Here is a 57,286-nt window from a genome sequence, read left to right as displayed (position 1 = left end):
CCTGGTGATCGGGTTCCCCCTCGATCACCGAGCATAGGCAGGTGCCGCAGGCTCCCTGCTCGCAGGAGGATGGCATATCGATACCGGCCTCGCGCATGACTTCGAGAATGGTGCGCCCGGCCGGCACTGTCAGCGTCATGTTCGAGCGCGCCAAAGCGATCTCGAAGCTGGAACTATCGTCGATCTCCTTGGTGTTCTTGAAATACTCGAAATGCACCGCCTCTTCCGGCCAGCCGAGCTCTGCGGCGATGGCGCGGGCCGCCTCCAGCATCGGTCCCGGGCCGCAGAGATAGAGATGCGTGTCGCCATCATAGGCCCCGAGGATTTCGCGCAGCTTGGCCGCCGTCGCTTCCGGGCCGAGCCCGAGATGCGGCACCAGCGTTGCCTTCAACAGCTCCAGCCGATCGCGGAAGGCAAGCTGTGCCTCGTTCTGTGCGAAATAATGGAACTCATGCGCCAGCCCCTGGTGATGCAGCGCCTGGGCCATGGCCAGCATCGGGGTCACGCCGATGCCGCCGGCGATGAAGAGGGTCTTCAAGGCATCCCGGCGCAGGGGGAAATTGTTGCGCGGATCGGAAATCGCCAGCACGTCCCCTTCCCGCACGCTGTCATGCAGGCAGGCCGAGCCGCCCTTGGACTCGCGCTCCAGCTTGACGCCGATGACATAGCGGTCGGCCTCGCCGGGGCCGTTGGTGATGGAATATTGGCGGATCAGGCCGTTGGGCAGGTGCACGTCGATATGGGCGCCAGGCTGGAAGGTCGGTAGCAGGCCCTTCACCGGACGCAACTCGAAACCGGCAATGCCATCGGCCGCCTGCCATTTCCGTGCCACCTCGACGCGAATGGTGGCCTTGCGCCCATGGGCGGCGAGTTCGGGCATCTCGGCAAGCTCGGGGGAGACACGCTCGATTACCGCTTCCAAAGGCGCCGGCGCCGGCCGGGCGGCCGCCTCGCGCTCCAGCCTGTCGCGCAGTTTGGAGAGAAGCTCGTTGTGATGGCGCAGCACCGCCAGCCGGGCGGGCCCTTCCGATACGGCATCGAGCACGCCCCGGATGACGGAGCGGTTGGAATCGACCGGCTGCACGAAGAAGACCGCCAGGGTCAAATGCTCGCCCTCCTTGGCGCGCAAGGCCACGCTCAACCCATCGGCGGCCTCAGCTACCGTCTCGGCCGATGTGCCGGCCAAGGCATCGCTCGGCTGGAAGCGATAGGCCTTCAGCCCTTCCGCCACGAATTCTGGCGGGGCATTCACCGGGATGCCGCGCAGGGCGAGGAGGTTGCCTTCCGAAAGACCTGCAATCTCCGGCACCTCACCGAGCGGTTCCTCGGCCGACCAGATCAGGCCGTAGCGTTCCACTGAGGAAAAGGTGCGGTTGGTGATGGTGCGTGCCGGGGCGTCGGCCGGATGGGCCGGGATATAGGTGCAGCCTGCGGTGCGGTTGGAATAGCGCCAGCCGTGATACTGGCATTTGAGCTCGCGCCCGTCATTGATGCCGATCGACAGGCGCACGCCGCGATGCAGGCAGCGGTTCTCCCAGATGTTGATGTAGCCGTCATCGGCGCGCCAGACGGCGAATTCGCGGCCGAGCAACTGGCCGTGGAAGACATGGCGGAACGGCAGGTCATGCGACGCGGCAATGGGATGCCAGCGGGTCTTGGCGGTCTCGAGCATGGTGGTCTCCGGAATGCGGCAAAGCGTTTTGCGATGAGACGTCGTCACGTCGAACCGCAAAGACGCGTCGAAACAAAAAGCGAGAGCAAACAAGCGTTCACGCCTGAACGCGCTTTGCTCTTGTCGTCAGGTCGCGGCGGGAATGACGCCATAGGTCACGCCCTTCTGGCTGAGCCAGCGGCGATAGGCGATCGCCGACTTGTCGGCGCGGATCGGCGTTTCGGCCCTGGGATCGAGCGGCAGGCGCTTGGGGAACTGGTTTTCGAGGATCGGCTTGTCCTGCCCGAAGATGGTCTGCTGGAAGCGCTTGATCACCTTGTCCTCGTTCTCCTCGTCGAGGACGCACAGCATCATATGGGCGCGGACATGCTCCTGGTCGACCGGCTGCAGGAAGACGGCGATGACGTCACGCCGGTTCTCGTCGGCCGGGCTCGATTTGTAGAGCACCGAGCAGAAGGGATGGGGCACGCGGTAGACATAGTCGACATCGGCCCCGCCGGTCGAGACGGTCGAGGCCATAGGCTGGAAGAAGCGGCAGCGCGTCGCCAGGATCTCATCGCGCTCGACCGAGATCTCGACGTCATATTCCTTCACTTCGGTATGCGGCTCGGCGCCGAGAATGTCGGTGTGGACATAGGGGAAGTGGCCCATATCGAGGAAATTTTCGATGGCGCGCGGTGCCGAGACATTGACGCCGATGCTGGCGGCATTGAGGCGGCGGCGATCGGGCTCGGCGAATTCCGGGATGGGAAAAAGCTCCGCGGGCGGCGTGCCGAGCGAGGTCCAGACATAGCCATAGGCTGTTTTGACCGGAAGGGTGTCCTCCAGGCTCGCGATGTCGACACTGTCACCGTGACGAAGTCCGGGCCGGGCCCGCCAGGCCGCGGCGTTACCCTGTTCGTCGACGGCATAGCAGAGCCTCTCTTCCAGCAGCACGGTCTCCGCCACCCTGCCGGCGGGTATTTCGACAATTGCCGCAAGCGGGTGCCAAAGATTGAGGGTCACCGGATCCTTGCATCGTGTCTGCGTCATTGATCTTCCTCTTGAATCAGGTGGGCGCAAGGCTTCAAAGCCGCGCCGGAATGGCACCGTAGGAGACCGCACGGTCCCTGAGCCAGCGCCGGTAATGGACGGAGACGGCGTCGGCCCGGATCGGCGTCTCGGCGCGCGGATCGAGCGGCAGGCGCTTGGGCAGCTGGTTCTCCAGGATCGGCTTGTCCTGGGCGAAGATCAACTGCATGAAGCCGCGGATGGCGGCCTCGCCGGTGCCGTCCTTCACATAGCAGAGCAGGGGATGGGCGACGCAATTCTCCTCGTCCACCGGCTGGACGAACAGCACGATCACGTCCGAGCGATGCTTGTGCACGGAATTGCTCTTGTAGAGCGCCACCGTATAGGGCCGCAGCACCTTGTAGACATAGTCGACCATAAAGCCGCCCTGCGCGGACGGCGAGGCGAAGGGCTGGAAGAACCTGCATTCGGTCGCCAGGATTTCGTCAGCCTCGGTAACGCGCACATTGTAGGGCGCCACTTCGGTATGCGGCTCTTCACCCAGGGTACCCGCATGCACGAAGGGCAGATGGCCCAGATCGAGGAAGTTCTCGACAGCCCGCAGTCCGGAGGCACGGACGGCGATGGAGCCGCCGGTCACCAGATAGCGATCTCCCTCCCCGGCTTCCGGCACGAACGGGATGTCGCGTTCCGGCACGCCGAGACAGGCCCACAGAAAACCGTAGCGGCAGGCCACCGTAACCGGGGCGCTATCGTCCTCTCGGACAACCCGCCAAACGGCACCGTCGTCGGAGCGGATATCCAGCGCCACGCCCAGCAGGCGGGTCTGGAAGGATCTGTCGGGCGCCAGGTTGGCGAGGTCGGCAATCACATGCCAGTCGTTCACAAGGACTCGGTCGCTACAAAGGGTTGCCTGACTCATCGCACCCTCCCCTCGGCTAGCTCTTCCCCATGAACCTAGCTCCGTTACGGGCATTGGAACCACAGGATTGGATATCAATCAATTAAAAATTGCACGACAAAGAAGGATTCTTGATTGACAGGGCGAGAGGATTGAATACCGATATGGTGCAGGCAGTTTGGACACGCCGTGCTGCCGGTGCGGGAGATAATGGGCATGAGCAGCCGCTCGCAGGCGATCGCCGACATCCTGACCCGAGCCATCATCGAGCACCGGCTGGTGCCCGGCTGCAAGCTCGGCGAACGGGAGCTCGCCGAGATCTTCGACGTCAGCCGCATCGTGGTGCGCCAGGCCCTGATCCGGCTCGCCGATGACGGCCTCGCCCAGATTGAGCGCAATCGCGGCGCCTTCGTCGCCCGTCCCGGCATGCAGGAAGCGCTCGAAATCTATGACGCGCTGACCCTGGTCGAACAGGGCGTGGCAGCCCAGCTCAGCGACCGGTTAGGCCCGGCTGGCTGGGCCGAATTGCGCCAACATGTCGAACGCCAACGCCAGGCCATCGCTGCCGGCAACGATGCCCTGGCGGACGTTCTCGGCCAGGAATTCCACACGATCTTCGTCCGCCTCAGCCGCAACAAGGTGATGCAGGACATTCATGCCCAACTCGTTCGCCGGACCACGCTGCTGCGCTCGCTGGTCACCGCCGATTTCGATTATTGCAACCTGATCGACGACCATTCGCGGGTGATCGACCTGCTCGAAAAGGGCCGCCTCAAACAGGCGATGGAGCTGATCGATACCCATCACCGCAGCGTGGTGCGCGGTTATATCATGGACCGGCAGGTCTTCCCGGAGCTATCGCCCCGTGAAGCCCTCGAGCCCTATCTGGAACCGAAAGCCGGCGAAGCTTTGCGAACCCGGCGCGAAACTGCCCAGAAAAGCAATGGTGAGGCGGCAAAACATCGCCACAGCCACACTTCGAAATAGACACTTCCATACAGACTCGGCGACAAGCCGGGCAATCACCGAGCCAACAGAGGACTGCCATCATGATCGACCTGACGAGGCGCAAATTCCTGCAATATTCCGGCATGGCCGGCACTGCCCTGGGAACCGGGAGCTTTGCAAGCCGCGCTTATGCGGATGAGCCGCTCAAGATCGGCGTCGTCTACGTCTCGCCCATCGCCGATATCGGCTGGACCAAGCAGCACAGCCTCGGCGTCGAAGCGATCAAGAAGGAACTCGGCGACAAGGTCGCGATCACCGTCATCGACAACATCTTCATGCCGCAGGATGCCGAACGCGTCTTCCGCGAGCTTGCTTCGTCCGGCAACAAGCTGATCTTCGGCACCAGCTTCTCGCATGGCACGCCGCTGCAGAAGGTGGCGCCACGCTTCCCCAAGATCGCCTTCGAGCATTGCTCCGGTATCGTGCACCTGGCCAATCTCGGCACCTTCGAAGCCAAATATTACGAGGGCACCTTCGTCGCCGGCGCCGCCGGCGCCCATATGAGCAAATCCGGCAAGATCGGCTTCATCGGCGGCTTCCCGATCCCCGACATCGTCGGCCCCGCCAATGCCCTGCTGCTCGGCGCCCAGAGCGTGAAGCCCGAGATCACCTGCAACGCGATCTTCCTCAATTCCTGGTTCGACCCCGGCAAGGAGAAGGAGGCGGCCAAGACCCTGCTGTCGCAGGGCTGCGACGTGATCTGTTCGATGACCGATACGGCAACCGGCGTGCAGGTCGCAGGCGAAGGCGGCGCCTGGTCGATCGGCTATGCCAGCGACATGGCGAAATTCGGCTCCGGCAAGCAGCTTACCGCCTTCACGATGGACTGGTCGAGCGATTATGTCCGCGCGGCCAAGGGCGTCGCCGAGGGCAATTGGAAGCCCGAGGCCCGCTGGGACGGCCTGGCCGGCGGCGTGGTCAAGATGGCGCCCTACAACGAGGCCATCCCCGCCGACGTGGTCGCCAAGCTCAAGCAGTTGGAGGCCGATATTGGCTCGGGCAAGGTCCACCCCTATGCGGGCGAACTCAAGGACCAGGCCGGCACCGTCAAGGTCGCAGCCGGCGCGGTGGCCACGGATGCCGAGATCCGCGGCATGAACTGGTTCGTCAAGGGCATGATCGGCAAGCTCGGGTGAGGAGAGAATCCGATCCCTCCGAGACAGAATGCACCCCGCTCGGCCGGGCCGATAAGGGCGCGATTTGCCCTCTCCAGCGCAGCTGGAGAGGGTGGCCCGACAAAGTCGGGTCGGGAGGGGTGTGGCGGGCAGTGTGACAACCGTTCCTGGGCTGCTCGACCGTGATGCCATCTCGTTATGTCCGGTGCACTGCCCGCTACACCCCATCCGCCCAAACTTCGTTTGGGCACCTTCCCCACTTCGTGGAGAAGGCTAGTCGCGCCTCTCTGGGGGAGCGCAGGTAGATCCAGCTTCTGTTCCTTCCCGCATCCCCACAGTTTCCATTCCCAATGCAGGACCGGCCATGACCCCGCGTCTCGAACTGCGCGACATCACCAAGAGCTATCCCGGCGTCGTCGCCAATGACGGAATCTGCCTCTCGATCCTGCCCGGCGAAATCCATGCGGTGCTGGGCGAGAACGGTGCCGGCAAATCGACGCTGATGAAGATCATTTATGGCGCGACCCAGGCCGATTCAGGCGAGATCCGTTGCGACGGCAGGCTGATCGAGGCGCATGACCCGGCAAGCTCGCGCGCCCTCGGCATCGAGATGGTCTACCAGCATTTCGCCCTGTTCGAGTCCGTCACCGTCGTCGAGAACATAGCCCTCAGCGCTCCCGGCCCTTTCCGGCTGGACGAGCTGGCCAGGCAGATCACGGCGCTGTCGCAGCGCTACGGCATGCCGATCGATCCCTGGCGCCGGGTGCACGACCTCTCGGTCGGCGAACGCCAGCGTGTCGAAATCGTGCGCTGCCTCCTGCGCACGCCCAAGCTCCTGATCCTGGACGAGCCGACATCGGTGCTCACGCCGCAGGCGGTGGTGAAACTGTTCGAGACGCTGCGCCAGCTTGCTGCGGAGGGCTGCAGCATCCTCTATATCAGTCACAAGCTCGACGAGGTGCAGGCGCTTTGCGACTCCGCCACCGTACTGCGCAACGGCCGGGTGACCGGTACCGCCAAGCCCAAGCAGAGCACCTCGGTGGAGCTGGCTCGGCTGATGGTCGGCTCGGCCCTGCCCGAGATGAAAGTCACGCCCTCGACGCGCAGCGGCGAACCGATCCTCAGGGTGCGCGACCTGTCGGTGCCATCCGGCAAGGGAAGCGTCGCTCTGCACGATATCGGCTTCGAGGTGCATGGCGGCGAGATCGTCGGCCTCGCCGGCGTCTCGGGCAATGGCCAGGCCGAGCTGATTGCCGCCCTCAGCGGCGAGCGGCCTGTCGCCGATCACGAGGCCATCCATTTCGGCGGGCAGCCGGTCGGCCGGCTCGATGCCGCCGCCAGGCGCCGGCGCGGTTTCGCCTTCGTGCCGGAGGAAAGGCTCGGCCGTGGTGCCGTGCCGCCGCACGCCCTATGGGAGAACGCCGTGCTGACGGCCCATGGCAAGGAGCTGGTGCGCCATGGCCTTGTCGACCGCAAGCGGGCGATGGGCTTTGCCGGCAGCGTCATCGAGACATTCAAGGTCAAGGCGAGCGGCCCGCGAGCCAGCGCAAGAAGCCTGTCGGGCGGCAATTTGCAGAAATTCATCGTCGGGCGGGAAATCGCGCTGGCCCCGAAGCTGTTCCTGGTTTCCCAGCCGACCTGGGGGGTCGATGTCGGCGCGGCCGCCTTCATCCACCAGACTTTGATCGATCTCAGCCGCGCCGGTGCCGCCGTGCTGGTGATTTCCGAGGAACTCGACGAACTCTTCGAGATCTGCGACCGGCTGCTGGTGATCTGCCAGGGGCGGGTCTCGCCGCCCCTCGTCCGGAGCCAAACCAATCGTGAGGAGGTCGGCCTGCTCATGACCCGCATCGGCGGCCAGAGCCAGAATGGTGGGAGCAGTTCCGTTGCGCTTTAAGATCGAACAAAGACCCGAACCATCCACCGCCATGCGCCTCGCCGCGCCCCTGGTCGCGGCCTTGCTCACTTTGCTGGTCGGCTCGATCCTGTTCGCAGCTTTGGGCCAGGATCCGCTCCAGACCCTGCACGCCTTCTTCATCGCGCCGTTGAACTCGATGAACGGCGTCTCGGAATGGCTCTTGAAGGCCTCGCCCCTGATCCTGATCGCCTGCGGACTCGCCGTCGGCTTCCGCGCCAATGTCTGGAACATCGGCGCGGAAGGCCAATTGATCATCGGGGCGATCGCCGCCTGCGGCGTCGGCCTGTTCTATCCCGATCCGGAAAGCCGGCTGCTGCTACCGCTGATGATCCTGGCGGGCGCACTGGCGGGCATGGCCTGGGCGGCGATTCCCGCCTTCCTCAGAGCGCGGATGAATACCAACGAGATCCTGGTCACCTTGATGCTCACCTATATCGCCGGCCTGCTGCTGTCCTGGCTGGTGCATGGTCCCTGGCGCGATCCCGCCGGCTTCAACTACCCGCAGACGGCGCTGCTGCCTCCCGCCGCGATGTTTCCGGTCTTCGACGATGCCTATCGCCTCAACACCTCTGTAATCCTCACCGTGATCGGCGTGATCGCGATGTGGCTGTTCACCGATCGCAGCTTTCTCGGCTACAAGATGTCGGTGAGCGGCGCGGCTCCGCTTGCCGCCCGCTATGCCGGCTTCCGCGAATCCGCGGCGGTATGGACCGGCCTGCTCGCCGGCGGCGCGGCCGCGGGCATTTCCGGCATGGCTGAACTTTCGGGGCCGCTTGGGCAATTGTCCCCGCAGATCTCGCCCGGCTATGGCTTTGCCGCGATCATCGTCGCCTTCATCGGCCGGCTCAACGCCTTCGGCATCGTGCTCGGCGGATTGTTGATGTCGCTTCTCTTCCTCGGCGGCGAAAGCGTGCAGCTTACCATCGGCCTGTCCTCCTCGCTCACCCGGATCTTCCAGGGCATCCTGCTGTTCTTCCTGCTCGCTGCGGATTTCTTCATTTTCTACCGGTTCAGCCCCGTGCGGGAGCATGCCTGATGGATCTGTTCATCGCGATCTTCACTGGCACCATCATCGCCGCCACGCCGCTGATCTATGCCGCGCTCGGCGAATTGGTGGTGGAGAAATCCGGCGTCCTCAACCTGGGCATCGAGGGCATGATGCTGATGGGCGCCGCCTTCGCCTTCTGGGCGGTGATGGCTGGTATGCCCATGCCCGTCGCCATCCTGATCGGCGCGCTGGCCGGCGCCGCGGCCTCGCTGCTGTTCGGCGTGCTCGCCCTCACCTTCCTCACCAACCAATATGCCGCCGGCCTGGCGCTCGCCATTTTCGGTTCCGGCGTCTCCGCCTTTGTCGGCCGCAATTTCGGCAGCGCCCCGATCGAGGCCCTGAAGCCGCTCGACATCCCCGTGCTCTCGCAGCTTCCGGTGGCCGGGCCGATGTTCTTTCGCTTCGACGCGATGGTCTATCTCGCCTTCGTGCTGTTCGGGGCGATCAGCTGGTTCCTCTATCGCACCAAGGCCGGCCTGGTCCTGCGCACCATGGGCGAGTCGCCGGAGACCTCGCATGCCATCGGCTATCCGGTCGTGCGCATCCGCTACATGGCCGTGCTGTTCGGCGGCTTGATGGCGGGCCTTGCCGGTGCCTATCTCTCCGTCGCCTACACGCCGCTCTGGGTCGAGAACATGACATCAGGCAAGGGCTGGATCTCGCTGGCTTTGGTGGTCTTCGCCACCTGGCGGCCGCTGCGCGTGCTGCTCGGCGCCTGGCTGTTCGGCGGCATGACCATCCTGCAATTGCAGGGCCAGGCGCTCGGCATAGCGGTACCCTCCGAGCTATTGTCGGCCCTGCCCTATCTCGCCACCATCGTGGTGCTGGTCTTGATCTCGCGCAATCGCCAGATGCTGGCCCTGCATTTCCCGGCCTCGCTGGCCAAACCGTTCAGGCCGGCGGGATGAGGGCAAGACCGATTGACTCATTGGCCGAATCCGTCAAACCGCCCATGATGACAATTGCCCTTCCTTCCTGAATGACTTTTAACGGGACCGCCTCGATGTCGCTCGACCTCATCGTCACCAACGCTACCCTGCCCGACGGACGCACCGGCCAGGACATCGCGGTTTCGGGCGGGCGCATCACCGCCATTGAGCCGGGCATCACGGCCGAGGCGGCCCAGCGCATCGACGCCGGCGGCCATCTGGTGGCGCCGCCTTTCGTCGACTGCCACTTCCACATGGACGCCACGCTGTCGCTCGGCCTTCCCAGGCTCAATCAGTCGGGCACGCTGTTGGAGGGCATTGCGCTCTGGGGCGAGCTCAAGCCCATGCTGACCCATGAGGCGGTGATCGAACGGGCGCTGCGTTACTGCGACCTCGCCGTCAGCCAGGGCCTGCTCGCCGTGCGCAGCCATGTCGACATCTGCGATGACCGCCTGCTCGCGGTGGAAGCCCTGCTCGAGGTCAAGGCCAGGGTCAAACCCTATCTCGACCTGCAGCTGGTCGCCTTCCCGCAGGACGGCTATTACCGCTCGCCCACCGCCGCCAGGAACCTGGAGCGGGCGCTCGACATGGGCGTCGACGTGGTCGGCGGCATTCCTCATTTCGAGCGCACGATGGAGGACGGCACCGCCTCGGTGAAGGCCCTGTGCGCCATCGCCGCCAAGCGCGGCCTGATGATCGATTTGCATTGCGACGAGAGCGACGATCCGCATTCGCGTCATATCGAGACGCTGGCGGCGGAGGCTCATCGCCTCGGCCTGGGCCGGCGAGCTGCCGGCTCGCATCTCACCTCCATGCACTCGATGGATTCCTACTACGTCTCCAAGCTGCTGCCGCTGATCCTGGAGGCGGGCATCTTCGCGATCGCCAACCCGCTGATCAACATCACCCTGCAGGGCCGCCACGACACCTATCCCAAGCGTCGCGGCCTGATGCGTATTCCCGAGATGCGCGCGCTCGGCATCCCCGTGGCGCTCGGCCAGGATTGCGTGATGGATCCCTGGTACGGACTCGGCGGCGCTGACATGCTGGATGTCGCCCATATGGCCGTGCATGCTGCGCCGATGACCAGCCGCGAGGCGATACGCTGGGCCTTCGAGGCGGTGACGTCGGTGCCCGCCGCGGTGATGGGGCTGGAGGACTATGGCCTTGCCAAGGGCTGCCATGCCGATTTCGTCATACTGCAGGCCGCCGATACGATCGAAGCAGTGCGCATGCGCCCGACCCGCCTCGCCGTCGTGCGCCGCGGCAAGGTGATTGCGCAGACCCCGGCCCGGCGCAGTACGCTCGACCTGCCGGGCCGTCCCGCCAGCCTCGATCCGGCGAGCTATGCACCCAAGGCCGCGGGGTGAATGGGGGCTGGTCTTCAGACCGGCCCGAAAGCACGACACTGGCCGAAAGGGTCAAGGCTGGTCTGAAGACCAGCCCCCCAATTCAGATTTGACCATCTGGACAGGCGTCACGCCAAAGGGCACATTGCTCTGGCAAGAGCCGTCAAGTGCTTGGCAAACCAGACGTTCCATCCCGTATTTCGAACCGTTTTAATCTTCATCCGACAAGAGAGGGGAATGACATGTCGCGTAGAGATCGCAGCCCGCTTCAGGGGGAATCAGGCCTGTCGCGCCGCCATTTCATCGGGCTCGGCGCCGCCGGCCTGGTCGCCGCCGGCCTGCCGCTGCCGGCTCTCGCCGCCTCCGACAAGAAGCTCAAGGTCGCCGCGATCTTCGCCACGCCGATCGAGGAGCCCTGGGACAAGCAGATCCACCTCGCCCTCACCAAGGCGGCCAAAGAGCTCGACATCGACTACAAGTTCTCCGAAAAGGTCCAGGCGGCCGATTTCGGCCGCGTCATGCGCGAATATGCCCAGGGCGGCTATGAGCTGGTGATGGGCGATGCCTTCGCCGCCGAGCGCGAATCCCGCCGCACCGCCAAGCAGTTCCCCAAGACCGCCTTCCTGTTCGGTTCCGGCGCCGGCCCGGCCGAGCCCAATTTCGGTGTGTTCGACAACTGGATCCATGAACCGGCCTATCTGTCGGGCCTGATCGCCGGCAAGATGACCAAGTCCAACACCGTCGGCGCCGTAGCCGCCATGGGCATTCCCGAGGTCAACCGGCTGGTGAACGCCTTCTTCGCCGGCGCCAAGGAAGCCAATCCGCAGGTGAAGAAGAAGATCACCTTCATCGGCTCCTTCTTCGATCCGCCCAAGGCCAAGGAAGCTGCGATCGCCCAGATCGACGGCGGCGTCGACGTCATCTATGCCGAACGCTTCGGCGTGATCGACGCGGCCAAGGAAAAGAAGATCTACGCGATCTCCAACATGTCCGACCAGTCAGACCAGGGACCGGACACCGTGATCACCGGCCCGGTCTGGGACATGTACCCGACCGTGCAGCAGGCCATCAAGATGGTGCGGGCCGGCGTGTTCACCGCCCAGGATTACGGCGACTTCTCGCGCATGGCCAAGGGCGGCTCCTCGCTCGCGCCCTATCACAAGTTCGACAAGCTGCTGCCGGCCGAGGTGAAGGAACTGGTGGAGAAGAAGAAGGCGGAAATCCTCGCCGGCACCTTCCGCGTCGACGTCGACGAGAACACCCCCGTCTCGGACTGAGCTACCTTTACCCTCCCCTGGATATCCGCAACTCTCTGGAGTTGCGTAGGGAGGGTCGGACGAAGTCCGGGGTGGGGTGATGTTCTCGCCCGCTCCGATTGGGGCCATTATTGATGCCGGCTCCGCTTATCACCCCACCCCGACGCTGCGCGTCGACCCTCCCCCTCCAGGGGAGGGTAGATCCAGGCCGATCTTTGCCCATGCCCCCTTCCCCTCCCCTCGTCGAGATGCGCGGCATCTCCAAGCGCTTCGGCGCCGTGCAGGCCAATGCCGACGTCGATCTCCTGGTGCGCCCGGGCGAGATCGTCGGCCTGCTCGGCGAGAACGGGGCCGGCAAGACCACGCTGATGAACATCCTGTTCGGCGCCTACGCCGCCGATGAGGGCGAGATCCTGATCGACGGCCAGGCACGGCGCATCCAGAATTCCGCCGATGCGCTCGCATCCGGCATCGGCATGGTGCACCAGCACTTTCATCTGGCACCCCGCCTGAGCGTACTCGAAAACCTGCTGGTCGGCCTGCCGGGACGCGGCGGGCGGCTCGACCGGGTGGGCGCCCTCGCCCGCCTCGGCGAGATTGCCGCCAAGTTCAATCTCCACCTCGATCCCGACAGGCCGGTGTCCTCGCTCGCCGTCGGCGAGCAGCAGCGCCTGGAAGTGATCAAGGCCCTGTTTCGCGGCGCGAGACTCCTCATCCTCGACGAACCCACCGCCGTCCTCGCTCCCGAGGAGGCGGAAGGGCTGTTCAAGGCACTGCGGGCGATGACATCAGAGGGCCTCGGCATCATCTTCATCTCGCATAAGCTCACCGAGGTGCGTGCCATCACCGATCGCTGCGTGGTGCTGCGCCATGGCCGCGTCGTCGGCTCGATCGCCGAACCCGCCAGGACCTCCTCGTCCGAGATGGCGCGGCTGATGTGCGGCCAGGAAATCGTGCCGCCGCAGCGTCCCGCCTCGGAGCCCGGCGCCGTCGTCCTGTCGCTCGATGATGTCTCGACCGACCGCCATGGCGGCATGCGGCTCGCCGGCGTTTCCCTCTCCGTGCGCGAAGGCGAGATTCTCGGCATTGCCGGCGTGACCGGCAATGGCCAGCGCGCCCTGGCGGACGTGGTCGCCGGCATGCTCGCTCCCTCGGCCGGCACGCTGAAGATCGCCGGCGCCGAGGTCGTGCCCTATGGCCCGCGCCGCGTGCAGGAGATGGGGCTCGGCCGTATCCCCGAGGACCGCATGACCCAGGGCATGGTCACGGCCCTGCCGCTCGCTGACTCGATGGTGCTGCCGCGCGTCGGCACCGCCGCCTTCTCAGCGCGCGGCCTGCTCAAGCCTGGCGCCATCCAGGCCTTCGCCGAGGAACAGATCCGGGCCTTCGACATACGCTGCCCCGGGCCAATGGCGCGGGCCGGCTCGCTGTCCGGCGGCAACATGCAGAAGGCCCTGCTGGCGCGAGAACTCGCCTTCGACCCGAAGGTGCTGATCGTGGCCCAGCCCACGCGCGGCCTCGACGTCGGCGCCGCCCGCTTCGTGCATGAGCGCTTCCTCGACCTGCGCACCCGCCGTCGCGGCCTGATCGTGATCAGCGAGGACCTGGAAGAATTGCTCACTCTCTCCGACCGCATCGCCGTGCTCTATGAGGGGCGGGTCGCCGGCATCCTGCCCGCCGGCGATGCCACGATCGAAAAACTCGGCCTCTTGATGACGGGAGCCCACTGATGCTCAGGCTGGAACCCCGCCAATCGACTCCCGTCTGGCTGAATCTCGCTTTGCCCGTGCTCGCGATCGCGGTTGCGCTCGTCCTGTGCAGCGGCCTGATCATGCTCGCCGGTGCCAATGTCTTCGAGGCCTATGGCCTGATGCTGAAGGGCGCCTTCGGCGATTTCTACGCCTTCACCGAAACGCTGGTGAAGGCCGCGCCGATGATCTTCACCGGCCTCGCCGTCGCGGTCGCCTTCCGCGCCAAGTTCTGGAATATCGGTGCCGAGGGCCAGCTGATGGCCGGCGCCGTGGCGAGCTGCTTCGTCGGCAGCTTTCCGATGCCCAGCGCCCTTGCCTATGTCGCCATGGCGCTCGCTGGCGCCCTGGCCGGCGGCATCGCGGCGCTGATCCCGGCTTTGCTCAGGGTGAAGCTCAAGGTCGACGACGTCGTCTCTTCGCTTCTCCTCAATTCGGTGATCCTGCTCGGCGTGCTCGCTTTGATCGAAGGGCCCTGGAAGGATTCTCTCTCTGGCTATCCGATCTCGCCCCCGATTGAGGACAGCGCCAATTTCCCGGTGTTCTTCGAGGGCACGCGGCTGCATCTGGGCGTCCTGGCTGCCTTGCTGGCCGCCCCCGCCATCTGGTTCCTGATCACGCGCACCACGCTGGGCTTTGCCATCCGCGTCACCGGCGAGAATGCCGAGGCGGCCGCCTATGGCGGCATCAAGGTCAATGCCATCCTGGTCGCCACCGCCTTGCTTTCGGGCGGGCTGGCGGGCCTTGCCGGCGTCGGCGAGGTCGGCGGCGTGCATTTCCAGGTGATGGGGGACCTGTCGCCGGGCTATGGCTATAGCGGCATCGTGATCGCCATGCTGGCACGGCTCAATCCGCTCGGCGTGGTGCCGGCGGCCCTGTTCTTCGCGGCGGCGATGACCGGCGCGGAGGCGATGTCGCGCGCCACCGGCGTGCCGGTCTTCCTGGCCGACGTCATCCAGGGTACCTCGCTGCTGACCATGCTGGTCGCGCTCCTGTTCACCTCCTATCGCCTGCGTTATCAGGGGGCCGCAGCATGAATCTGGTCCTCGAACAGATCTTCCAGGTCGGCTTCTTCGCGGCAACCTTGCGCATCGCCACGCCGCTGATCTTCGCCACGCTCGGCGAGTTGATCTCCGAACGCGCCGGCGTGCTCAATCTCGGCATCGAGGGCATCATGTTGCTCTCGGCCATGACCGGCTTCACCGCCGCCTACTTCACCGGTAGCCCCTGGCTCGGCGTCCTCGCCGCCATCGCGACCGGCGCCCTGCTCGGGGCGCTGCATGCCGTGCTGACGGTGGCGCTCGGCCTCAGCCAACATGTCTCGGGTATCGGCATCACCCTGTTCGCCTCTGGGCTCGCCTATTTCTTCTATCGCCTGGTGTTCGGCCAGCAGGCCTCGCCGCCGACCATCGCCGCCTTCCAGCCTGTGCCGATCCCCGGCCTTGCCGAGATACCGATCCTGGGGCCGATCCTGTTCCAGCAATACGCCCTGGTCTATCTCGCGCTGATCGGCGTCATCCTGACCGCTTTCCTGATCTATCGCACACCCTGGGGCCTCGGCCTGCGCATGGTCGGCGAAAATCCGCGTGCCGCCGATTCCGCCGGCATCAGCGTCACCGCACGCCGCTTCGAGGCCGTCATCCTCGGCGGTGCCCTGATGGGCCTTGGGGGCGCCTTCCTCACCATGGCCCAGTTCAACGCCTTCACCTTCGGCGTGATCTCGGGGCGCGGCTGGATCTGCATTGCCCTGGTAGTGTTCGGGCGCTGGGATCCCCTGCGCGCCACCGGTGCCGCCCTGCTCTTTGCCTGCGTCGACGCGCTGCAACTGCGCCTGCAGGCGGTGGGCCTGGGGCATATCCCCTACCAGATCTTTCTGATGCTGCCCTTCCTGCTCACCATCGTCGCCATGGCGATGATGTCACGCAACGCCGTGGCACCGGCCGCTTTGCTCAAACCCTTCCGCAAGGAGGAGCGCTGAAGGCGACGAGGTTCTGAGAGAGGAGATGATATGATGGCCAATGTCGAAAAAGTGAGCGTTTCTCTGACGCCTGAATACGCGCTATGATGCGCCAGGTGGTCGAGGCAGGTGAATATGCTTCCGCCAGCGAGGTCGTGCGTGAAGCGCTGCGCGATTGGAAGCTCCGTCGCACGCAGCGCGAGCAAGCCGTCGAGAAGTTGCGCCGTATCTGGGACGACGGCATTGCAAGCGGTACGGCAACGGACGGCGACCAGGCCTTTGCCCGCATTCGAGAGCGCATTGGCGCAAGATTCGAGAACCGTGATCCTCGATGACATCTATCGCTGTTTTAGTGCCCTAGTTGAAGTGACCTCCGCGCAAGGGCACTGGTTGTTGGCGACGGGAATGATCGGATTGGTGCTCGCTGTCTGGATGCTGGGGAAACTCAAGCGGCGCTAATCGGTCTCCGCGGCGAACGCTCACGCGATCACCCCCTCATAGTGCCTCTGAAATCAAGGATTCCTCTGCCACATGGCGGAAGAGTCCCTTTACCATGCCGGCCTGTTTCCCGGCCCGATGGAGCGCGATCAAAGACTCTGCTTGAAATGTTCTTGTTTTGTTCTAGTCTGAGCGAAACGGATCATGCCCATGACGATACGCGCCGGCCAACGGGCCGAGAAGCTGGCGGAATTGCGCGCTCTGCTGCCCCGGCTCGACCATGTGCATGCCGATGCCGGCGTGCTGCCTTTCGGCATCGGGGCGATCGACGCGCGCCTGCCGGGTGGCGGCCTCGCCTTGGACGGCCTGCATGAAATTGCGCCGCAAACCATTTTCGACAATGGCTGCGCACTGGGTTTCCTCGCCTCCCGCCTGTCCCTGCGCCAGGCCAAGGGCATGGTCTGGCTGGTGACCTCGCCGCGCGGCCTGGCCTGTAACGGGCGGCTCTACGGCCATGGTCTCAACGCCCTCGGCCTCGACCCCGCCGGGCTCATCATGGCCGCGGCCGGCGACGAGACCGAGGCCGCCTGGGCCATGGAGGAAATCCTGCGCTCCGGCGCCGCCGCGGCGGTGGCAGCCGTGACGGGCGGCGGCATGGACGCCGCCACCAGCCGACGCCTCCAGCTGGCGGCAGCCTCCGCCCCCTGTCCTCTCTTCCTTCTGCGCCCGCCTTTGGCCGCGCCTTCCCTGGCCGCGATCACCCGCTGGCGCATCGGCACGGCCGCCGGGCCGCGCGATCGTTTCGGCCTTCTCACCGCCTGGCGCTGGCACGTTCGGCTCGAGCGCAGCCGCAACGGGCAAAGCGGATCCTGGCTCATGGAGTATGACCATGCCTCGCATCGTCTCGATCTATCTGCCACGCTGGCCGATCCAGCGCTTTCTCGTCGCCCAGAGCAACGCGCCAAGGTCGCTTGATACGATCGATGCTCATTACCCCTTCGTCCTGACGGTCGATGCCGCCGGAGGCCCGCGCATTGCCGCCGCCAGCAAGCCGGCCGAGATCGAGGGCCTTGCCGCGGGCGGGCTGGTCGCCGATGCGAGAGCCAAGGTGCCGGGGCTGCAGACCCGCCCGGCCATGCCGGAGGCCGATGCCAGGGCCCTGCACCGGCTCGGCCTATGGGCGATGCGCTATACACCCTCCGTGGCTCTTTATCGCGAAGCTGACGGGGCCGACGGCCTGTTCCTCGACGTCACCGGCGCTAGCCATCTGGCGGGCGGCGAACAGGCCCTGCTCGCCGACATCGTCAAGCGCCTGCGCCATCTTCGCCTCGGTGCGCGCGTGGCGCTGGCCGACACACCCGGCGCGGCCTGGGCACTCTCCCGCTTCCATGCCCAGAACGGCACTGTCATCGCCGAGGACGGCGATCCCGGCCCGGTTCTTGCCGATCTGCCCTTGGCGGCCCTGCGCCTTGGCGAGGCAACGGTCCAGACCCTGCGCCGCCTCGGCTTCACCCGCATCGGCGATCTCATCGGCAAGCCGCGCGCGCCCTTCGCCGCGCGTTTCGATGCGATCCTGCTCAAGCGCCTCGACCAGGCCATGGGGCGGCGCGAGGAAGCCCTCGCCTTGATCGAGCCGCCGCCGCTCTATCATCGCAGCCGCCAGCTCCTCGAGCCGGTGGTGAGCCAGGCGGCCGTGGTGCATGTCGCCGCCCGCCTGATGCAGGACCTGGTTCCCGCCCTCGTCGCCGGCGGAGTGGCGGCACGCGCCTTGCAGCTGCGCCTGTTCCGGGTCGATGGCGAGGTGCGCACCATCCATATCGGCCTCGCCGCCGCCACGCGCGATCCGGCCCATATCGCCAGGCTGGTGGAGCTCGACCTGGAACGGCTGGGCGAGACCATCGATGCCGGCTTCGGCTTCGAAACTATCAGCCTGACTGCGACCGTCACCGAGAAATTCGGCCAGCGCCAGAGCCGCCTGTCCCTCAAGGAAGGACGCCGGGATGCGCCGCCGGCCGATGCCGCCGAACGCCGGGCCGAGTTGATCGATGCCCTTCGCCAGCGCCTCGGTCCCGGCAGCGTGCAACGGCTCCATCCCGTCGCCCGGCACGATCCGACTTTCGCCGAGGAGGCGCGCGATGCCGCCGATCCCGAGCCAACTTGGCCAGCGGCCAATGGCTCGCAACAGCGGCCGCCCCTGTTCCTCGACCAGCCCGAGCCCCTGCAGATTCTTGCGACCAGCCCGGAAGGCCTGCCCGACCATGTCCGTTGGCGCGGCTCGTCCCATCGCATCATCGCATTGCAGGGGCCGGAGCGCATCGCCGGCCCCTGGTGGGAAGCGGCTCCCCCGGCCCTGCCCGACAAGCCGGGCAAGGAGGAATATGGCTGGGGCAAGATGGGAGAGGAAGCACCTGCCCTCCCCGACAGCGAAAGCCCCAAGAGCCAGAAGCGCAACCGTTTCGAGGATGGGGAAGCCACGCGTGAGCGCGCCGTCCTGCTGCCCGCGCCGACCCGTCAGGACTATTACGTCGCCGAGACACAGAGCGGCCAGCGTTTCTGGCTCTGCCATGACGGCCGGCAGAACTGGTCCCTGCGAGGGCTGCTGGCATGAGGTATGAAAGAGAGGCCTATAGCGGCCATGCCGTCATTCCCGGCAGGGCGAAAGACCAAGCGCTTCCTGCGGATTTTCCGGCCCCTGCCCCACCCGCCTATGCCGAATTGGCCGTCACCACCAATTTCTCCTTCCTGCGCGGCGCCTCCTTCCCGCAGGACATGGTGCGGCAGGCCCACAGGCTCGGCCTGGCCGGCATCGGCGTCGCCGACCGCAACTCCTTCGCCGGCGTGGTCAGGGCCCTGCGCGAAGCCAGGAAATATCCGTCCCTGCGCTATCTGCCCGGCGTACGCCTCGTCACCGTGGATGGTTTCGAGGCCATCGTCTATCCTACCGACCGTGCGGCCTATGGCCGGCTCTGCCGCCTGCTCAGCGACAACAACAAGCGCATGGTGCGCGCGAAAGGCGAGTGCCAGTTCGGCTTCGAAGCCATTCTCGCTGCCTGCGAGGGGCAGAAGCTGATCGTGCTGCCGCCCGACGCGATTGATCCCCTCTTCGTCGAACGGGCAACCAGGCTGGCCGAGGCGGCACCGGGCTCCGTCTATCTGGCCGGCAGCCATCGCCTCAAAGGCGACGAGCCTCGCCGCCTCGGCCTGCTCGCCGAGCTGGGCGAGAGGATCGGCGCCCCGATGGTCGCCGTCAACGACGTGCTCTACCACGTGCCGGCCCAGCGGCCGCTCGCCGACATCCTCACCTGCATTCGCGAGAAATGCACCTTGGCCGAAGCCGGCTTGCGGCTCGAGGTCAACGAAGAGCGCCATATCAAGTCGCCCGCCGAGATGGCCGTTCTCTTCGCGGATCATCCCGATGCCCTGGCACGCACGCTCGAAATCGTCGAGGCATGTACGTTCGACCTGCGACAGCTACGCTACGAATATCCCGACGAACCTATTCCGCCGGGCAAGACTGCCCAGCAGCACCTGGAAGACCTGGCCTGGGCTGGTGCCCAGCGACGCTTCCCAAACGGTATTCCCGATCGGGTCTCTACTCCGATGCATAAGGAGCTTGCTCTGATCGCCAAGCTCGAATTCGCGCCCTATTTTCTGACCGTACATGACATCGTCGATCATGCCCGCAATACCCTCAAAGTCCTCTGCCAAGGACGCGGTTCGGCCGCGAACAGCGCCGTTTGCTATTGCCTGGGCATCACCGAGGTTAATCCTGAAGAAACGGAACTGTTGTTTTCGCGTTTCATCTCCGAAAACCGCGGCGAGCCGCCGGATATCGACGTCGATTTCGAGCATGAACGGCGCGAGGAAGTCATCCAGTACATTTATGATCGCTATAAACGTCATCGTGCGGCAATCTGCTCGACCGTCATTCATTACCGCTCCAGGCGGGCGGTGGGCGAAGTCGGCAAGGTATTAGGCCTGACGCCGGACGTGACGGCGGCGCTATCGAAGACGGTCTGGGGCATGGGCATGCAAACCTGGACACCCAGTCGGGTGCGCCAGGCGGGCCTGGATCCCGACAATCCGGTGATCCGCCAGGCGCTCCACTTCACCGCCGCCCTTACCGGCTTTCCCCGCCATCTGTCGCAGCATGTCGGTGGCTTCGTGCTCACGCGCGAGAGGCTCGACGATACTGTACCCGTCTGCCATGCCACCATGGAGGACCGTACCTTCGTCGAATGGGACAAGGACGACATCGACGAATTGCATATGATGAAGGTCGATGTATTAGCGCTCGGCATGCTGAGCTGTATCCGGCGCGGGCTTGACCTGCTCGAACGTCATTACGACCGACGCCTCGGCGCGATCGCGGCCCTGCCCCGTGACGACGAGGCCACCTACGACATGCTGTGCAAGGCCGATTCCGTCGGCGTGTTCCAGGTCGAGAGCCGGGCACAGATGTCGATGCTGCCGCGGCTGAAGCCCCGGAAATTCTACGATCTCGTCGTCGAGGTGGCGATCGTCCGCCCCGGCCCGATCCAGGGCGGCATGGTGCACCCCTATCTGCGCCGGCGTGACGGCATCGAAAAATCCGACCTGCCCATGCGACGAGGAGGCGACAGGAACGAACTTGCCGAAGTCCTGGGCCGCACGCTCGGCGTTCCCCTCTTCCAGGAACAGGCCATGGAGATCGCCATCAAGGCCGCCGGCTTCACGCCTGATGAGGCCGACGGCCTCAGAAGGGCGATGGCGACCTTCCGGCACACCGGCACGATCGGCAATTACAAGGAGATGTTCATCGGCGGCATGGTGCGCCGCGGCTATGAACAGGCCTTTGCCGAGCGCTGCTTCAGCCAGATCGAGGGCTTCGGCGAATATGGTTTTCCCGAAAGCCATGCCGCCAGCTTTGCCGTGCTGGTCTATGTCTCGGCCTATATCAAGTGCCACTATCCTGACGTCTTTTGCGCGGCCATCCTCAACAGCCAGCCCATGGGCTTCTACCAGCCGGCGCAGTTGGTGCGGGACGCCGAAAATCATGGCGTCGAGATCCGACCCGTCGACGTCAATTACAGCGAATGGGACTGCACGCTGGAACCGGCCGGCGATCCCACCAAGCACCGCTTTGCCGTGCGTCTGGGCATGCGGCTGGTATCCGGCCTGAAGAAGGACGAGATCATCGCGATGGCCGGCCGGCGCGGCAACGGTTTTTCCAGCCTGGAGCGCTTCGGCACGGCGAGCGGCCTGCCGCTGGCGGCGATGCAGAAACTGGCCGAGGCCGATGCCTTCCGCTCGCTCGATCTCGATAGGCGCGCGGCCCTGTGGGCGGTACGACGTTTCGAGACCATCGGCATCGGCGCCACCAGGACGAGCCGGGAGATGCCGCTGCTGGCCGCCGATTTCGACGATGCCCTGTTTCCCGAGCCCACCGTCGCCCTGCCCGTGATGTCGCAGAGCGAGCACGTGCTGGAGGACTATCAGTCGACGGGCCTGTCGCTCAAGGCCCATCCCTGCTCCTTCCTGCGCCCGCAATTGCAGCATCTCGGCGCCATCACCAACGAGGCGCATCGCGACGGCAAGCTCAAGCAAGACAGCCTCGTCACCGTCGCCGGCCTGGTGGTGACGCGCCAGCGCCCCGGCACGGCCAGCGGCGTCGTCTTCATGACCATCGAGGACGAGACCGGCATCGCCAACATCATCGTGTGGTCGCGGACCTTCGAGAGGAACCGCCGCGCGGTGATGAATGCGCGCTTCGTTGCCATACGCGGCCGGCTGCAGCGTGCCAGCGGCGTGGTGCATGTCATCGCCGAGGAGGTGCTCGACCTCTCCGCCGAACTCGCGCGCCTGCGCGACATGTCGGATGGCGCTTCACCACCACCGCCGCCAACTCAGCTTGAACTCAGCCTGTTCAAGAGCCGGGATTTCCATTGAGGAATTGGGCATGCCTGCCATCCGGGAGCAGATCCAGCTCGGGCTCGATTTCGGCCGGGAAGAGCCCATTGCCGTGCTGCGCCAGCGCCTGCTCGCGGCCTATGGCCCGCAGCGACACGCCCGGCGACACGCGCCGCCCGAGCAATTCGTCAAGGCACTGATCAGCTCGGAGACCTATGATCGCGACTCCGAAAAGGACTTCCATGCCCTGTGCGAGTATTTCCGTCCCCTCGACAGGCTGGGACAGAGCGATCCCCGCGAGGTGCTCACGCAGCTTGCCAACGTTACCCATCCCGAGAAGAAAGCCAGCCAGCTGGTGGCTTCGGTCGGTCGCATCGTCGAGCAGCGGGGACGCTTCGATCTCTCCCATCTCGCCGCGCTTTCGGTCGAAGCCGGGATGGAGCTGCTCCAGCGTTATGACGGCATCGGCCCCAAATGCGCGGCGGCGGTGCTCAATTTCTCGACGCTCAGGCGGCGTGTCTTCGTGGTTGACCGGCACATCAGGCGTTTCGGCGAACGCTTCGGCCTGCTGCCCGACAATGCCAGCTTCACCAAGGCCCATCAGATCATGCTGCGCCTGATGCCGGCGAGCTGGGATGCCGACGACCTCTACGAACTGCACTGGCTAATCAAACGCTTCGGCCAGGAGGTCTGCACCAGCCAGCGTCCGCTCTGCTCTCGATGCGGGATGGCGGACCTGTGCCGGCATGGATCCGCCTTGCCGTCGACGATTCCGAAGCGATAGGTTCGATGCTGCCCTATGCCCTCGAAACCATGACGAATGAGACACAACTTCCTTCTCCCCTTGCGGGAGAAGGTGGCGCGTAGCGCCGGATGAGGGGTGTCAGTACATATCCCAAAAGGTCGCGGATCTCCCCTCATCCGCCCCTACGGGGCTCCTTCTCCCACAAGGGGAGAAGGATTCTCGCGCCTAATCCTGTAAATCTCAGGCCTGTCCCTGCGTCCGCTCCAGCAGCGACAACCAATTCTCACGGCCGATCTTGTGCAGCAGGGCCTCAGAATATCCCGCGCCGCGCATCCTCTCGATCAGGCGCGGCAGGCCGGCGACGCTGCCGATGGCGGCGGGGATCACCGCGCCGTCGAAGTCCGAACCGAAGGCGACGCCGTCCTCGCCCAGGCGTTCGACCAGGTAGTCGAGATGGCGCACCATGACGTCGAGATCGGTATCCGCGCGCATGGCGCCGTCCGGCCGCAGGAAGCAGGTTGCGAAATTGAGGCCGACGACACCGCGGCTCTCCCTGATGGCATCGAGCTGCCTGTCGGTGAGATTGCGCGTGGACTGGCACAAAGCGTGGACGTTGGAATGGGTGGCGACGAGCGGCGCCGTGCTCAACCCGGCAACGTCCCAGAAGCCCTTTTCGTTGAGATGCGAAAGGTCAATCATGATGCCACGCTTGTTGCACTGCCTCACCAATTCGCGGCCAGCCTCGGTCAGGCCGGGACCGGTATCGGGCGAGGCCGGAAAGCGGAAGGGCACGCCATGGGCAAAGATGTTCGGCCGGCTCCACACCGGCCCGATCGAGCGCAGGCCGGCGGCGAAGAGCACGTCGAGATTGGCGAAATCGGCATCGATCGCCTCCGCGCCCTCGATATGCAGGACGGCCGCGATCTTGCCGGCCGCCATGGCGGCGCGGATCTCGGCGGCGCTGCGGCAGATGGCGACGTCGTCGGGAAAGGCCCGTTCCAGCCGCAGCATGATCGACAGCATGGCGATGGTCGAAGCCTGCGCCTTTTCCAGGGGCAGCAGCGGCGGCAAAGGCAGATCGTAGCTCGCGCCCTTCATCTCCTCGTCCATATTGGTCGTCGAGGTCTGGGGAGGCGGGAACATTGCGAAGAAACCGCCGGCAAAACCGCCGGCGCGCGCCCGGGGCAGATCGATATGCCCGGCCCCCTCGCCCTTACCGAACACCGCCTCGGCCGATTTTGCCTTGCTGGAGGCCAAGTGCAGCAACGTGTCGTTGTGACCATCGAAGACAGGGACGATGGCTGACGGTTCGACGGTCGGATTCATGGGGCTGTCTTTCCAGACTGGCAGCGCGATCATTCGGCCCGGGAGGGGCCGCCTTCTCACCCAGGCGCTGCCACAAAGGATGCCTGAGAGAGAGCAAGCCCGGCCTTCGCGGCCGGGCCTGTTTCGTGGAGCGAATGTCGAGCGGGAGATCCTCTTCGATCAGCCCCGCAGCGACTTCAGATGGGCCACCAGCCCCTTGGTCGAGGCATCGAGCCCGTCGACGGTCGCGCCTTTCACCACCGGCAGCAGGCGCGAAGCGAGCTCCTTGCCGAGTTCCACGCCCCACTGATCGAAGGAGTTGATGCCCCAGATCACGCCCTGCGTGAATACCTTGTGCTCGTAGAGCGCCACGAGGCGGCCGAGCATGCGCGGGGTGAGCTTGCGATAGGCGATGGTGGTGGTGGGGCGGCTGCCGGGGAATTCCTTGTGGGGAGCCAGAAGCGCGATCTTCTTGTCGTCGAGGCCCTGGGCCTTCAACACTGCAGTCGCCTCCTCCTGCGAACGGCCATGCATCAGCGCTTCGGTCTGCGCCAGGCAGTTCGCCATCAGGATAGCGTGGTGATCACCCATGCCGGCTTCATGCGGCTCGGCCGCGATGAGGAAGTCGGCCGGGATCACATTGGTGCCCTGGTGGATGAGCTGGTAGAAGGCGTGCTGGCCGTTGGTGCCGGGTTCGCCCCAGACCAGGGGACCGGTTTCCGAGGTCACCGGCGAGCCGTCGAGATGCACGCGCTTGCCGTTGGATTCCATGTCGAGCTGCTGCAGATAGGCCGGGAAGCGCCCGAGCCGCTGGTCATAGGGCAGCACGGCATGGGCGGCATAGCCCATGAAATTGCGATGCCAGATGCCGATCAGGCCCATCAGCACCGGGATGTTCTTCTCCAGCGGTGTGGTGGCAAAATGGTGGTCGACCTCATGGCCGCCGGCCAGGAATTCCGAGAAGTTCTCCGGCCCGACGGCGATCATCAGGCCGAGGCCGATGGCCGACCACATCGAATAGCGCCCACCGACCCAGTCCCAGAAACGGAACATCCGGTCCTTGTTGATGCCGAAGGCCTCGACCGCGACGATATTGGTGGAGATCGCCGCGAAATGGTCGCCCACCGCCGTCTCGCCCAGCGACTTGGCGATCCATTGCCGCGCCGACTGGGCGTTTGTCATGGTCTCGATGGTGGTGAAGGTCTTCGAGGAAACCAGGAACAGCGTGCGCGAAGGGTCGAGCCGCGACAGGGTGTCCGCCATGTCGGCGCCGTCGACATTGGAGACGAAATGGGCGCGCGGGCCGTCGGCATAGGGCGAGAGGGCGCGGGCGCCCATGGCCGGGCCGAGATCGGAGCCACCGATGCCGATATTGACCACGTCGGTGAATTTGTCGCCGGTGGCGCCACGCAGCTCGCCCGAGCGAATCTTCTCGGCGAAGGCGTAGCAGCGCGCCAGTTCCTCATGCACGTCGGGCACGACATTCTTGCCGTCAACCCGGATGTCGGCATCGGCGGGCGCGCGCAGGGCCGTGTGCAGCACCGCCCGCCCCTCGGTGGTGTTGATCTTGTCACCCTTCAGCATCTCGTCCCGGCGGGTCTCGATGCAATGCGCCCGCGCCAGCTGCAGCAGCAGGGACAGCGTCTCGTCGGCGATGCGGTTCTTGGAAAAATCCACCAGCACGTCGTCGAGTGTGAAAGAGAACTTGGCGAATCGGTCGGGATCCGCGGCGAAAAGGTCGCGCGTCGTCGTCGAGGCCAATTTCTGTTTGTGGGCTTCGAGATCCTGCCAAACCTTTGCGGCCTGTGAATGCTCCATATCCGTTTCCCTTCCTCATTGTCCGAAGGCATGCCAAACTGCGGGGTGTGTTTGTCGCCCGGAGCGGGGGCATAAATCAATATTGGAACTGAAGGCATATGACGATTTCGGAAAGCATCAAGGCTCTGGCAACCGAGGCGACCGAATGGCGCCGTGACATTCATCGCCACCCGGAGTTGCTCTATGACGTCGAGCGCACGGCCGGGTTGGTGGCCGGGCTCCTGCGCGATTTCGGCTGTGACGAGGTCGTCGAGGGTATCGGCCGCACCGGCGTGGTCGGCGTGATCAGGGGGCGCCCCGGTTCGCGCAGCGTCGGCATGAGGGCCGATATGGATGCGCTGCCGATCCTGGAGGAGAGCGGCGTGCAATATGCCTCCACCGTGCCGGGCAAGATGCATGCCTGCGGCCATGACGGCCACACCGCCATGCTGCTGGGCGCAGCCAAGAACCTTGCCAGCACGCGCGATTTCAGCGGCAACGCCGTGGTGATCTTCCAACCAGCCGAAGAAGGCGGCGGCGGCGGCAAGGCCATGGTGGAGGACGGCCTGATGGAGCGCTTCGCCATCGAGGAAGTCTACGGCATGCACAATCTGCCGGGCCTGGCGCCCGGGCATTTTGCCATGTGCCACGGCCCGATCATGGCTTCCAGCGACACGTTCGACATCGACATCACCGGCCGGGGCGCCCATGCCGCCCGCCCGCATGAGAGCATCGATCCGGTGCTGGTCGCCGCCCAGATCGTCACGGCCCTGCAGGGCATCGTCTCGCGCAATGCCGATCCGCTCGACAGCGCGGTGATCTCGGTGACGACGATCCAGACCGGCGGGCCCTACAACGTCATTCCCTCCACCGCCCATCTGCACGGCACCTGTCGCGCCCTCACCGCCGGCATGCGCGCCTTGCTGGAGAAACGCTTGACCGAGGTCGCTGAACTGACAGCACAGGCCTTCGGCGCCAAGGCCAGGGTCACCTATCGGCACCAATATCCGGTGACGCGCAACCACGACGCCCAGACTGATTATTGCGGCGAGATTGCCCGCATGGTGGCAGGCTCTGCCGCTGTCGACACGGCCGCTCCGCCGATGATGGGGGCCGAGGACTTTTCCTACATGCTGGAGGCACGGCCCGGTGCCTTCATCTTCATCGGCAATGGCGACAGCGCCGGCCTGCACAACGCCGCCTATGATTTCAACGATGCCATCATCCCCGCCGGGATCAGCTATTGGACGCAACTGGCGCAAACACGGCTCGCCGGCTGAGAGCGCTGCCGTCTAACCGAAACCATCACTGACGACACGCCCAGGCTCCCTGTTTCAAGGAACGTTCCGCATGTCCGATCGCGTCTCCCGGCCGTCCCTGGCCGCGCCCGACGACGACCCTCATCTCTGGCTGGAGGATATCGAAGGCAAAGATGCTCTTGCCTGGGTCAACGAACGCTCGCAGGCAACCCTGGGCCGCTTCGGCACCGCCGGTTTCGAGCGCGATCGCGATGCCCTGGCCGCAATCCTCGATCGTCCCGACCGAATTCCGGGAATCGGCCGGCGCGGCGAGTTCGTCTATAATTTCTGGACGGATGCCACCAATCCGCGCGGCCTGTGGCGGCGGACCACCCTCGCTTCCTACCGGCAGGCGGAACCGGCCTGGGATGTCCTGCTCGATCTCGACGCCCTTGCCGCGGCTGAGGGCGAAGACTGGGTCTGGGCCGGAGCATCGCTCGAACCCCATGAGCGGCTGCGCGCCATCCTCAGCCTGTCGCGCGGCGGTGCCGATGCGGCCGTGCACCGCGAATTCGACCTTGCGACGCGGAGCTTCGTCCCTGACGGCTTCACGCTGCCGGAAGCCAAGGGCGGTATCGCCTGGCTCGACGCCGACACGTTGCTGCTTTCCAGCGCACTTGGCGAGGGCATGGCGACAACGTCGGGCTACGCGCGCACGGTGCGCCTGTGGCGGCGCGGCGAAGATCCCCTGAAGACAGCGATCGTCTTCGAGGTCGATCCCACCTCGATGTCCGTCTGGGCCGGCATCGACCGCACCGACGGCAGCGAACGCATCTGGTTTCTCGAAAAGCCTGTCTTCTTCGAGACGCGCGGCTGGCTCGGCGACAGGAACGGCCCGGGCGAGGCCATCGACCTGCCGGCCGATTCGCAATGGGACGTGTTCGGCGACTGGCTGGGGGTGAAGCTGCGCACGGCCTGGGCTCCCGCCGGTACCCGTTTTGCCGGCGACACCCTTCTCGGTATCTCCCTCTCCGCCTTCCGAGCGGGCAGCCGCGATTTTCAGGTGCTGTTCGAACCGGCCGAGCGCCGCACCCTGGACGGCTTCTTCTGGAACCAGGGACAGCTCGTGCTGTCGATCCTCGACAATCTCCAGCCCCGCTTCGAGCTCGTCACTCCCTCGCCCGAGACCTGGCGCAGGCATGCCATCGACGTGCTGCCCTCCACGGGTGTCGTGCATGTCTGGTCGCTCGACGCGGAGGAGGCCGACACCAATGGCGAGGTGATGGTGTCGCTGCAGGACCCGATTACTCCGCCGCAAATGCTGCTGCTCGATGTGAGCAGGCCGGAGGCGGTGCAGAGCCCCCTCCTCCTCAAGCGCAGCCCCGACGCCTTCGACAGCAAGGGGCTCAAGGTCATCAAGCACGAGGCAGTCTCGGTCGACGGCGAGAAGATCCCCTATACGCTGGTCGGGCCTGCCGGCGAGACCGGCGAGGCACCGGTTCATCTCACGGCCTATGGCGGCTTCGGTGTTTCCGTCCTGCCCAGCTACAGCGCCTCGATCGGCAAGCTCTGGCTCGAACGGGGCGGCACCTCGGTCACTGCCAATATTCGCGGCGGTGGCGAGTTCGGCGCCCGCTGGCACGAGGCCGGCCGACGCGAAGGCAAGCATCTCGCTCATGAGGATTTTGCGGCGGTGGCTGCCGATCTGGTCAGTCGCGACATCACCCGGCCGGCCAGGATCGCGGCGGAGGGCGGCTCCAATGGCGGCCTTCTCATCGCCAACATGCTCACCCGCCATCCCGAAAAATTCGGCGCCCTGTTCTGCACCATCCCGCTGATCGACATGCGTCGCTATACCAGGCTGCTGGCGGGCGCGAGCTGGATCGACGAATATGGCGATCCGGACAAGCCGGAGGACTGGGCCTTCCTGCAGAAGATCTCGGCCTATCATGTCGCCGATGCCGGTTCCTATCCGCCCATCCTGCTGGCGACCACGCGCCGCGACGACAGGGTTCATCCCGCCCATGCCCGCAAGATGGCGGCGAAGCTGGAAGCGCTCGGCCATCGCGTACACTTCTACGAGCCCGAGGCCGGCGGCCACGGCTATGGCAAGGACAGCCGCGAGCGTGCGTCCTTCATCGCCCTGGGCTATGCCTTCCTGCGGCAGGCCATCGGCTGGGAGAGCCAAGCATGAGCGAACTGGTCCTGCCCGACTATGCCGATGTCGTCGCCGCTGCCGAGCGCATCCACGGCCATGCCCATCGCACGCCGGTGATGACCTCGCGGAGCTTCGACGAGGAGCTCGGCGCGCAGGTCTTCTTCAAATGCGAGAACCTGCAGCGCATGGGCGCCTTCAAGTTTCGCGGCGCCTTCAATGCCCTGTCGCGCTTCGACGACGAGCAGAAACGCAGAGGCGTGGTGACCTTTTCCTCCGGCAACCATGCCCAGGCGATCGCCCTTGCTGCCCGCATCCTCGGCATTCCTGCCACGATCATCATGCCGCACGACGCGCCGAAGGCGAAGGCCGAGGCCACCAAGGGCTATGGCGGCAAGATCATCTTCTATGATCGCTATACCGAAGACCGCGAGGTGATCGGGCGGAAACTGTCGCATGAACATGGCCTCACGCTGATTCCGCCCTACGACCACCCGGATGTGCTCTGCGGCCAAGGCACCGCAGCCAAGGAACTCTTCGAGGAGGTCGGCGAACTCGACGCCTTCTTCGTCTGCCTCGGCGGCGGCGGGTTGCTCGCCGGATCGGCGCTGGCGACGCGGGCCCTATCGCCCCATTGCCGGCTCTACGGCGTCGAACCCGAGGCTGGCAATGACGGCCAGCAATCCTTCCGCGCTGGCCGGATCGTCAGGATCGACACGCCCCGCACCATCGCCGACGGCGCCCAGACCCAATATCTGGGTGCCCACACCTTCCCGATCATCAAGCGCGATGTCGACGACATCCTCACCGTCTCGGATGCCGAACTCGTCGACTGCATGCGTTTCGCCGCCAGCCGCATGAAGCTCGTGATCGAGCCGACGGGCTGCCTCGGCTTTGCTGCCGCCCGCGCCATGAAGGCCGAACTCGCCGGCAAGCGCATCGGCGTGCTGATCAGCGGCGGCAATGTGGATTTGGAGCGTTTTTGCGAATTGCTGGCGGAATAGGCCGGCTCTTGGTTCTTGGTTCTTGGTTCTTGGCTCACGCCAGCCTGGTCATGCCGTTCTGCAGCCGGATGATGTTGATCAGGGTGCGCAAGGCCGGGTGATTGTGGCGCCTGCTCGAGTAATACATGTGGAAAGGATCGCCATCCGAAGCCTGGTCGTCGAGGACGATCTCCAGGCTGCCTTCCGCCACCTCTTCGGCGATCCGCGCTTCCAGGACATAGGCGAGGCCAAGCCCGGCCTTGGCGGCAATGATCGTCGTCGCCGTGTCGTTGAGGGTGATGAGGCCGGGGACGCGCAGCCGGCGCGCCGTCTCGCCGCTGCCGAGATCCCAGCGATAGGCGGTGTTGTCGCCCAGGAGCAGTTGCAGGCAGACATGGCCGGCGAGATCGTCCGGTGTCTGCGGTCGGCCATATTCCCTGAAATAGGCCGGGGAGCCGGCAACCACCCAGCGCTGGGGCCCGGTGAGCGGCACGGCAATCATGTCTTCCGGCACGTGATGGCCATAGCGCATGCCGGCATCATAGCCTTCGGCAACGATGTCGATGGGTCGGTCGTCCACCGCGACGGTCAGGCGGACATCCGGGCATTGGCGGGCGAATTCCGGCAAGGCCGGCGAGATCAACAGATGGGCGGCATCCCGGAACACGTTCAGGCGCAATTCGCCGAAACGTACGTTTCCGGGTGCCTCCAGCACCTCCAGGGCCGAGCCGATCACATCGAAGCCTTCTTCGAGGCGCTGCGCGAATTTCAGGCCGAGATCGGTCGGCGAAACAGCCCGGCTGGTGCGGTTGAGCAACTTGGCCCCGAGCCTGGCTTCGAGGCGCCGCATGGCGTGACTGGCCGCCGACGGCGTCAGGCCGAGCTCGATGGCGGCCGTGGTGAAGCTGCGTCGGCGGACGATGGTCAGGAAGACGTTGAAATCGCCGAGATCGGTCCGCTCGAGAGCTGCCATCGATGAAAAAACTTCATTGCTTCTATGATTGTCATTCACACTAAACAAGGAGCGTTCGATCCACTCAAGTCCTATCCTGCCAACGAGATGCTGAAACACCGTCTGTCGCTCCCGCGGCGGCGCATGAAACGCAGGAATGGAACGATGAAGGAACGCCTGTTCGGCAAGACCGCGCGCAGTGTGTCGGAGATTGGTTTTGGTGCCTGGGCCATCGGTGGCTCCTGGGGCGATGTGCCGGATGGTGATGCGCGCGCCGCCCTGCATGCCGCGCTCGACGCCGGCACCACCTTCATCGATACCGCCGATGTCTATGGCGATGGCCGCTCGGAGCGCTTCATTGCCGAAGTGCTGAAGGAGCGTTCGGGTCCCCGCCCCTTCGTGGCCACCAAGGCCGGGCGCCGGCTCTCTCCCCACACTGCCGACGGCTACAACCGGGAAAACCTCACCGCTTTCGTCGAACGCTCGCTGACGAACCTCGCCACCGATTGCCTCGACCTCGTGCAGCTTCACTGCCCGCCGACCGAGGTCTACTACCGGCCCGAAGTGTTCGGCGTGCTGGACGATTTGGTGGCCGCCGGCAAGATCCGCAACTACGGCGTCTCCGTCGAGAAGGTGGAAGAGGCGCTGAAGGCGATCGAATATCCCGGCATCGTCTCGGTCCAGATCATCTACAACATCTTCCGCCAGCGCCCGGCCGAACTCTTCTTCCGCGAGGCGAAAAGGCGCCATATCGCGGTGATTGCCCGGGTGCCGCTCGCCTCAGGCATGCTGACCGGCAAGATGAACGCCGCCAGCCAGTTCGCGGCTGACGACCACCGCGCCTACAACCGCAATGGCGAAGCCTTCGACAAGGGCGAAACCTTCTCGGGCGTGCCCTATGACGTCGCGCTGGCAGCCGTGGAGGAGATCCGGCCGCTGGTGCCCGACGGCATGACCATGTCGCAGTTCGCACTGGCCTGGATCCTGGCTGACGATGCCGTCACCACCGTCATCCCCGGCGCCAAGAATGCGGCCCAGGCCACGGCAAATGCCACTGCCAGCGATGTGCCTGCTCTCCCGCAGGCGACGCTCGAAACACTGAAGAACCTTTACCAGCGTGAGATCGCCGGGTTCGTCCACCATTTGTGGTGAAGAAGACTGGCCGGGCGCCGTTCGACGGTGCCCGGCCGCTGCCTTCGCGGCGCGCCAAGCCCCCGAGATCGCTTGACAAGGGCTGAGGCAAATGCGGGATTGTGCCTACAGGTTCTGCCTTCCGGTGCGGGGCAGCCGGCGGGGCATTTCCGATGCGTTTCCAGTCGCTTCTCGTGGCGGTTGCAGGGCTTGTGGCTGTCACGGCCGCTATGGCCCAATCCCTCAAACCCGATGAGATCCTGAGCTCGGTCACGGTGCAGCCGATCAGCGAGCCCAACCCGGTGCTTGGCGCCGATGGGCGCGTGCATCTCGCCTATGAATTGGTGATCAACAATCCCGGCAGTGTGTTCGTACGGCTCGACAAGGTCGAGGCCGTCGACGAGGCCGGCAAGAGCCTGTCCTCCCTCCAGGGCGAAGGACTGGCCAAGATGATGCATCTTTATGGCGGCAGCGATCGCCAGTTGCCGCCCGGCGGCACCGCCATCGTCTTCATGGATGTCGATTTTGCCGCGAACGACAAGCTGCCGCAGCATGTCTCCGCCCGTATCGAGGCCTTCCGCGAAAATGAAGGCGCGGATGGCAAGCCCGTGCCGCTGCCGGCGGATGCCCCCATCTCCGCAAACTACAGTTTCATCGCTGGAACGACGGCGATCGGCGAGCCGGCCGTGGTGGTCGAGCCACCGCTGAGGGGCGCGGGCTGGGTTGCCGCCGACGGCTGCTGCGACACCGTCACCGCCCATCGCGGCGCCGTCATGGCCGTGAACGGGCGCCTGCGGGTGCCGGAGCGCTTCGCCATCGACTGGATCAGGCTCGACGCCGGCAGCCGCCTGTTCACCGGCAACGCGCAGGATCTGGCCAGCTATTCCTTCTACGGTGCCGAAGTCCATGCGGCGGCCGATGGCGTGGTGGTCAATCTCTACGACCAGGCCGACGAGCAGATCCTGAGCCAGCCGGCCCGCAGCATCGTACCCGCCAATATCGGCGGCAACATGCTGGTCACAGACATCGGCAACGGCGCCTACGCTTTCTACGCGCACCTGCAGCGCGGCAGCCTCAGGGTCAAGCTGGGTGATCATGTCAAAGCCGGCCAGGTCATCGGCCTTGTCGGCAATACCGGTAATTCCACCGCGCCCCATCTGCACTTCCAGTTGATGGACGGCCCCTCGCCGCTCAATGCCAACAGCCTGCCCTTCGTGCTCACGCGCTTCTCCGGGCAGGGCGTGCTGGCGCCAGGGAACGAGGAGGAGCTCGAGCAAGGCGCGGTCGCCAGGATCGAACCACGCTGGCGTGGAGACCACGTCAATCAGCTCCCGCTGAACGACCAGGTCGTCGATTTTCAATAGGCTTGGTTCTCCCGGGGGGCGCCGCATGTTCATTCTGCTGCATCAGCTGTCACTGCCCGTCATGTTCGCGACGGTGCTGGTGATCTGCCTGGTGATCACCTGGCTCGTCATCGGCCTCATCCGCTTCGCCATTGCGAAAGGCGGCTACGCCGCCGACGAGGCGTTGCCCATCCGCGAATCGATCGTCGGTGTCTGCGCCACCATCTTCGGCCTGATGGTGGCCTTTTCGGCGGCGGGCCTGTGGGCCGATTCCCTCGCCGCCCGCAGCGCCGTCCAGCAGGAAGCCGATGCGATCGAGAACGTCCTGGTGCTTTCCGCCGGCCTTCCGGCCGATCTCCAGACCAGTGTGCGCGACGGCCTCAAGGCCTATGTGGCGCAGGTCGTCTCCGGCGATTGGCCCGCCATGGCCAATGGCGAGCGCATCGAAAGCCCGGTTTTCGATCGCTCGGGCGACATCCTCATCAATACGATCGGCCTCGTCTCGCGCCAGAACGGAGCGAATGCCCAGCCGGCCACCTATCAGCCCCTGGTCAATCAATTGCTGGCCGTGCGCCATGCGCGGCTGCTCCGGCTGTCGGCTTCCAACACCGGCATGAGCTGGGCCCAATGGATCGCGATCTGGATCATTTCGACGACGACCGTCGTGGCCATCGCCATCTGCAACAACCATGTCCCTCGCATGCAAATCCTCGCCACGCATATCTTCGTGGTGGTGGTGACATCAGCCTATTTCGTCATTCTCGCGCATGACCGGCCGTTCATGGGGCAAATCTCGGTGCAGCCCGCCGCCTTTCTGGCGGTCAGTACCAATTGACGGCCTGCTGCGCTCCGAGCTGTTTTAACGGGCGAGCGCCGCGAAATCGCCCTTGAAACGGGCGGCACAGCGGCCGCCATAGTCGATCTCGGCAAGGACCGGGATGCGCGCCTTGCCCCTGCGCGCGAAAGCCTCCAGCACATGCTCCCACTTCTCGGGTTCCGCCAGAACGGAATGGGCCGAGAAGTCCCCCTCCACCGGCGCCAGATAATCCATGTGCACGGAGCCGACGACGAGGCTGCAGTCGAGCCCCGCGCCCTTGAGCTTGAGAAAGGCCAGCGACCAGGCGGCGAGCGTGGCCAGGGTCGCAAGGCTACCGCCGAAAGCCGTGCGGTGATGGTTGATATTGGCGGAAAGCGGGGCGCCAAGCCGCACGGAATCTGGTCCGATCTCGAGAACCCGGACCTGCATGGCCTGTGTCAGCGGAATATTGCCATGGAGATCGGCTTCAAGCTCGGCGGGCAGCAAGGCGGCCTCCTCGATATGGGTCACCCACCCGCTCTATCGTTCGCCGGCGGTTTTCTCAACTGCCGAAGCCTGCTCCTGCCAGCCGAGCAACGCCCGCCCCCGCGGCGACAGGCGATAGCCGACCTGGAGGCTCTCGGTAAGACCAAGGGCCTTGAGCTTGCGGATATCGTGCTTGAGAGCGGGCTTGTCGAAGCCGAACTGCCCGGCAATCTCGGCGGCGGTGATGCCGTCCTGCTTGGCGATCAGGCCGAGCACGGCCATTGTCCAGCCGCCGCCACGATGGTTGCGGTCGAGCCTAGCGAGCGCGCCGCGCAGCATGGCGACGGCAGCCTCATCGAGATCGGCCTCACCGCGCAAGGCGATGCGGGGATCATCCCGCAGGCGGCGGAAGGCGATGCGGTAGAGCTGCCCTTCGGGCCTCAGGTCGCGTTCGAGGGCTTCAAGCGAGGCAAAGCCGGCCCTGGCAGCCTCTTCCTCGCTGAGGTCGGCGAGTTTGATCGCCTCTACCGCCTCGATGGCCAGGACGACGACAGCAGTGGTGAGAGATCCACCGGCGCGCACGGTCGGCCTGGTCCAGCGCCGGAAGGCGAGCGTCACCTTGCCGGCGGCAATGCCATGGAGCGCAGCCTGCTTGAACAGCATGTCTACCGTGCTCCAACACCATTGAGGACCGACGCAACTCGGAGCGCGGACTTCCAGTCCGCTCCTGAAGGCACCACGCTCTAGGAAGAAAGAAGTGGACATCGCGACATGCAAGCATGTCGCTGGGATGTCCGCGCTCCGTCAGCCCGCCAGCCGCCGGTCGTGCTCGATCACGGCATTGAGCAGCACTTGCGCCCCAGCCGCGCATTCGTCGAAGGAGGTCGACTCGGCCTCGTTGTGGCTTAGGCCGCCCTCGCAGGGTACGAAGATCATGGTGGTCGGCGCGACGCGTGCGATATAGGCAGCGTCATGGCCGGCGCCCGACACCATGCGGCGCATGGCAAAGCCTGCCTTGTCGGCACCGTGCTCGACGCATTCGATCAGCTCGGGCGCGAATTTCACCGCGGGCGAAATCCAGATGCGCTTTTCCTCATAGGCAAGCTTCATCGGCGGCAGTGCAGCCTCGAGGGCAGCCCGGAATTCCCGCTCCATCACTTCCAGCACCTCCTCGTCGGGATGGCGCAGATCGACGGTAAAGAAGACCTCGCCCGGCACCACGTTGCGGCTGTTGGGCTTGTTCTCGATCAGGCCGACGGTGGCCACGCCCGGCTGGTGCTTCTGGCCGATGGCGTCGATCGCCTCGATGATACGGGCGGCGCCCAGCAGCGCATTCTTGCGCAGATACATCGGCGTGGCGCCGGTATGGGCATCCTGGCCGGTCACCGTAACCTCATACCAGCGCATGCCCTGCACGCCGGTGACCACGCCGATCATCGTCTTCTCGTCCTCGAGGATCGGGCCCTGTTCGATATGAAGCTCGAACATCGCCTGGAACTTGTGGGCGCCGGCCTTCTCTGTGCCGCGATAGCCGATGCGCTCCAATTCGTCCTTGAAGCTGATGCCGTCGCGGTCGAGGCGCTCATAGGCGTAATCGGGCGTGAACACACCGGCAAACACGCCCGAGGCCAGCATGGCCGGTGCGAAGCGCGAGCCTTCCTCGTTGGTCCAGTTGATGATCTCCACCGGGGCATTGGTCTCATAGCCCTGCTCATGCAGGGTGCGCATCGCCTCCAGCGCACCGAGCACGCCGAGCACGCCATCGAACTTGCCGCCCGTCGGCTGGGTATCGAGATGGGAGCCCATGGCGATCGGCGGCAAATCATTGTTCCTACCGGGGCGCACCGCGAACATGTTGCCGACTTCGTCGACGCTCACCGTGCAGCCGAGCGCCTCGCATTGCGCCTTGAACCAGTCACGCACCTTCTTGTCTTCGTCCGACAGGGTCAGGCGCTTGATGCCGCCCTTGGCCGTGCCGCCGAACTTGGCGGTTTCCATCAGGCTGTCCCACAGGCGCTGCGGATTGATGTTGAGATTGGTGAGCATGGTGAGGCCTTTCTGAAGAAAACGGGCAGTTGTTCAATGCTTAGTCCGAGACGGCGACCAAACGGCCGAAGATCCCACCAGCGGAGATCCAACCATTGATACCCCCTCGGTGGTTGCCGATCTGGAATTGACCGTCTCTAACGGCCTTTATGAGGTGCAGGTATTGCGCGCCACGCACACGACACAGGACAATATCCCCTTCGACGAGCAGGGCATGATCGGCGATCGGAACGACGGTGCAGAGTTGACCGCTGGCGATTTTGCCTTTCATCGAAGCGCCGCGCGGACGAAATTGAACCGTCTCACCAGCCTGTAGTCGCTCGATATATCGGGTGGCCCAAGACACCGTTCTCTCCTTTCCGGGTGATCATGAGAGATCGTGCAGCGCCTTGCCGTTGGGCTGAGACAGGCGGAAATCAGAGAAGGAAACGGCAAGACCGGCCCTTTCCGGCGTGCAGCACATCGGGCCAACCTGGTAGGAAGCGGCCTTCGGAAACGGCGCCAGCCGAACCAGCGGCCAGACTATCCCGTCCGTCGAATATTGCAGCCTCAATACCCCGTCTGCGACGGTGAGGCGCAGGCGGAAATCACCGGGATTGCCCGGAAAGGGACCGGTCGCCCAATCCGACTGCCCCACGGTCAGCACGCTGCCGAGCATGGGCGCATCGTCATTATATTCGATGCCGGCCTTCAGCCAGGTATCGTCATCGAACCGGACCATCAGGCCGGCCTGGTCATAGAGCGTCTGGAAGCTGGCCCGAACGCGCAGCTCCGCGGTGAAATCGCCGCCGCTGTCGAGATGGAAGAAATGGCCGCTATGCCGGGTGAAGCCGTAATGGGTCTTTCGCCAGAAATCGGTGGCCTCGCCGGTCACGACCTCCAGGCGATCGCCGGCCAGCGACCAGGACGGCGGCTCGTTGAGCCAGCGGCCTTGCTGGAGAGAAGTGGGATGCGTCAAATTCAAGATCGATCTCCGGCAACGCAGAACGAAAGCCTTCTCCACGAAGTGGGGAAGGTGTCAGTGCAAAGCACTGACGGATGGGGTGTGGCGGGCAGTCCCTCGAAATTAACCAGATTGCGCAACCGCAGCGCTATTCTGCAATAAGGAGCTCGCATTGCCCGCCACACCCCACCCGACCCGGCTTCAGCCGGGCCACCCTCCCCGCTTCGCGGAGAGGGCATATTCCGCTTCATTCGGCGAGGAACGGCTACGGCGTGACCTCGATACGGGAGACCGGCCGAGGCTTGCTGAGTTCCTTCCAGGTTGCGTTCGCCACCGCCGCCGCCGGGAACGGGTCGCGCTGGATAAAGGCACCGTCGCCCTTCTGGAGCTGGATCTGCTTGTCCCGCCAAGCGATACGCCCGCGCGACAGGGTGACAACAGGCAGGCCGGTGCATTCATAGCCCTCGAACACATTGTATTCGACGCGGCTGAGCTGGGTCTTGGCCCGGATGGTCTTGGTAGCCGCCGGATCCCAGATGGTGAGATCGGCATCCGAACCGACCGCAATCGCTCCCTTGCGGGGATAGATGTTGAGGATGCGGGCGATGTTGGTGGAGGTCACCGCCACGAATTCCTCCTTGGTGAGACGGCCAGTCTTGACGCCCGCCGTCCACAGCACCGGCATGCGGTCTTCGAGCCCGCCCGTGCCGTTGGGGATCTTGCGGAAATCGTCGAGGCCCATGCGCTTCTGCTCGGCGGTGAAGGCGCAATGGTCGGTCGCCACCACCTGGAGTGAGCCCGAGGCGAGGCCCGCCCACAGCGAATCTTGGTGCGACTTGTTGCGGAAAGGCGGCGACATCACCCGGCGAGCCGCGTAATCCCAGTCCTTGTTCTGGTATTCGCTGTCGTCGAGCACGAGATGCTGGATCAGAGGCTCGCCATAGACGCGCTTGCCGGCCGCGCGGGCCCGCGCGATCGCCTCGTGGCTGTCACGGCAGGAGGTGTGCACGACATAGAGCTGGCTGCCTGCCATGTCGGCGATCATGATGGCGCGATTGGTCGCCTCGCCTTCGACTTCCGGTGGGCGTGAATAGGCGTGGCCCTCGGGCCCGGTAACGCCCTGGTCGATGTAATGCTGCTGCAGGCGGAAGACGATGTCGCCATTCTCCGCATGCACCAACGGCAGGGCGCCGAGGCCGGCGCAGCGGCTGAAGGAATGGAACAACTCGTCGTCATTCACCATCAGCGCGCCCTTATAGGCAAGGAAGTGCTTGAAGGTGTTGATGCCGTAGGTCTTCACCACGGTATCCATCTCGTCGAAGACCTGCTTGTCCCACCAGGTGATCGCCATGTGGAAGGAGTGGTCGGCGACCGCCTTCTCGGCCTTGTGGCGCCATTCCTGATAGGCCGCCAGCAGCGACTGGCCGGGCGCGGGCAGGCAGAAATCCACCACCATGGTGGTGCCACCGGACAAGGCGGCGCTGGTGCCGGATTCAAAATCGTCGGCCGAGACGGTGCCCATAAAAGGCATTTCGAGATGGGTATGCGGATCGATGCCGCCCGGCAAAACGAAGCAGCCATCGGCATCGATGATTTCGGTCCCCGCCGGTGCCGACAGCTTCGGGCCGATCGCCAAAATGGTTTCGCCGTCGATCAGCACATCGGCTTGTTTGGAATGATCGTGGTTCACCACGACACCGCCACGGATCAGGATCGGCATAATAGTCCTCCCTATACAATATTCACGCGCCGCGCTTTGTCATCACCGGGCTTGACCCGGTGATCCAGGTTCCGCCCGGAGAACTGGATGCCCGGGTCAAGCCCGGGCATGACAAAGGTCGAGTTTTTCGACTCGAACGCGAACCTCTAGATCAAATGCAGATCGAGATCGTCCCACTCGGGATTCAGATCCTCGATCAGTTTCAGCTTCCAGGCTCTCGGCCAATGCTTGATGTTTTTCTCGCGCTGTATGGCATTGCCGACATAGCGATGCTCCTCATACCAAACGAGGAGGTTCACATCATATTGCGCCGTGAACCCGGAAAATGACTTCTCCTCGTGCTCATGGACCCTGCGCGGCAAATCGTTCGTCATGCCCACATAGAGCGTACCATTACGCTTGCTCGCCATCAGATAGACCCAGTAGCGATACCGCATGCTGGTATTTTCCTGGCCCAGCAAAACTCCACCCTTGTCATGCCCGGGCTTGACCCGGGCATCCAGTTCTTCACGCCGACACGATGCCCTTGGGACCCGCTGGATCACCACCGGATCAAGTCCGGTGGGGTCAAGTCCGGTGATGACAAAGCGCAGTGCCTTACGAATACGCTTTCCTCACAGCTTCTTCATCGCGTCGGTGACCGCCGAGCTCCAGCCGCCCACGGGCGCCTTGGTGATGGCCGGGCTGTCGCCGCCGGCCCCGAGCAGCGTCTTGACGGTACCTTCCGCCGCAGCCGGATCGAGCGTGCCGTCGGAGCCTTCCGTCAGCTTGTTGACCTCGGCGATCATGTGGGTCTGGTGCACCTCGGTCTGGGCGCCGGAAGCATCGTTGTCGAGCACGATCTTCACGGCCTCGTCCGGATGGGCCCTGGCATACTCCCAGCCCTTCATCGAGGCCTTGACGAACTTGGCCATGGTCTCGACGAATTTCGGATCCTTGAGCCTGTCTTCCATCACATAGAGCCCGTCCTCGAGCACCGCCACGCCCTGGTCGGTGTAGTTGAAGACGGTCAGATCCTCGGCCTTCACGCCAGCCTCGATGACCTGCCAATATTCGTTATAGGTCATGGTGGAGATGCAATCGGCCTGCTTCTGCAAGAGCGGATCGACGTTGAAGCCCTGCTTGATCACCTTGACGCCATCGGCCGAGCCGTCGAGCTTGAGGCCGAGCTTGCCCATGAAGGCGTTGAACGGATATTCGTTGCCGTAGAACCAGACGCCCAGCGTCTTGCCCTTGAAATCGGCTGGCGTCTTGACGCCGGATTCCTTACGGCAGGTCAGCTGCAAGCCGGAGCGCTTGAAGGGCTGGGCAATATTGACGAGACCGACGCCCTTCTCGCGGGCGGCCAGCGCTGCCGGCATCCAGTCGACGATCACATCGGCCTGCTTGTTGGCGATCACCGTTTCCGGCGCGATATCGGGGCCACCTGGCGCCACGGTGACGTCGAGGTCGGCCTCCTTGTAGAACCCCTTGTCCTTGGCGACGAGATAGCCGGCGAACTGCCCCTGGACCACCCATTTGAGCTGCAGCGTGACCTTGTCGGCCGCCTGCGCCGCGCTGATCGCGCCAAGCCCGAGCGCGAAAGCGACGCCGGCCAGTAGTGCCTTCTTCATTCCGTCCACTCCTCTGTTAACCTCGTCCTGCGTCACGCGCGCCGGTAAGAGGGATGCCAAAACGTCACGGCCCGCTCGATGACAGCGATGAGGCCATAGAATAGGGAGCCGGCCACCATGGCCACGGCGATCTCGGCCCAGACGATGTCGGTCTGCGACAGCGCCGCCTGGGTGTTGATGCGAAAGCCCATGCCGATGGTGGGGCCGTCGAAATATTCGGCGACGATCGCGCCGATCATCGCCAGGGTCGAATTGATCTTCAAGCCGTTGAAGATGAAGGGCATCGCGGCGGGAAGACGCAGGCTCACCAGCGTCGGCCAGTAGCTGGCGCCGTAGGAGCGCATCAGGTCGCGCTCCAGGGCACCGCTGGCCGCCAGGCCCGCCACCGTGTTGACCAGCATCGGAAAGAAGGTCATCGCCACCACGACGGCCGTCTTCGAGGGCCAGTCATAGGTGAACCACCAGATCATGATCGGCGCGATGCCGACGATGGGCAAGGCCGAGACGACATTGCCGAGCGGCAAGAGGCCACGGCGCAGGAAGGGGATGCGGTCGGCCACCAGCGCCACCAGGAACCCCGAGCCGGAGCCGATCAGCCAGCCGAGCAGGACCTCGTGCAGGAAGGTCCAGACGAAATCGGTGGCAAGCGTATTGGCCTGCGCCACCACCGCCTGGCCGATGGCCGAAGGCGGCAGCAGGATGATGGGGGAGATGCCGAAACCGACGACCAGCCATTCCCATAACAACAGCAGGGTGCCGCCGAAAAGTAGAGGAGGCAGAAGTTTACGCCAACGCGCGATACGGCGGTCAGCATTGGCCATCACGACTTCCTCAACGATCATCCAAGCCGCCAACCAGAAGCCTGCCATTATCGCTGCGGTGCTCAGATCCGCATTTCCGGCAACGTTGGGATGTTCGATCAGCCAGGTAAACCCAGCTATAGCCAAAATCGCCAGCGGGATAGCAACAAAGCGCCTGAAGCGAACCGCCGTGGCCCAAGCCCCAGCCAGGATGAGAGCCAATGCCGCTAGCAGCATCAGAAGCACGAGCACCATCACAAACCGCTCGTATGAATAGCACTCGGCGGTAGCGATCAGGTCAGTTGGCGTCTGACGCAAGACGCCGCCAACGCCGCACTCGAACGGCGCGGGCGGTCGCCAACCGCTCAGGATGAGCAGGCCGGCACCAATCCAGCCTATGCGCAGCGCCCACGTCATGCCTGCTCTCCCTTCACGCCCATTCTCGCCAGAGTACGACGCTCGATCAGGCCGATCAGGCCGATCAGGGCCGCCGAGAGCAGCGCCGCGGTGAACAGGGAAGCCCAGAGCACCAGGCGCAGATTGTTGTACTGGTAGCCGGCGAGCAGGCGCGAGCCGAGCCCGCCCTGAGCGCCCGTCGGCATCTCGGCGACGATGGCGCCGACGATGCAGCCGGCGATGGCGATCTTCAGGCTGGCGAACAGATAGGGCGTCGCCGCCGGCCAGCGCAGCTTCCAGAAGGTCTGCCATTTCGAGGCGTCATAGGTGCGCATCAGATCGAGCTGCATCAGGTCCGGCGACATCAGCCCCTTCACCATGCCTACCGTCACGGGAAAGAAGCAGAGATAGGTGGCGATCAGGGCTTTCGGCACCAGGATGGGCGCGCCGAGCCGGCCGGTGATCGCGGTCAGCAGCGGCACCAGCGCCAGGATCGGGATGGTCTGAGAGACGATCACCCAAGGCATCAGGCTCTGGCGCATCGAGCGGTAATGCACGATCAGCACCGCCAGCACGATGCCGAGCACGGCGCCCAGCACGAAGCCCGACATCGCCGAGGAGAGCGTGATCAGGCCATGGTAGACGAGGCTGCGCCGGCCCAGAGGCGGCTCGAAGAACAGGCCCTGCACCATCGCCATGATGATCTGGTGCGGCGCGGCAAGATTGCCGTCCGGCAGGTTGATGGCAGCGATGAACTGCTCGATCAGCGGGCGGCTGGCGGCATCGGGCATGGCGCGCAGCAATGCCGTACCGTTCATCGGCAGGCAGGCGAGATACCACACCGCGAAAATCGCGAGCACGACCACGGTCACGGGCCCTGCCTTGCCGGCCATCAGGCGGCTCCCCAGCGAGGGGGTGGTACGGGCGGCAAGCACCTCAGTCGTCATAGGAGTGCCCTGCCCTGAGGCCGTCGCGCACACGATGGGCGACTTCGAGGAATTCAGGCGTCTCGCGGATGTCGAGCGTGCGGTCGCGCGGGAAGTTGCAGTCGATGATGTCGATGATACGGCCGGGCCTGGGCGACATCACCACGATCTTGGTGGACAGGTACACCGCCTCGGGGATGGAATGGGTGACGAACACCACCGTCTTCCTGGTGGTGCGCCACAGATGCAGGAGCTGGTCGTTGAGCTTGTCGCGGACGATCTCGTCGAGTGCCCCGAACGGTTCGTCCATCAGCATCAGCTTGGGATCGAAGCACAGCGCCCTGGCGATCGAGGCACGCTGCTGCATGCCGCCGGACAATTGCCAGGGAAACTTCTTCTCGAAGCCCTTGAGATTGACCAGCTCGAGATTGCGGGCCGCCCTCTCCTGGCGCTCGGCGGCGGGAAAACCCATCACCTCCAGCGGCAGCATGACGTTGCGCTCGATGGTGCGCCAGGGATAGAGCGCCGGCGCCTGGAAGACATAGCCGTAATGCCGGCCGAGGCGTGCCTGTTCCGGCGTCAACCCGTTCACCTTGATCGAGCCGGAGGTCTGGCGCTCGAGATCGGCGATGACGCGCAGCAAGGTGGTCTTGCCGCAGCCCGAAGGCCCGATGAAGGAGACGAAATCGCCTTCATTGACGGTGAGATCGACCTTGGAGAGCGCATAGACCGGCCCGTCCCCGGTGTCGAAGGTCAAGGAAAGATCCTCGACCGCAATCACGGGTTCGCCGGCGGCCGTTCGTTCCCTCACGGCACCAAGCTTCCGATCCACGCCCTCAACCTGCATGCCGGCCCTACCTCTGGTTCGTCCCCGGCGAATACGGTGAACCGTTCCGCCCTGCTCGCCCCCGTTCACAGCAATGATCGTGCCACTGCGACGAGAGTCTCTATTTTATCACGTTACCGGCTCGCCGCCCCGGTTGGAATATTTCAAACCGAGCCGATTGCCACTTGCGAGCAAAAAAGCGGGATCATCTCCTGCTCTTCACCACTCCGGAGGGCAACCCCGGATTGCCCGTGCGGCTGGCAGCAATATTGACCTTATGGACAAAAAATAGGCAACCCCATTTGGAAGAGATTTAAGGAAGCGATTGTCCGCACCGCGCCATGAGCCTCCCCCAATCGAAGCTGGCCGCCAAACTCCTAATTGCCAGGAATCTTCCGTATCGTCACATTACAGGCCTCGCACGCAACACCGGGCAGGAAGGCTTCCCTATGCGCATCCTCATGATTCTGCTCGGCTTGCTGGGCCTGCTTGCTGCGCCCCGGCCGAGCCTTGCCCAGGATGGATCGAAGGACTTCCAGGCCTTTCTGAGCGACTTCCCGCCCGGCAATGACGTACGCCCCTTCCACGGTGAACTGTCGCCGACACTGAAGGAACACGTCCATCCCAGATTGATCGAGTTCTGGCAAAGGGTCGGCTTCGGGTCCTTCGGCAATGGCTTCATCACTTTCTTCGATCCACGCGAGGCCGAAACGATGCTGGCCCGCTGGCTGCTGCTCCAACAGCCCGACCCCACGCGGGTCCCCATTGCGCGCACCGCCTTCGGCGACCTGATCTATTTTCGGGACCTGCGGCAAAGGGCAGCCGAAAACGGGCTCGAAGCCAATTGGAAGAACGGCAGCGACGTGGTCTTTCTCAGCATCCACTATCGCGGCAGTTCGGCCATCACCTGGTCTGTGGACGACTTCTTCACCAAGGATCTCAAGGGCTTCCTGCAGGACAATCCGCGCGCCTTCTACGAACTCTATTCGACGGTCGACCAACAGCCGCTCGCCCCCGGCGAGTGCTTCTATTTCGTGCCGGCCCTTGCCCTCGGCGGCCAGGCAACCAAGGCATCCGTCGGGCGTGGCGACTGCCTCGTTCATCAGGAGATCCTGCTGCAACTGGCTCTTTCCTCCGGTGCCTCGCGCAAGTGACCACGCAGGACGGCAGGGAACGGACGAAATAATTCGTTCCTTGTCGGGAGAAGGCCCTCCCGTCCGTCCTTGGGGCAGAGCGCGATGCCGCCCCGCATCGCGTCTTCCCATCCAAACCATGGCAACCAGAGGACATCTTCCCATGCGCAAGATCATCGGCGGCATATTCCAGTCTCTCGACGGTGTGATGCAGGCCCCCGGCGGCCCGCCGGAGGACCCGACCGGTGGCTTCGAACTCGGCGGCTGGTCGGCGACCTTCTGGGACGGCACGATGGGCACGGCGATGGGTGGCCTGTTCAGCAATCCCTTCGACCTGCTGCTCGGGCGCAAGACCTATGAGATCTTCGCGGCCCACTGGCCCTTTGTCGGTCCGGAGGATCCCATCGGCCCCGCCTTCACCAAGGCGGCCAAATATGTGGTCACGCGCGGCAGCGAGCCCTTCGAATGGCAGAACAGCCATCGCCTCGCCGACATCGCCGCCGTCGCCGAGGTGAAACAGAGCGAAGGGCCGGACATCCTCGTCCAGGGCAGCACGACGCTCTACCCCCAATTGCTGGCCGCGGGCCTCATCGACCGGCTTTTCATCATGACCTTCCCGCTGGTACTCGGCAAGGGCAAGCGCCTGTTCGGCACAGGCACGCCGTCCGGCGCCCTGAAACTGACCAGCCACGAGGTTTCGAGCACCGGCGTTATCATCGCCACCTATGAACCAGCCGGATCCGTGCCAATAGGCACCTTCGAACTTGCCGAGCCAAGCCCGGCGGAAATCAAACGTCGCGAGCGCATGAAGCGCGAAGACTGAAGCCGAACAGGCTTTTTGGCGCCTTCGGGCGGACGACGCCGTAAATTTCAATGATCTCTCAAAGTATTAGACGGCTTCGAGGCGCTCGCGGACCTTTCCGCGCGCGCTGTTCGGCGTCATTTGTCATATCAATACCGATGCCGGCCACGATCCTGCGGCCGATGCATTTCGCCGCAACATTCGCATGACACGTCCACGGGTCTGCCGTGCTAAGGTCGCATTTGAATGGGAAGCAGCCGCCCTCCCGCCGCTCTCGACGCGGCGATGAACGATTGTTGCGGTACTGCCCGTGAGAACAGGGCCGGGCCATGAAGCCTGGAGACCGGCAAATATGAGGAAGCGTGATATGAAACTTCATGTTGTGGAAGGCGGAGCCAAGGACGAGATCGAGCCGATCCAGTTCAACAATCTCGGCGCGCTCCACGCCAATCTCGACGAACCTTCGCTTGTCGAAGTCGCGATTCGCCGCGGCGAGGGCCTGCTCAGCCCCGGTGGCGCCCTGGTCGTCGATACCGGCAGCCATACCGGCCGCTCCCCGAAGGACAAGTACATCGTCCGCGAGCGCGAGACCGAAGACTCGATCTGGTGGGCCAACAACAACGCGATCTCCCGCGCCGCCTTCGATACGCTGCTGGCCGACATGCTCTGGCATGCGACGGAAAAGCAGCTCTTCGTGCAGGACCTGCATGCCGGTGCCGACGAGGACAACGGCATCAAGGTCAAGGTCTATACCGAGCTTGCCTGGCACAGCCTGTTCATCCGCAATCTCCTGATCCGCCCCTCCGCCGATGACCTGGCCGGCTTCTATCCCGACCTCACCATCATCGACATGCCGAGTTTCAAGGCCGACCCCGCCAAATACGGCCTGCGCTCGGAGACGGTGATCGCCTGCGATTTCACCCGCGGCGTCGTCCTGATCGGCGGCACGGCCTATGCCGGCGAGATGAAGAAATCGGTGTTCTCCTACCTCAACTACATCCTGCCCGCGCGCGGCGTCATGCCGATGCATTGCTCGGCCAATGTCGGCCCCAGCAGCGTCTCGGCCCTGTTCTTCGGGCTCTCGGGCACCGGCAAGACCACCTTGTCCGCCTCCCCCGACCGCTCGCTCATCGGCGATGACGAGCATGGCTGGGGCCCGAACGGCATCTTCAACTTCGAGGGCGGCTGCTACGCCAAGACCATCAATCTCGACAAGCAGGCCGAGCCGCAGATCTTCGCCGCTTCGCAGCGCTTCGGGGCGGTGCTCGAGAATGTCGCGATGAACCCGATCACGCGCAAGCTCGACTTCACCGATGGCCGCAAGACCGAGAACACCCGCGCCGCCTATCCGCTGCATTTCATCGAGAATGCCTCGCCGACCAGCGCGGCCGGGCATCCCGGTACGGTGGTGATGCTGACGGCCGACGCCTTCGGCGTGATGCCGCCGATCGCCCGCCTCACGCCGGAGCAGGCCATCTACCACTTCCTCTCCGGCTTCACGGCCAAGCTCGCCGGGACCGAGCGCGGCGTAACCGAGCCACAGCCGACCTTCTCGACCTGCTTCGGCGCTCCCTTCATGCCGCGCCATCCGGTCGAATATGCCCGCCTGCTGAAGGAGTTGATCGACAAGCACCAGGTCTCCTGCTGGCTCGTCAACACCGGCTGGACCGGAGGTGCCTATGGCACCGGCCGCCGCATGCCGATCAAATGGACCCGCACCCTGCTCAACGCCGCCCTCGACGGCAGCCTCGACAGGGCCAAGTTCCGCACCGACCGTCATTTCGGCTTCCAGGTTCCGACCGCGGTGGACGGCGTGCCGAGCCACGTGCTCGATCCCTTCAAGTCCTGGGCGGACAAGGCGGCCTATGAGAACCAGGCCCGCCGCCTGGTCGGCATGTTCACCGAGAACTTCAAGCAGTTCGAGGTGGCGGCCGACGAAACGACCATGAGTGCTGCTCTCGGCGCCTGACCTGCCGGGCCGAAAAACGGCTCCCGGCTTTTGGCTGGAAACGATACAGCGATGATTTCAGAAGCGGCGGCTCCATCGAGCCGCCGCTTTCTCTTTCTCCACGATGGTTCTATCGCGACGCCGCCAGGACCTTTTCCATGCCCAGCGCAATGGCGAGGACGTCCTCGTCCGCGTACCGGCGCCCGACGATCTGCAGGCCGACCGGCATGACCCCGGCGCGATCGACCGGCAGGGAGAGAGCCGGGCATTGCGGCAGGAGATTGAAGGGGCACGTCATGTCCAGTCCCTTCAGGCGCCCGTCCGGCAGACTCTCGGCAAAGTCGTCATCGGTCAGTTCCACCGGGGGTGCCACGATGGCGCAGGTCGGGCACAGCAGGGCATCATAGCTTTCGAACAATCGGGCCATGTCCCGCCACATCCCCGTGCGCAGCAATTCAGTACGCTTGTACTGCGTGGCGTCCATGGCCAGGCCCTTTTCGATCATCGCCACCACGGCCGGATCCATGCGTCCGCGCCCTGCGGCAAGACGGCCCCCGAAATAGGCCGACATGAAGACGCACCAGATGTCGAACCACTGGTCGACCACAGCCCGGCTCCAGCCGATCGGGATCTCGTCGACGACAGCCCCTGCCCCGCGAAGGTCCTCAACCGCGCCGCGAATGGCTATCTCCACCGCCGGCTCGACGGCATAGAAGCCAAGGTCGAGCGAGAAGGCGAAACGCCGGCCGGCGAGGCCCGCCTTACGTGCCCGCATGCCGTCGAAGGGAAGCGGCAGGGACTGGATGTCCTCGTCGCTCGACCCGGCCGTCGCGGCCATGAAAGCGATGGCATCTTCGACGCTGCGCGCGAGAGGCCCGAAATGCGAGATATTGTCGAAAACGCTTGGCAGGATCGTCATCGGGATGCGCCCGAGGCTCGGCTTGAAGCCGACCACACCGCAGAAAGCGGCGGGGATGCGCACGGAACCGCCCATATCGGTTCCCTCCGCCATCGGCACGACGCCCATGGCCACGGCGACGGCCGATCCCCCAGAGGACCCGCCGCTCGTGCGCTCGGGGTCCCGGGGATTGCGTGTTACGCCCCAACGCGGGCTCTGCGTGAAGCTGGAGAATGCGAATTCCGGCGTGGTGGTCTTGCCGATTAGAATGCCCCCTGCAGCCTCCAGGCGGCGGACGCACAGGGCGCTCTCGGTAGGAACAGGATCTCCGCTCGTCCAGGAACCCAAGGTGGTGAGATCGCCGGCCGTCGGCGTCATGTCCTTGACGGCGAAGGGCACGCCATGCAGGGCTCCCAGGGACTGTCCAGTCCTGGCGGCCTCATCCGCCTGATGAGCGCTGGCAAGGGCATGCTCGTGCCGCAGCAATGTGAAGCCATTCAATTCGGGTTGGCACGCCTCGGCTCGGTGCAGGGCTTCCGCCACCACCTCCACGGCATGGAAGTGCTGCCGCCGAATGCCGTCGGCGATCGCGTAGGCCGGCAGGTCGAGCGGATGGGTTCGGGATGTTGTCGTGCCGGCCAGCTTCATCGTCTTCTCCATTCCGGCTTGTTGCAGGCCTGAGGCGGGCGCATAGGGTTGGCAACCAGTCCATGCGTCTTTGCAGGGAAGTTCGAGGGAGCACCATGCCGCCGCCATTCCAGGACTGGAACCGCCGTCTCGCCGATGCCGTCGAGTCCATCGGCTCGCCGGGCTTTCCGGCGGCGCTGCAGGTAGTCCTGCGCCTGATCGCCCCTTTCGAGATGATGAACGGCTTTCGCTATGCGCCGGACGGGCGCGCGCATGATCTCCACAACCCGCCCGACCTCATCGATCGCGGCATCATCGTCGATCAATACCTGTCCGGCGCCTATGTGCTCGATCCCTTCTACGACGCCGTCCGGGGGAGCGATGCCGATTGCCTGATCGTCATGCAGGACCTGGCACCCGATCATTTCAGGCAATCCGAATATTACCGGGTCCACTATGCTGCGACGACCATCAGGGACGAGATCGGCTTCGTGCTTGATCTCGGCAGCGGACATGTCGGCGTACTCTCGATCAGTCGCCTCGGCACGAACCCGCTGTTCCGCCGCCGCCAGATCGAGCAATTCGGCGACGTCGCAGAACTGATCTGCCGCCTGGCCGAACGGCACTGGCGGACCGTACGCCCGCCCTCCCCCTCCGGTGAGGCACTCCCCTCGGCGGCCATCGCCCATCCCCAGTTGACGCCGCGCGAGCGGGAAATCGTGGCGCTGATCCTGAAGGGGCATTCGAGCCTCTCGATCGGCGCCGTCCTCTCTCTGTCCCCCGAAACGGTCAAGGTGCATCGCCGCCACATCTACGCAAAGCTGAAGATATCGAGCCAGGGGCAGTTGTTCCGCCTGTTCCTGGCCGGGCAATCTTCCGCAGCCTGAGCAGTGCCTGCTCAGGCCGCGTCCTCCACGAAGTCCATTTCGGGCGGGGCCTGGCTGAACATGCGCGTCAGATAGGCGAGATAGGCCGCCCCCAGCGCCAGCCAGATCAGGCCGAGCCATTTGGCGTGGGCGTCGAGATTGAGGAGCAGATAGAGGTCGCAGGCCGCCGCGATGGCTGGAAGGATCACGCCCATCAGCACGCCCAGCGGCCTGACGCCTTCATGCCCCCGCAGATAGAGAGCGATCACGGAGAGATTGACCGCCGTGAAGGCCAGGAAGGCGCCGAAATTGATGAAGGAGGTCGAGGTCGTGACGTCCATCCAGATCGCCGCCAGGCCGACCAGACCGACGAAAAGCAGATTGACGAGGGGCGTCTGCCATTTCGGATGCAGGCGGGCGAACAGGCCGCTAGGCAGCACGTTGTCGCGCCCCATGGCGTAGAGAAGGCGGCCGACGCTGGCCTGGGCAGCCAGGCCCGAGCTGAATTGCGCCAGCACGAGCGTCGCCAGGAAGATCACGACGAAGAAGTCGCCGCCGATCTTCTGGGCGATCTCGTTGCCGGCGGCATCGACGGAGGCGAACTCGAAGCCCGGATGCGCGAGCTGGATCACATAGCCCGCCGCCACGAAGATGGCGCCGCCGGCCAGGGCCACGATCAGGATGGCGCGCGGAATGGTGCGCCCGGCGTCCCTGGTCTCCTCCGTCAGCGTGGAGACGGCATCGAAGCCGAGGAAGGAATAGGCGGCGATGGCAGCCCCCGCCACCGAAGCGGAAAAGGGCACGTTCGCCTGGAAGAACGGCACCGCTGCCGCCAGGCCGCCGGTCCCGCTCGCTGCAGCGACATAGCGTGCCGCCAGCAAAACAAAGGCGGCGACGACGGCGAGCTGCACCAGCATCAGCACGAAATTGACCCGGCTCGCGAAGGCGATGCCGAGGATGTTGATTACGGTGGTGGTGAGGATGAAGGCAACGATCCAGACCCAGCTCGGCACGGCCGGAAAGGCGGCCGACAGATAGGCCGCGCCGATCAGCCAGATCACCATCGGCAGAAAGAAATAGTCGAGCAGGACGGCCCAGCCGACCAGGAAGCCGACACCGGAGCTGAGGGATCGGCGGGCATAGGTGTAGGCGGAGCCGGCCACGGGATAGACCCGGGACATCACGCCATAGCTCAGAGCGGTGAGCAGGATGGCGCCGGAGGCGAGCAGATAGGACATCGCCGTGGTGCCCTGGCTTGCTGTCGCCAACGGCCCGAACGTGCCGAACACGATCATCGGCGTCATATAGGCCAAGCCGAATAGTACCACCGACCACAGGCCCAACGCCCTGTCCAATTTCACGTCCTGCATCGCCGCTCTCCCCTGGTGACAAGTTCGCCGATCTGCCGGCGTCCGCCCTATCGTTGTGTCCGGGAAGCTTGTGCCGATGCCGGCGATCGAACAATAACCCCAAGGAGTTATGACGAAACCGGAAACCCAGCCGTCATTTGGTGCGGGAGCGGCGGAACTCGCCCGGGCTCATGCCGGCCCATTTATGGAAGGCGCGGTGGAAGGCGCTCGGCTCGGTATAACCGAGATCGGCGGCAACCTGGCCGACCGGCTTGGTGGTGCAGGCCAACCAGTCCAAGGCCAGCTTGCGGCGGATCTCCTCCTTGATTTCGGAGAAACTCTCGCCGTCTCCAGCCAGATGGCGCCGCAATGTTGGTTCCGACAGGCCCAGCCTCGCGGCCATCTCGGCAAAGGAAGGCCATTCGGCGGGAGGAAGCTCGCGCAGCAGGCGTCGCGTGGTGGAGGCCGCGCCACGGTCATGGCGATAGCGCCCCAATATGTTGGCCGGTGCCCCGGCGATGAAGCCCTGCAGGGTCCTTTCGGTCTGGCGGACCTTGAGCGCCAGCATGTCGCGATCAAAGACCAGCATGGTTTCGGGCCGCTCGAAGCTGACGGGGGTGCCGAAGAAATCGCGATGGTCCTCGCGTCCGGCCGGCAGGGACCCGCGATAATGCAGCTCGCGGATCTCGAGCTGGCGCTTGACCAGCCAGCAGACGACGCCGTGCAGCAACAGGAAATAGGTACGATAGGCGAAGGGCAAGCGCGGCGGGGATGTCTCGCGCAGAATTACCCGGGCGAGCGCTCCCTCGATGACCAGCTCTCCCTTGGGCTCGGCGAGCACCAGGTTGAGGAAACGCAGGCTGCGCCTGACGGCGTGCTCCAGCGTCTGGCTGGAGATCACCGCGTGGCAGAGCATGGCGAAACTGCCCGGCGCCATCGGGCGGGCACCGAAGCCGAAATATTCGCATTGCATGATCTGCGCGATGCTGAGCCACAGGCGGCCATATTGCTCGGCCGACAGGCGAAAGCCCGGCAGGTCGAGATCACTCTCGCGGAAGCCGCCCGCCTCCAGCGCCGGCGCGAGATCGAAGCCGCCGCGCCGCAGGGGATCCAGCGTATCCTGGATGAAGCCGAGGCCGATCACGGCGTGGATCTCTTCCCTTCCCAGGCCATTCGCCCCCTCACGATATGGCAAAACCGATCACGCTTTTAAGCATGAAGGGTCATCGAATGCCACCGCCGACACGCGTAATATCATTGCCAACGACAACGGCTCTCAAAGAGCCGAACGGGGAGAGTTCCGCGCCATGCAGATCCAAGACCGTGTCTTCCTGATGACCGGTGGAGCGTCCGGGCTCGGCCATGCGGTGGCCGCCGATTTGGTGAGCCGCGGCGGGCGCGTCCTCCTCTGCGATCTCAATGCCGAAGCCGGCGAGAAAGCCGCTGCCGCGCTGGGGCCTGCGGCCCGCTTCCAGCGCACCGATGTCGCCAGTGCCGAGGATGGGCAAGCTGCCGTCGACGCCGCACTTAGCGCCTTCGGCCGGCTCGACGGCCTCGTCAACTGCGCCGGCGTCGCGCCCAGCGAGCGCATCGTCGGACGCAACGGTCCGCATGATCTCGAGCGCTTCGCCCGCACCATCCAGATCAATCTGATCGGCACCTTCAACATGACGCGGCTTGCCGCCCGGGCGATCTCCGCCAACGCGCCCGGCGAGGACGGCGAACGCGGCGTCATCGTCAACACCGCTTCGATCGCCGCCTATGACGGCCAGATCGGCCAGGCCGCCTATGCCGCCTCCAAGGGCGGCGTCGCCAGCCTGACCCTGCCGGCGGCGCGCGAACTCGCCCGCTTCGGCATCCGTGTCGTCGCCGTGGCGCCCGGGGTGTTCGAGACCCCGATGATGCAGGCCATGCCGCAGGAGGTCAGGGACTCGCTGGGTGCGACCGTGCCCTTCCCGCCCCGCCTCGGCCATCCGCAGGAATTCGCCGCCCTGGTCTGCCACATCGTCGAAAACCGCATGCTCAACGGCGAAATCATCCGGCTCGACGGCGCCCTGCGCATGGCGCCGCGCTGATCGGCCACACACATCGCCGAAATCGGCGTAAAATCCTCCTTCGCAGAAAGGGACCATGAGATGAATGACCCTGTCGTGATCGTCGGTTCCGCGCGGACCCCGCTCGGTGGTTTCCAGGGGGCCTTTTCCAGCCTGCCGGCGGCACGCCTCGGCGCGACGGCCATCTCGGCGGCGGTGTCCCGCGCCGGGCTGCCGGCAGAGGCGATCGAGGAAACCGTGTTCGGCTGCGTGCTCGCCGCCGGCCAGGGCCAGGCTCCGGCCCGCCAGGCCGCGCTGGGCGCCGGCCTGCCGATCTCGACGCCCGCCACCACCGTCAACAAGATGTGCGGCTCGGGCATGCAGGCCGCCATGCTCGGCCACGATTTGATCGTCGCCGGCACGGCTGGCGTGGTGGTGGCCGGCGGCATGGAGAGCATGACCAACGCCCCCTATCTGCTCGACCGGGCGCGAGGCGGCTATCGCATGGGCCATGGCAGCGTGAAGGATCACATGTTCCTGGACGGGCTCGAGGATGCCTATGAGAAGGGACGGCTGATGGGCACCTTCGCCGAGGATTGTGCCGAGGCCTATCAGTTCACCCGTGAGGCACAGGATGAATTCGCGCTGCGATCGCTGAGCCGAGCCCAGGCCGCCATCCGCGACGGGCGCTTCGACAACGAGATCGTGGCCGTGACCGTCGGCTCGGGCAAGACGGAGCAGGTGGTCGGCGTCGACGAGCAGCCCGGCAAGGCCCGCCCCGACAAGATCCCGACGCTGAAGCCGGCCTTCCGCGAGGGCGGCACGGTGACGGCGGCCAATTCCAGTTCGATCTCCGACGGCGCCGCCGCCTTGGTGCTGATGCGCCGCTCGCAGGCTGAAAAGCGCGGCCTGCCCCCGCTCGCCGCGATCGTCGGCCATGCCAGCCATGCCCAGGAACCGAACCGCTTCGCCACCGCCCCGATCGGCGCCATGCGCAAATTGTTCGATCGCACCGGCTGGACGGCCGGCGAGGTCGACCTGTTCGAGATCAACGAGGCCTTCGCCGTGGTGACGATGGCGGCGATGCGCGACCTCGATCTGCCTGGCGACAAGGTCAATGTGCATGGCGGCGCCTGCGCCCTCGGCCATCCGATCGGTGCCTCCGGCGCCCGCGTGCTTGTGACCCTGCTGGCCGCTCTCGAAAGCCAGGGATTGAAGCGCGGCGTGGCCAGCCTGTGCATCGGCGGCGGCGAAGCGACTGCCATGGCGGTGGAACGGCTGGTCTAGTCACAACTGAAATACTTGCACTGGAGCGCGGACATCCTGTCCGCTCTTGGAAGCGCGGTTTTTGGGGCAAGCAAGAGCGGACATCGCGACATGACAGCATGTCGCTGAGATGTCCGCGCTCCAGGGAAACGAGGAAACCTTCATGCCCGATTTTCGGCAGGCTCGTGACTTTCTGCTCAAGCATCGCACCGATTACGAGACGGCTCGCGCCGGCTTTCGCTGGCCGGATGAGCCCCATTTCAACTGGGCGCTCGATTGGTTCGATGCCGAGCTCGCCACCGCTGCCGAAAGCCGGGACCGCACGGCCCTGTGGATCGTCGACACCGCAGCCGGCATCGACACCAAGTTCAGCTTCGGCGAACTCAGCCGGCGCTCCAACCAGGTGGCGAATTTCCTGCGCGCCCAGGGTCTGAAACGCGGCGACCACGTCCTGGTGCTGCTCGGCAATGTGCCGGCGATCTGGGAGACAACGCTGGCGGCGATCAAGCTCGGCCTGATCCTGATTCCCGCTGCGACGTTGCTCACGCCGGACGAGCTCGCCGATCGTTTCGACCGCGGCAAGGCCCGCGCCATCATCGCCGAGCGCGACCAGCTCGCCAAATGCGAAGGCGTGGCGCCGCCGGAGGTGAAGCGCATCGTCGTCGGCCCAAGGGGTGGGCCCAGCAGCGTGGCCGGCGGGATCGCCTATGCCGATGCCTTCGACGGGCCTACCACCTTCACGCCTGAGGGCCAGACCAACCCGCACGATCCGCTGCTGCTCTATTTCACCTCCGGCACCACCGCCAAGCCCAAGCTGGTGCGCCATTCCCAGCGCAGCTATCCCATCGGCGCGCTCTCGACCATGTACTGGCTCGGCCTGCAGCCGGGAGACGTTCATCTCAACGTGTCCTCGCCCGGCTGGGCCAAGCATGCCTGGAGCTCGTTCTTCGCGCCCTGGAATGCCGGCGCCACGGTGCTGGTGATCAATCAGCCGCAATTCAGCGCCAAGGTGCTGCTGCGCGAACTCGAACGCTGCCAGGTCACCACGCTTTGCGCCCCGCCGACCGTCTGGCGCCTGCTGATCCAGGAGGAGCTCGCCACCACCAAGGTCTCGCTGCGCGAGGTGTGCGGGGCCGGCGAGCCGCTCAATCCGGAAGTGATCGAACGGGTCCGCAACGCCTGGGGACTGACCATCCGCGACGGCTATGGCCAGACCGAGACCACGGCCCAGATCGCCAATTCGCCCGGACAGCCGATCAAGATCGGCGCCATGGGCCGCCCCCTCCCCGGCTACGACATCCGCATCCTCGATGCCGACGGCAAGCCCGCCACGGAAGGCGAGGTCTGCCTGCCGCTCGGCGACACACGCTCAGCCGGTCTGATGCAGGGATACCAGAGCACCGACGGCAAGCTCGGAGGCTTGGAGGGCGAGGTCTACCATACCGGCGACGTCGCCTTCATCGACGAGGACGGCTATCTCACTTTCGTTGGCCGGGCCGACGACGTCTTCAAATCCTCCGACTACCGCATCAGTCCCTTCGAGCTCGAAAGCGTGCTGATCGAGCACGAGACGGTGGCCGAGGCTGCCATCGTGCCGGTGCCCGATCCCATCCGCCTGTCGATCCCCAAGGCCTATGTGCTGCTGGTCGGCGCAGCCGAGCCGTCACGCGAGACGGCCCTGTCGATCTTCCGCTACACCAATGAGCGTCTTGCCCCCTTCAAGCGCATCCGCAGCATCGAATTCGTCACCGAATTGCCCAAGACCATCTCCGGCAAGATCCGCCGCGTGCAGCTGCGCCGGCTGGAAGTGGAGGAAGACACGCAAAGCCCGTTCCGGGGCGTCGAATTCGCCGAGACCGATTTCCCGGAGATGGCATCGGAGAGGAAGCGCGCATAGGGTTGCGGCAGCGGCATTCCGGGTGCG

Annotated in this window: 48 protein-coding genes (1 of these 48 running past the window's edge); 29 read left to right on the top strand and 19 right to left on the bottom strand. The window is 64.9% G+C overall.

The features are described from left to right. The 3 genes from ACTJKX_RS02805 to ACTJKX_RS02795 all read right to left on the bottom strand — a co-directional run. Positions 1-1,672, bottom strand: partial view of a Rieske 2Fe-2S domain-containing protein gene (locus ACTJKX_RS02805; RefSeq protein ID WP_440724285.1) — the 5' portion only. 95 nt of this gene lie to the left of the window's left edge; only the first 1,672 of its 1,767 coding nucleotides appear in the window; the start codon lies at positions 1,670-1,672; the stop codon falls past the left edge of the window. A 126-nt stretch (positions 1,673-1,798) separates the two neighbouring features. Then, positions 1,799-2,704 (bottom strand): aromatic ring-hydroxylating dioxygenase subunit alpha, encoded by a 906-nt coding sequence (locus ACTJKX_RS02800; protein WP_367623980.1) that lies wholly within the window; start codon positions 2,702-2,704, stop codon positions 1,799-1,801. A gap of 34 nt (positions 2,705-2,738) precedes the next feature. Beyond that, positions 2,739-3,605, bottom strand: a complete 867-nt coding sequence (locus ACTJKX_RS02795) for an aromatic ring-hydroxylating dioxygenase subunit alpha (protein ID WP_440724284.1) — start codon at positions 3,603-3,605, stop codon at positions 2,739-2,741. 195 nt (positions 3,606-3,800) lie between these two features. Between ACTJKX_RS02795 and ACTJKX_RS02790 the strand changes: the two genes are divergently transcribed. The 15 genes from ACTJKX_RS02790 (at position 3,801) to ACTJKX_RS02720 (ending at position 23,023) form a co-directional block, all read left to right on the top strand. After that, entirely contained in the window at positions 3,801-4,571 is a 771-nt protein-coding gene (locus ACTJKX_RS02790) for a GntR family transcriptional regulator (RefSeq protein WP_367623982.1), read from the top strand. A gap of 62 nt (positions 4,572-4,633) precedes the next feature. Then, complete coding sequence (locus ACTJKX_RS02785) at positions 4,634-5,728, top strand: BMP family ABC transporter substrate-binding protein (RefSeq protein ID WP_440724283.1); 1,095 nt, start codon at positions 4,634-4,636, stop codon at positions 5,726-5,728. Between the two features lie 343 nt (positions 5,729-6,071). Then, on the top strand, positions 6,072-7,604 hold the full coding sequence (locus tag ACTJKX_RS02780; protein WP_440724282.1) for an ABC transporter ATP-binding protein: 1,533 nt from the start codon (positions 6,072-6,074) through the stop codon (positions 7,602-7,604). Next, positions 7,594-8,661 (top strand): ABC transporter permease, encoded by a 1,068-nt coding sequence (locus ACTJKX_RS02775; protein WP_149254444.1) that lies wholly within the window; start codon positions 7,594-7,596, stop codon positions 8,659-8,661. The genes ACTJKX_RS02780 and ACTJKX_RS02775 overlap by 11 nt, the downstream gene beginning before the upstream one ends. Further along, positions 8,661-9,581, top strand: coding sequence for an ABC transporter permease (locus ACTJKX_RS02770; protein ID WP_440724281.1), 921 nt, complete (start codon positions 8,661-8,663; stop codon positions 9,579-9,581). Before ACTJKX_RS02775 ends, ACTJKX_RS02770 begins: the two co-directional genes overlap by 1 nt. Positions 9,582-9,676: 95 nt before the next feature. Continuing rightward, positions 9,677-10,972, top strand: coding sequence for an amidohydrolase family protein (locus tag ACTJKX_RS02765; protein ID WP_440724280.1), 1,296 nt, complete (start codon positions 9,677-9,679; stop codon positions 10,970-10,972). A 221-nt stretch (positions 10,973-11,193) separates the two neighbouring features. Continuing rightward, entirely contained in the window at positions 11,194-12,228 is a 1,035-nt protein-coding gene (locus ACTJKX_RS02760; RefSeq protein ID WP_367623987.1) for a BMP family protein, read from the top strand. A gap of 200 nt (positions 12,229-12,428) precedes the next feature. Continuing rightward, a complete protein-coding gene (locus tag ACTJKX_RS02755; RefSeq protein ID WP_394309995.1) occupies positions 12,429-13,937 on the top strand; it encodes an ABC transporter ATP-binding protein in 1,509 nt (502 codons plus the stop codon). After that, entirely contained in the window at positions 13,937-14,992 is a 1,056-nt protein-coding gene (locus ACTJKX_RS02750) for an ABC transporter permease (protein WP_440724279.1), read from the top strand. The genes ACTJKX_RS02755 and ACTJKX_RS02750 overlap by 1 nt, the downstream gene beginning before the upstream one ends. Further along, positions 14,989-15,933: an ABC transporter permease gene (locus ACTJKX_RS02745; protein WP_367623990.1), complete on the top strand. Its 945-nt coding sequence runs from the start codon at positions 14,989-14,991 to the stop codon at positions 15,931-15,933. Before ACTJKX_RS02750 ends, ACTJKX_RS02745 begins: the two co-directional genes overlap by 4 nt. Before the next feature lie 83 nt (positions 15,934-16,016). After that, complete coding sequence (locus ACTJKX_RS02740; RefSeq protein ID WP_440724278.1) at positions 16,017-16,247, top strand: ribbon-helix-helix domain-containing protein; 231 nt, start codon at positions 16,017-16,019, stop codon at positions 16,245-16,247. A gap of 307 nt (positions 16,248-16,554) precedes the next feature. Beyond that, positions 16,555-17,325, top strand: coding sequence for an ImuA family protein (locus ACTJKX_RS02735; protein WP_440724277.1), 771 nt, complete (start codon positions 16,555-16,557; stop codon positions 17,323-17,325). After that, positions 17,240-18,958 (top strand): Y-family DNA polymerase, encoded by a 1,719-nt coding sequence (locus tag ACTJKX_RS02730; protein ID WP_440724276.1) that lies wholly within the window; start codon positions 17,240-17,242, stop codon positions 18,956-18,958. The genes ACTJKX_RS02735 and ACTJKX_RS02730 overlap by 86 nt, the downstream gene beginning before the upstream one ends. Further along, on the top strand, positions 18,955-22,278 hold the full coding sequence (locus ACTJKX_RS02725; RefSeq protein WP_440724275.1) for an error-prone DNA polymerase: 3,324 nt from the start codon (positions 18,955-18,957) through the stop codon (positions 22,276-22,278). Before ACTJKX_RS02730 ends, ACTJKX_RS02725 begins: the two co-directional genes overlap by 4 nt. A 10-nt stretch (positions 22,279-22,288) precedes the next feature. Next, entirely contained in the window at positions 22,289-23,023 is a 735-nt protein-coding gene (locus ACTJKX_RS02720) for an endonuclease III domain-containing protein (RefSeq protein ID WP_440724274.1), read from the top strand. 201 nt (positions 23,024-23,224) lie between these two features. Here the strand turns inward: ACTJKX_RS02720 and ACTJKX_RS02715 are convergent, their stop codons facing one another. Then, entirely contained in the window at positions 23,225-24,310 is a 1,086-nt protein-coding gene (locus ACTJKX_RS02715) for a dipeptidase (RefSeq protein ID WP_440724273.1), read from the bottom strand. Between the two features lie 159 nt (positions 24,311-24,469). Beyond that, positions 24,470-26,107 carry a glucose-6-phosphate isomerase gene (gene pgi / locus ACTJKX_RS02710; protein ID WP_311933293.1) on the bottom strand — a complete coding sequence of 546 codons (1,638 nt, stop codon included), beginning with the start codon at positions 26,105-26,107 and terminating at the stop codon, positions 24,470-24,472. 98 nt (positions 26,108-26,205) lie between these two features. On the opposite strand from pgi, the gene ACTJKX_RS02705 reads away from it, so the two are divergent. The 3 genes from ACTJKX_RS02705 to ACTJKX_RS02695 all read left to right on the top strand — a co-directional run bounded on the left by ACTJKX_RS02705 (position 26,206) and on the right by ACTJKX_RS02695 (position 30,483). Next, on the top strand, positions 26,206-27,366 hold the full coding sequence (locus ACTJKX_RS02705) for a M20 aminoacylase family protein (RefSeq protein WP_394310009.1): 1,161 nt from the start codon (positions 26,206-26,208) through the stop codon (positions 27,364-27,366). A gap of 70 nt (positions 27,367-27,436) precedes the next feature. Then, on the top strand, positions 27,437-29,518 hold the full coding sequence (locus ACTJKX_RS02700) for a prolyl oligopeptidase family serine peptidase (RefSeq protein WP_440724272.1): 2,082 nt from the start codon (positions 27,437-27,439) through the stop codon (positions 29,516-29,518). Further along, positions 29,515-30,483 carry a threo-3-hydroxy-L-aspartate ammonia-lyase gene (locus tag ACTJKX_RS02695; RefSeq protein ID WP_440724271.1) on the top strand — a complete coding sequence of 323 codons (969 nt, stop codon included), beginning with the start codon at positions 29,515-29,517 and terminating at the stop codon, positions 30,481-30,483. The genes ACTJKX_RS02700 and ACTJKX_RS02695 overlap by 4 nt, the downstream gene beginning before the upstream one ends. 34 nt (positions 30,484-30,517) lie before the next feature. Here the strand turns inward: ACTJKX_RS02695 and ACTJKX_RS02690 are convergent, their stop codons facing one another. Beyond that, positions 30,518-31,435, bottom strand: coding sequence for a LysR family transcriptional regulator (locus tag ACTJKX_RS02690; RefSeq protein WP_367624000.1), 918 nt, complete (start codon positions 31,433-31,435; stop codon positions 30,518-30,520). Between the two features lie 144 nt (positions 31,436-31,579). Here ACTJKX_RS02690 and ACTJKX_RS02685 point away from each other — a divergent pair, with 144 nt between their 5' ends. The 3 genes from ACTJKX_RS02685 (at position 31,580) to ACTJKX_RS02675 (ending at position 34,723) form a co-directional block, all read left to right on the top strand. Beyond that, positions 31,580-32,566 (top strand): aldo/keto reductase, encoded by a 987-nt coding sequence (locus ACTJKX_RS02685; protein WP_440724270.1) that lies wholly within the window; start codon positions 31,580-31,582, stop codon positions 32,564-32,566. Between the two features lie 152 nt (positions 32,567-32,718). Continuing rightward, entirely contained in the window at positions 32,719-33,909 is a 1,191-nt protein-coding gene (locus ACTJKX_RS02680) for a M23 family metallopeptidase (RefSeq protein WP_440724269.1), read from the top strand. Positions 33,910-33,934: 25 nt separating this feature from the next. Further along, a complete protein-coding gene (locus tag ACTJKX_RS02675; RefSeq protein ID WP_440724268.1) occupies positions 33,935-34,723 on the top strand; it encodes a hypothetical protein in 789 nt (262 codons plus the stop codon). 24 nt (positions 34,724-34,747) lie between these two features. Here ACTJKX_RS02675 and ACTJKX_RS02670 read toward each other — a convergent pair whose 3' ends face one another. The 3 genes from ACTJKX_RS02670 to ACTJKX_RS02660 all read right to left on the bottom strand — a co-directional run bounded on the left by ACTJKX_RS02670 (position 34,748) and on the right by ACTJKX_RS02660 (position 37,216). Then, a complete protein-coding gene (locus ACTJKX_RS02670; protein WP_440724267.1) occupies positions 34,748-35,215 on the bottom strand; it encodes a YiiD C-terminal domain-containing protein in 468 nt (155 codons plus the stop codon). Between the two features lie 9 nt (positions 35,216-35,224). After that, the gene (locus tag ACTJKX_RS02665; protein ID WP_440724266.1) at positions 35,225-35,833 is read right to left on the bottom strand and encodes a hypothetical protein; all 609 of its coding nucleotides are present in this window, start codon (positions 35,831-35,833) and stop codon (positions 35,225-35,227) included. Between the two features lie 141 nt (positions 35,834-35,974). Further along, on the bottom strand, positions 35,975-37,216 hold the full coding sequence (locus tag ACTJKX_RS02660) for a Zn-dependent hydrolase (RefSeq protein ID WP_440724265.1): 1,242 nt from the start codon (positions 37,214-37,216) through the stop codon (positions 35,975-35,977). Between the two features lie 109 nt (positions 37,217-37,325). Between ACTJKX_RS02660 and ACTJKX_RS02655 the strand changes: the two genes are divergently transcribed. Continuing rightward, positions 37,326-37,532 carry a hypothetical protein gene (locus tag ACTJKX_RS02655; protein WP_440724264.1) on the top strand — a complete coding sequence of 69 codons (207 nt, stop codon included), beginning with the start codon at positions 37,326-37,328 and terminating at the stop codon, positions 37,530-37,532. 51 nt (positions 37,533-37,583) lie between these two features. On the opposite strand, the gene ACTJKX_RS02650 is transcribed toward ACTJKX_RS02655, so the two are convergent. From ACTJKX_RS02650 to ACTJKX_RS02620, 7 genes are all read right to left on the bottom strand, one after another. Next, the gene (locus tag ACTJKX_RS02650; protein ID WP_440724503.1) at positions 37,584-38,174 is read right to left on the bottom strand and encodes a DUF1349 domain-containing protein; all 591 of its coding nucleotides are present in this window, start codon (positions 38,172-38,174) and stop codon (positions 37,584-37,586) included. Positions 38,175-38,424: 250 nt separating this feature from the next. Then, entirely contained in the window at positions 38,425-39,879 is a 1,455-nt protein-coding gene (hydA, locus tag ACTJKX_RS02645) for a dihydropyrimidinase (protein ID WP_440724263.1), read from the bottom strand. Between the two features lie 146 nt (positions 39,880-40,025). After that, complete coding sequence (locus ACTJKX_RS02640) at positions 40,026-40,316, bottom strand: GIY-YIG nuclease family protein (RefSeq protein ID WP_440724262.1); 291 nt, start codon at positions 40,314-40,316, stop codon at positions 40,026-40,028. 177 nt (positions 40,317-40,493) lie between these two features. Beyond that, positions 40,494-41,492: an ABC transporter substrate-binding protein gene (locus ACTJKX_RS02635; RefSeq protein ID WP_322431144.1), complete on the bottom strand. Its 999-nt coding sequence runs from the start codon at positions 41,490-41,492 to the stop codon at positions 40,494-40,496. 32 nt (positions 41,493-41,524) lie between these two features. After that, positions 41,525-42,313, bottom strand: coding sequence for an ABC transporter permease (locus tag ACTJKX_RS02630; protein ID WP_440724261.1), 789 nt, complete (start codon positions 42,311-42,313; stop codon positions 41,525-41,527). A 392-nt stretch (positions 42,314-42,705) separates the two neighbouring features. Next, positions 42,706-43,635 (bottom strand): ABC transporter permease, encoded by a 930-nt coding sequence (locus tag ACTJKX_RS02625; RefSeq protein WP_440724260.1) that lies wholly within the window; start codon positions 43,633-43,635, stop codon positions 42,706-42,708. Next, positions 43,625-44,425 carry an ABC transporter ATP-binding protein gene (locus tag ACTJKX_RS02620; RefSeq protein ID WP_394310032.1) on the bottom strand — a complete coding sequence of 267 codons (801 nt, stop codon included), beginning with the start codon at positions 44,423-44,425 and terminating at the stop codon, positions 43,625-43,627. Before ACTJKX_RS02620 ends, ACTJKX_RS02625 begins: the two co-directional genes overlap by 11 nt. A 464-nt stretch (positions 44,426-44,889) precedes the next feature. Between ACTJKX_RS02620 and ACTJKX_RS02615 the strand changes: the two genes are divergently transcribed. From ACTJKX_RS02615 to ACTJKX_RS02605, 3 genes are all read left to right on the top strand, one after another. Then, positions 44,890-45,594, top strand: a complete 705-nt coding sequence (locus tag ACTJKX_RS02615; protein WP_394310033.1) for a GAD-like domain-containing protein — start codon at positions 44,890-44,892, stop codon at positions 45,592-45,594. A gap of 142 nt (positions 45,595-45,736) precedes the next feature. Beyond that, positions 45,737-46,396, top strand: a complete 660-nt coding sequence (locus ACTJKX_RS02610; RefSeq protein WP_394310035.1) for a dihydrofolate reductase family protein — start codon at positions 45,737-45,739, stop codon at positions 46,394-46,396. A 346-nt stretch (positions 46,397-46,742) separates the two neighbouring features. Beyond that, positions 46,743-48,344, top strand: a complete 1,602-nt coding sequence (locus ACTJKX_RS02605) for a phosphoenolpyruvate carboxykinase (protein WP_394310037.1) — start codon at positions 46,743-46,745, stop codon at positions 48,342-48,344. A gap of 109 nt (positions 48,345-48,453) precedes the next feature. Here ACTJKX_RS02605 and ACTJKX_RS02600 read toward each other — a convergent pair whose 3' ends face one another. Further along, positions 48,454-49,869 (bottom strand): amidase, encoded by a 1,416-nt coding sequence (locus tag ACTJKX_RS02600; RefSeq protein WP_440724259.1) that lies wholly within the window; start codon positions 49,867-49,869, stop codon positions 48,454-48,456. Positions 49,870-49,964: 95 nt separating this feature from the next. On the opposite strand from ACTJKX_RS02600, the gene ACTJKX_RS02595 reads away from it, so the two are divergent. Further along, a complete protein-coding gene (locus ACTJKX_RS02595) occupies positions 49,965-50,735 on the top strand; it encodes a helix-turn-helix transcriptional regulator (protein WP_440724258.1) in 771 nt (256 codons plus the stop codon). 11 nt (positions 50,736-50,746) lie between these two features. Here the strand turns inward: ACTJKX_RS02595 and ACTJKX_RS02590 are convergent, their stop codons facing one another. Together ACTJKX_RS02590 and ACTJKX_RS02585 are read right to left on the bottom strand one after the other, a co-directional pair. Next, positions 50,747-52,084: an APC family permease gene (locus tag ACTJKX_RS02590; RefSeq protein WP_440724257.1), complete on the bottom strand. Its 1,338-nt coding sequence runs from the start codon at positions 52,082-52,084 to the stop codon at positions 50,747-50,749. A gap of 133 nt (positions 52,085-52,217) precedes the next feature. Then, positions 52,218-53,207 carry an AraC family transcriptional regulator gene (locus tag ACTJKX_RS02585; protein WP_440724256.1) on the bottom strand — a complete coding sequence of 330 codons (990 nt, stop codon included), beginning with the start codon at positions 53,205-53,207 and terminating at the stop codon, positions 52,218-52,220. A 163-nt stretch (positions 53,208-53,370) separates the two neighbouring features. Here ACTJKX_RS02585 and ACTJKX_RS02580 point away from each other — a divergent pair, with 163 nt between their 5' ends. The 3 genes from ACTJKX_RS02580 to ACTJKX_RS02570 all read left to right on the top strand — a co-directional run bounded on the left by ACTJKX_RS02580 (position 53,371) and on the right by ACTJKX_RS02570 (position 57,259). Beyond that, a complete protein-coding gene (locus tag ACTJKX_RS02580) occupies positions 53,371-54,138 on the top strand; it encodes a 3-hydroxyacyl-CoA dehydrogenase (RefSeq protein WP_440724255.1) in 768 nt (255 codons plus the stop codon). A gap of 60 nt (positions 54,139-54,198) precedes the next feature. Then, positions 54,199-55,383 carry an acetyl-CoA C-acyltransferase gene (locus tag ACTJKX_RS02575; RefSeq protein WP_440724254.1) on the top strand — a complete coding sequence of 395 codons (1,185 nt, stop codon included), beginning with the start codon at positions 54,199-54,201 and terminating at the stop codon, positions 55,381-55,383. A 142-nt stretch (positions 55,384-55,525) separates the two neighbouring features. Continuing rightward, entirely contained in the window at positions 55,526-57,259 is a 1,734-nt protein-coding gene (locus ACTJKX_RS02570; RefSeq protein WP_440724253.1) for an AMP-binding protein, read from the top strand. The last annotated feature ends 27 nt before the right edge of the window (positions 57,260-57,286 follow it).

The sequence above is a fragment of the Labrys sp. 22185 genome (assembly GCF_052045555.1).
Lineage (GTDB): Bacteria > Pseudomonadota > Alphaproteobacteria > Rhizobiales > Labraceae > Labrys > Labrys neptuniae.
This window is presented reverse-complemented; position numbering and strand designations above follow the sequence as displayed.

Excerpts from the sequence above, each read along its gene's own strand:
- ACTJKX_RS02800 (WP_367623980.1), bottom strand. The coding sequence starts at position 2,704 with ATGACGCAGACACGATGCAAGGATCCGGTGACCCTCAATCTTTGGCAC.
- ACTJKX_RS02795 (WP_440724284.1), bottom strand. The coding sequence starts at position 3,605 with ATGAGTCAGGCAACCCTTTGTAGCGACCGAGTCCTTGTGAACGACTGG.
- ACTJKX_RS02790 (WP_367623982.1), top strand. The coding sequence starts at position 3,801 with ATGAGCAGCCGCTCGCAGGCGATCGCCGACATCCTGACCCGAGCCATC.
- ACTJKX_RS02785 (WP_440724283.1), top strand. The coding sequence starts at position 4,634 with ATGATCGACCTGACGAGGCGCAAATTCCTGCAATATTCCGGCATGGCC.
- ACTJKX_RS02780 (WP_440724282.1), top strand. The coding sequence starts at position 6,072 with ATGACCCCGCGTCTCGAACTGCGCGACATCACCAAGAGCTATCCCGGC.
- ACTJKX_RS02770 (WP_440724281.1), top strand. The coding sequence starts at position 8,661 with ATGGATCTGTTCATCGCGATCTTCACTGGCACCATCATCGCCGCCACG.
- ACTJKX_RS02765 (WP_440724280.1), top strand. The coding sequence starts at position 9,677 with ATGTCGCTCGACCTCATCGTCACCAACGCTACCCTGCCCGACGGACGC.
- ACTJKX_RS02760 (WP_367623987.1), top strand. The coding sequence starts at position 11,194 with ATGTCGCGTAGAGATCGCAGCCCGCTTCAGGGGGAATCAGGCCTGTCG.
- ACTJKX_RS02755 (WP_394309995.1), top strand. The coding sequence starts at position 12,429 with ATGCCCCCTTCCCCTCCCCTCGTCGAGATGCGCGGCATCTCCAAGCGC.
- ACTJKX_RS02750 (WP_440724279.1), top strand. The coding sequence starts at position 13,937 with ATGCTCAGGCTGGAACCCCGCCAATCGACTCCCGTCTGGCTGAATCTC.
- ACTJKX_RS02745 (WP_367623990.1), top strand. The coding sequence starts at position 14,989 with ATGAATCTGGTCCTCGAACAGATCTTCCAGGTCGGCTTCTTCGCGGCA.
- ACTJKX_RS02740 (WP_440724278.1), top strand. The coding sequence starts at position 16,017 with ATGATGCGCCAGGTGGTCGAGGCAGGTGAATATGCTTCCGCCAGCGAG.
- ACTJKX_RS02735 (WP_440724277.1), top strand. The coding sequence starts at position 16,555 with ATGCCCATGACGATACGCGCCGGCCAACGGGCCGAGAAGCTGGCGGAA.
- ACTJKX_RS02730 (WP_440724276.1), top strand. The coding sequence starts at position 17,240 with ATGCCTCGCATCGTCTCGATCTATCTGCCACGCTGGCCGATCCAGCGC.
- ACTJKX_RS02725 (WP_440724275.1), top strand. The coding sequence starts at position 18,955 with ATGAGGTATGAAAGAGAGGCCTATAGCGGCCATGCCGTCATTCCCGGC.
- ACTJKX_RS02720 (WP_440724274.1), top strand. The coding sequence starts at position 22,289 with ATGCCTGCCATCCGGGAGCAGATCCAGCTCGGGCTCGATTTCGGCCGG.
- ACTJKX_RS02715 (WP_440724273.1), bottom strand. The coding sequence starts at position 24,310 with ATGAATCCGACCGTCGAACCGTCAGCCATCGTCCCTGTCTTCGATGGT.
- pgi (WP_311933293.1), bottom strand. The coding sequence starts at position 26,107 with ATGGAGCATTCACAGGCCGCAAAGGTTTGGCAGGATCTCGAAGCCCAC.
- ACTJKX_RS02705 (WP_394310009.1), top strand. The coding sequence starts at position 26,206 with ATGACGATTTCGGAAAGCATCAAGGCTCTGGCAACCGAGGCGACCGAA.
- ACTJKX_RS02700 (WP_440724272.1), top strand. The coding sequence starts at position 27,437 with ATGTCCGATCGCGTCTCCCGGCCGTCCCTGGCCGCGCCCGACGACGAC.
- ACTJKX_RS02695 (WP_440724271.1), top strand. The coding sequence starts at position 29,515 with ATGAGCGAACTGGTCCTGCCCGACTATGCCGATGTCGTCGCCGCTGCC.
- ACTJKX_RS02690 (WP_367624000.1), bottom strand. The coding sequence starts at position 31,435 with ATGGCAGCTCTCGAGCGGACCGATCTCGGCGATTTCAACGTCTTCCTG.
- ACTJKX_RS02685 (WP_440724270.1), top strand. The coding sequence starts at position 31,580 with ATGAAGGAACGCCTGTTCGGCAAGACCGCGCGCAGTGTGTCGGAGATT.
- ACTJKX_RS02680 (WP_440724269.1), top strand. The coding sequence starts at position 32,719 with ATGCGTTTCCAGTCGCTTCTCGTGGCGGTTGCAGGGCTTGTGGCTGTC.
- ACTJKX_RS02675 (WP_440724268.1), top strand. The coding sequence starts at position 33,935 with ATGTTCATTCTGCTGCATCAGCTGTCACTGCCCGTCATGTTCGCGACG.
- ACTJKX_RS02665 (WP_440724266.1), bottom strand. The coding sequence starts at position 35,833 with ATGCTGTTCAAGCAGGCTGCGCTCCATGGCATTGCCGCCGGCAAGGTG.
- ACTJKX_RS02660 (WP_440724265.1), bottom strand. The coding sequence starts at position 37,216 with ATGCTCACCAATCTCAACATCAATCCGCAGCGCCTGTGGGACAGCCTG.
- hydA (WP_440724263.1), bottom strand. The coding sequence starts at position 39,879 with ATGCCGATCCTGATCCGTGGCGGTGTCGTGGTGAACCACGATCATTCC.
- ACTJKX_RS02640 (WP_440724262.1), bottom strand. The coding sequence starts at position 40,316 with ATGCGGTATCGCTACTGGGTCTATCTGATGGCGAGCAAGCGTAATGGT.
- ACTJKX_RS02635 (WP_322431144.1), bottom strand. The coding sequence starts at position 41,492 with ATGAAGAAGGCACTACTGGCCGGCGTCGCTTTCGCGCTCGGGCTTGGC.
- ACTJKX_RS02630 (WP_440724261.1), bottom strand. The coding sequence starts at position 42,313 with ATGGCCAATGCTGACCGCCGTATCGCGCGTTGGCGTAAACTTCTGCCT.
- ACTJKX_RS02625 (WP_440724260.1), bottom strand. The coding sequence starts at position 43,635 with ATGACGACTGAGGTGCTTGCCGCCCGTACCACCCCCTCGCTGGGGAGC.
- ACTJKX_RS02615 (WP_394310033.1), top strand. The coding sequence starts at position 44,890 with ATGCGCATCCTCATGATTCTGCTCGGCTTGCTGGGCCTGCTTGCTGCG.
- ACTJKX_RS02610 (WP_394310035.1), top strand. The coding sequence starts at position 45,737 with ATGCGCAAGATCATCGGCGGCATATTCCAGTCTCTCGACGGTGTGATG.
- ACTJKX_RS02605 (WP_394310037.1), top strand. The coding sequence starts at position 46,743 with ATGAAACTTCATGTTGTGGAAGGCGGAGCCAAGGACGAGATCGAGCCG.
- ACTJKX_RS02600 (WP_440724259.1), bottom strand. The coding sequence starts at position 49,869 with ATGAAGCTGGCCGGCACGACAACATCCCGAACCCATCCGCTCGACCTG.
- ACTJKX_RS02595 (WP_440724258.1), top strand. The coding sequence starts at position 49,965 with ATGCCGCCGCCATTCCAGGACTGGAACCGCCGTCTCGCCGATGCCGTC.
- ACTJKX_RS02590 (WP_440724257.1), bottom strand. The coding sequence starts at position 52,084 with ATGCAGGACGTGAAATTGGACAGGGCGTTGGGCCTGTGGTCGGTGGTA.
- ACTJKX_RS02580 (WP_440724255.1), top strand. The coding sequence starts at position 53,371 with ATGCAGATCCAAGACCGTGTCTTCCTGATGACCGGTGGAGCGTCCGGG.
- ACTJKX_RS02575 (WP_440724254.1), top strand. The coding sequence starts at position 54,199 with ATGAATGACCCTGTCGTGATCGTCGGTTCCGCGCGGACCCCGCTCGGT.
- ACTJKX_RS02570 (WP_440724253.1), top strand. The coding sequence starts at position 55,526 with ATGCCCGATTTTCGGCAGGCTCGTGACTTTCTGCTCAAGCATCGCACC.